The sequence below is a fragment of the Chryseobacterium sp. SNU WT5 genome (genome assembly GCF_007362475.1).
GTDB lineage: Bacteria > Bacteroidota > Bacteroidia > Flavobacteriales > Weeksellaceae > Kaistella.
On record NZ_CP041687.1, the window covers coordinates 2,652,008 to 2,709,678 of the forward strand.

Genomic DNA, 57,671 nt, shown 5'->3' on the forward strand with positions numbered 1-57,671 from the left:
GCAGGGGCTATTCTTGGTGGGGTATTAGGAAATAACATTGGTAAAGGTAAAAATGCACCTTTAGGAGCTGTACTTGGTGGTGTTATTGGTGGAGTTGCCGGTAACGTAATTGGTAACAAAATGGACAAACAGGCCAAAGAAATTAAAGATACATTACCTGGTGCTGAAGTAGAAAGAGTAGGAGAAGGAATTAAAGTGACCATGAAAGAAAATATGGTTAATTTCGGATTTGATTCTTCAGATTTAACAAGTTCTGCTAAATTGAACTTAGATAAATTAGCAGATGTTTTGAAAAACAATCCTGATACTAATATCAATATTTATGGTTATACAGATAGCAAAGGTGCTGATAGTTACAACCTATCTCTTTCGGACAGAAGATCTGCTGCTGTGAAGAGCTATATGATGATGAAAGGAGTGGCTTCAAGCAGAATGATGACGATGGGTATGGGGGAAGCTGATCCTATTGCTTCAAATGATACAGACGCTGGTAGAGCACAAAACAGAAGAGTAGAATTTGCGATTACCGCAAATGAAAATATGATTAAAGATGCTGCCAACAATCAGTAATAAATATTTAATCAACAAATTAAAGATCCGCATTTGCGGATCTTTTTTATTTTAAATTCACTAATTTTGCAACTGATTTTCAAACGAATGACTAAATATTTAAAATTGCTTAGAGTAGAACAGTGGGTGAAGAATCTTTTTGTTTTCGCTCCTTTGTTTTTCTCTGGCAATATTATGGAAATGGACCTTTTGGTGAAAAGTATTTTTGCATTCATTATCTTTTCTATCACGGCCAGCAGTATCTACATTATCAACGATTATTCAGATATAGAATCGGATCGGAAACACCCAGAGAAAAGAAACCGACCATTGGCGAGTGGTGCGATTTCAAAAAGTCAGGCAAAATTCATATTGGGCTTTCTGTTGTTGGTTAATATCATTCTCCTGTTTTTAAGCGTAGATTTTTTCCAGCAGAATCTTTGGAAATTTATTGCCATTATCGGTTTCTATTTTATGATGAATTTAGCCTACACTTTCAAATTGAAACACGTTGCAATTGTTGATGTATGTATTATTGCGATTGGTTTTGTGCTTCGAGTGCTTGCTGGCGGTTATACAACAGGGATCCTAATTTCCCAATGGGCAATCTTACTCACCTTTGTTTTGGCTTTGGTTTTGGCAATTGGTAAAAGAAGAGGAGAATTAATTAATGCTCAAATCTCTGGACGGACCAGAAAAGCGCTGGACGGATATAATGTGCAGTTTGCAGACATTGCTCTTTCGATCAGTTGTGCTTTAGCAATTGTTTGTTATTTGATGTTTACCTTATCACCAGAAGTGCAACAGCGATTTCACCCAAGAGTTTTTTACACCGTCTTTTTTGTAGTATTTGCTTTTTTACGGTATTTACAGCAGACTTTAGTGTATAATAAAACTGAATCTCCCACGAAAATTATATATAAAGACAGATATATTCAGGTGACATTAGTTCTTTGGTTAGCAGCGTTTTTATTACAAATTTATTTTAAGAAATGAAACCAACCTATAAGCAGGTCATAGCGAACTGGGGAAACTTCCCCGTCGTGGAAAAGGAAATTAAATCTGAAGATTCTACGAAAAAAATTAAAGAATATGTTCGAAATCACCATGATATTATTGCGCGTGGAAATGGAAGATGTTATGGGGATGCAGCGCTTTCTGAAAATATATTTTCTACCAAAAGACTTAATAAATTCATCAGTTTTGATCGTTTAAATGGAATTATAGAATGTGAATCTGGTATTTTACTTTCCGATGTGTTAGAAGTGATCGTTCCACAAGGCTACTTTCTTTTTGTAACACCAGGTACCAAATTTGTTACCATTGGAGGGGCAATTGCTTCTGATGTACATGGTAAAAATCACCATGCCGAAGGTTGCTTTTCAGAATATGTAATGGAGTTTTCTTTATTAAATGAAGAAGGAGATGTTCTTCCCTGTTCACGGAATCAAAATTCAGAAAAATTTTGGTCCACAATAGGTGGAATGGGCCTTACAGGAATTATTCTGTCGGCTAAGTTTAAGCTGAAAAATATTGAAAGCAGTTATATCCGTCAGGAAAGTATCAAAGCAGAAAATTTAGACGAAATCTTCAAATTATTTGAAGAGAGTGAATCTTGGACCTATAACGTTGCCTGGATAGATTGTCTTCAAACAGATAAAAATTTAGGCAGAAGTATTATGATGAGAGGTGAGCATGCTTTTAAACATGAATTACCCAAAAAATTGCAGGGAAACCCTTTAAAATTGAAGATGGGAAGTAGTCCATCAATTCCTTTTTATTTCCCAAATTTTGTGCTGAACAATCTTACGGTTAAGATATTTAATCTATTATATTACTTTAGACAAAGTAAAAAGGAAGTAAAGAGTTTTGTTCATTACGAACAGTTTTTTTACCCTTTAGATATAGTGAATGACTGGAACAAGATTTACGGTAAAAGTGGTTTTATACAGTACCAAATGGTAATCCCGAAAGAGAGTGGTAAAGAAGGAATGAAAAAAATTCTTGAGACAATTGCTAAAAGCGGGAATGGTTCTTTTTTGGCTGTTTTGAAGTTGTTTGGGAAAAATAATCCGGACGCATACAATTCTTTTCCGTTTGAAGGATATACCCTTGCTTTGGATTTTAAAGTCAATTCTAAGTTAAAGAAGCTGGTGTCGCAGTTAGATTCCATTGTGGAAGAATTTGGTGGAAGAATTTATCTTACGAAAGATTCAATGAGTAAATCCTCATTGACTAATTATCTACAAAATGTTCAGAATCCAAAGTTTATTTCGATGCAACAAAAAAGAATTGATAATAATTAATGGATTTATACCGGGCTAAAATCGATACGCAGAAATTAGAAAATACTATATGATTGTTCTAGGAAGCAACTCAGAAATCGCACAGGCATTTGTTGAGAAAGCATTAAGTGCTGGTGAAAGATTTTCACAAATTTATCTCTTAACTTCAAATAGAGAAACGACAGAGAAGTTTGCAAAACATCTTGAAGTGAAATTTGTACAACAGTCACAGATTATTGAAATGGATCTTCTTAAGCCAATTAATTATGCAGTGCTGGAAGGGCTAACTTCTGACCTTCTTTTTTGTGCGACCGGTTATCTTGGTTTAGGAACAGCAGAAGGGCTTTATGACAATAAGAATACCGAAAGGATCATCGATATCAATTTTGCAAAATTAGTACCTGTACTTAATTTTTTTGCAGAGAAAATGGAGCGACAAAGATCAGGAACAATGATTGTGCTTTCATCAGTTGCAGGCGAGCGGGGAAGACAAAGTAATTTTATTTATGGAAGTGCGAAAGCGGGACTTACAGCGTACTTAAGTGGTTTACGCAATTATCTATTCAATAAAAAAGTTCATGTTTTGACCATAAAACCAGGATTTATGGCGACCAAAATGACAGAAGGATTACCCCTGAATCCCAAATTAACGGCAAGTCCAAAACAAGCCGCTACAGGAATTTACAAAGCATACAAAACCAAGAAAGATGTTGCATATATTTTACCAATGTGGCGTATCATCATGCTTGTGATAAAGAATATTCCAGAATTTATCTTTAAAAAATTAAAACTGTAACGATCAAAATTTCAAATTTCAGCATTTAAAAACTTATGAAAAAATTATACTGCTTTGATTTTGACGGAACTTTGACTCATAAAGATACCATGTTTCTTTATCTGAAATTTTATAATTCTTCAAAATTTAATCAACAGTTCATCAAGCATATTCCACTATTTATATTGTTGAAATTAAATCTTTTAGATGCAGAAAAAATAAAAAAAAGTTTTATTTCTGCGATTTTAAAAGGAGAGTCTAAGTTAAAAATAGAAGCTAAATCACAAGAGTTTTTTGATAAATTCTATCCAGATATCTTTAGAGAAAATGCGCTGGAATTCATTAAGAATATTGATTACTCAAAAACGGATTGTTATATCGTTACAGCTTCCCTCGATATTTGGGTGAAACCATTTGCGGAAAAATTTGGAATGAAACTTTTGGCAACAAGAGCTGAGTTTAAAAATGATGTATTCACGGGAAATTTCGTTGGAAAAAATTGCAATGGACTAGAAAAGGTTAATCGGATTAAAGAAGCAACTGCCGATGGAAGGTATGATAAAACCATCGCTTTTGGTGATACTTCTGGCGATCAACAAATTTTGGATTGGGCAAATGAAGGTCAGTTTAAATTTTTTCATTAATTTTAAAGTCCGAAAAGTCTAATAAAAGAAAACAAATCAATGAATAAAATTTATTTGGATAATGCCGCGACTACGCCATTATCCGAGGAGGTAATCGATGCGATGGTAAGTGTTTTAAAAAATAATTACGGAAATCCATCTTCAACCCACAGTCTTGGACAGGCTGCAAAGATTCTTATTGAAAATGTTAGAAGACAAGTGGCTGATTATCTTCATGTAAGTCCTGCGGAAATTATTTTTACTTCTTGCGGAACAGAGTCAAATAATATGATCATCAAATCTTGTGTTAATCATTTAGGAGTCGAAAGAATCATAAGTTCGCCAATGGAGCACAAATGTGTTGCAGAGACGGTTTTAGATATGAAGAAGCGAAAGGGAGTAGAAGTGGCATACCTTCGTCCTGATCAAAAAGGGGATTTTGATTTAACTCAATTTGAGGCGCTACTTAAAAGTTCGGACAAGAAAACATTGGTTACATTAATGCATGCAAACAACGAAATCGGAAACTTATTGGATATTAAAGAAGTTGCCCGGATTTGCAAAGAAAACAACGCATTATTCCATTCAGATACCGTACAGTCTATGGCGCATATGGATTTAGATTTCTCGGATATTCAAGTTGATTTTGCCTCATGCAGCGCTCACAAATTTCACGGTCCAAAAGGAAGTGGTTTTGCTTTTATTAGAAAGGGTTCTGGTTTGAAAGGAATCATTACCGGCGGGCCACAAGAAAGAAGTTTAAGAGCTGGTACAGAAAACGTATGCGGAATTGTAGGTTTAGGAAAAGCTTTAGAATTGTATTTGAATAATATGAACGAATACGCTTCTCATATTAAAGAAATTAAACAATATACCATCGATCAGCTTACAAAGAAAATAAATGGCGTTAAATTCAATGGTAGAAGTGCAGAAAAAGATGCAGGTTTATATACTGTTTTGAGCGTATTACTACCTTTTAAAGATCCTATGATTGGATTGAAATTAGATATGAAAGGTATCGCAATTTCGCAAGGTAGTGCATGTTCTTCTGGTGCTTCTAAACCGTCGATGGTGATGATGATGATTTTGGATGAAGAAGAAATGGCAAAAACTACACCGTTACGGGTTTCATTCAGCCATTTAACCACAAAACAGGAAATCGATTCGTTGGTCGGTGCAGTAGCTGAAATAGCGGCAACATTACAAATAGAAAATGCAAATGTTTTGCATAGATAGAGCAATGCATTTATTGTTAGGAAAATTGTAAATTTGAACATTAATAGTATAATAACAGAAATTAAAAAGATAAAAAATGGCATTAGAAATTACAGATCAATCGTTTCAGGAAACAGTATTGAATTCAGATAAACCAGTATTGGTAGATTTTTGGGCAGTATGGTGTGGGCCTTGTAGAATGTTAGGACCAATCGTAGAGGAAGTTGCTGCAGATTTTGACGGTAGAGCGATCGTAGGAAAAGTTGATGTGGATAATAATCAGCAGGTATCAGTAGATTACGGTATCAGAAATATTCCAACTATTTTGATTTTCAAGAATGGAGAAGTAGTTGATAAAATTGTAGGTGTTGCTTCAAAAGAAGTGATTACAGAGAAATTATCTACACACTTATAAAAATAAGAGCATTGAAAATGAGTACTTTCCTCTCTAGGTAAGTACTTTTTTTATAAAATGTTTGCAGAGTGTTATAAAATTTGTATTTTTGCACTCACCAAAAAGAAACATAGTTTCTTATTCTAAATGATCCGGTAGTTCAGCTGGTTAGAATGCCGCCCTGTCACGGCGGAGGTCGCGGGTTCGAATCCCGTCCGGATCGCATAAAGTTTATCAATTACTTTTCAAAAAATTGATCCGGTAGTTCAGCTGGTTAGAATGCCGCCCTGTCACGGCGGAGGTCGCGGGTTCGAATCCCGTCCGGATCGCAAAACTCTCAAATTTGTTTTTGAGAGTTTTTTTGTGAAAAATTTCATCTTAAATATAGTTTTGCAAGGTTATTGCTTTCAATAGCGAGTTATTATTCTCTAATATTTATCTGGAAGAGAAAACAGTAAGCACATGATATTATTAAGTTTTTTTAATTTTGATTAAAGTTTTTAAAGACGTAATATTGTTTAACATCATTAATTTAATGACCTTTTAAATTTAACAATATGAAACCCAGCGTAATTTCTATAGTTCTTGGCGGTGGAAGAGGAAGCAGATTATTTCCTCTTACTTATTCTCGTTCCAAACCAGCGGTTCCGATTGCCGGAAAATATAGATTGGTAGATATTCCGATTTCTAACTGTTTGAATTCAGGGTTTAATAGAATTTTGGTGCTGACTCAGTATAACTCGGCTTCTCTAAACTCTCATATTAAAAATTCATTTCATTTTGATATTTTTAGTAGAGGCTTTGTAGATATTTTAGCAGCCGAGCAGAATAATGAAAGTGAAGAATGGTATCAGGGTACAGCAGATGCCGTGCGCCAGTCTATGAAACACTTAGATAAGTATGACTACGAGTATATTCTGATATTATCTGGTGATCAGTTATACCAAATGGATTTCAGGGAGATGATTGATTTTCACTGTAAAAACAAAGGAGATATCACTATTGCAACTATTCCTGTAAATGGACATGATGCTACTGGATTTGGGATTTTAAAATCTGATGAAGAAGGAAATATTACTTCATTTATAGAAAAACCCCAAAGTGATCTACTTGTAGACTGGAAATCTGAAGTTTCAGAAAAAAATAAAAAAGAAGGGAAAGATTATTTGGCCTCGATGGGAATTTATGTGTTCAGTAAAGATGTTTTGAAAAAAATGTTTGCTGAAGATCCTGGTGATGATTTTGGAGGCGAACTGATTCCTAACGGTATTGGAGTTTACAAAACGCTCAGTTTTCAATATGAAGGATATTGGACAGATATTGGTACGATCCAGTCATTTTTTGATGCTAACTTAGATTTAACAAAAGATTTTCCAAATTTCAATTTATTCAGTAAATCTCCTATTTATACCAGAGCCCGAATGTTGCCACCTTCAAAGATACTGGGGTCATATGTAAGTAAAGCTATTTTTGGAGATGGTTGCGTAGTAATGGCCGATAAAATTGAAAATTCTATTGTCGGAAATAGAAGTAGAATAGACAAAGGAAGTACTTTGATGAACTCTTATATGATGGGTGCAGATTTTTACCAAGAAACTAAAGAAATAGTAGATAATGATGAAAAGGGAGTTCCTAATCTTGGGGTAGGAAAATACTGCTATATCGAACGAGCAATTTTAGATAAAAACTGTCGTATTGGGGATAATGTGCGTATTATTGGTGGAAATCATTTAGCAGATGGTGATTATGAAAACCATTCAGTGAAAGATGGTATTATTGTAATTAAAAAAAATGCAGTTATTCCGCCAGGAACTCAGATTTCGACGTAGAATAGTTAATTCATATTAAGATGCGCGGTAATATATTTTACCGTCTTTTTTTTGCGTGTGATTTTATGTATTTTTGCAGCATGCGATGGTTTAAATTTGGAGTTATTATCATATTGGCAATAGGTGGTATTTATGCCTTTGCAATGAGTTTTGTGTCAGAAAATAAAGACTTTATTATTGAGAAAGAAATTAGTTTTCCAGTAGATAAAGTATTTCCTCAATTTAATAATCTTCAAAATTTCATTTCTTGGAGCGCTTTTCTGGAAAATAAAAAAGAGATGAGTTTCCAATTCTATTCGCCATATAAAGGTCAGGGCAGTTCCATGTCTTATCAGAATAAAAAAGAGAAAGACTTAAAAGGAGATTTGTTTATTCGCTATGAGAATTCACTCAAAACTTTAAAGTTTCAGTTATTTGAAGGAAAACAGCATACTCCTTATTTAATTGATTTAAAGTTTATACCTATTAATGGCAAGACTAAAATTATCTGGTATATTCATACCCCAAGACAACCTTTTCTAAAACGTTCTTTAAATCTAATTTCAGAGGATTTCTGGACAGAAAATGTAAATAAGAGCATGGTCAGTTTGGAGAAAGTGCTAAGTAATAAAATTGACAAAGAGTTTCAGCGCGAGAATATAAAGTACGATAGTGTTTTCGTTCAAAAACAAGATAGTCAGTTGTTGTTAGGAATCAATGTTAGTACAAAAAACAGTAAAGACGCACTTTTCAACAATATCGTGATTAATCATAATAAAGTGATCAATTATGTTGAAATTGATATGGGTAAAAAAGAAGATGAGTATGGCGAACCTATTCTAATTACCGAAGCGGATAATTTTAAAGACAAAGAGGTTTCTTATTTTTATGGAATTCCAGTTTCTAAAAAGTCTGGAGTATCAGATAATAACTTTAGTTTCAGAATGCTTAATTCCTCAACCAATTATGTCATTTTTTATAAAGGTTCCTATACCAATCGCATAAATTCAATTCAACAATTATTGACGAAAGCAAAACGGGATACCATGCGGATCGGCGATCTTCAACAAACCTTTATAGAAGAACCTACAAAAGATGATGATGTGATTTTAAAACTCTCTTTACCTGTTTTCAAATAATTTACTTTTATCAAGTTTTATCTAATGGTAAGCTTTAGTACTTCACTTATTTTTGTTAAATTTGTTCTTTAAATCTAAAACAACAGTTAATTAGTAAATAATGGATAAATTTTCATTCCTTAATGCTGCACATTCGCAGTTAATAGAAGACTTATACCAACAATATTTAAAATATCCGGATTCTTTAGAACCTTCCTGGAAAGCATTTTTTCAGGGATTTGATTTTGCACTCGAAGGTTACGGAGATGATTTTAGGGAAAATTCTGGAGCCTATAATGTTTCTGCCCCAGTGCAAGCTGCAAATAATGCTGCTGCCAATGGACAGATACCAGAGGATATTCAAAAAGAATTTAAAGTTTTAAATTTAATTGAAGCTTATAGACAACGTGGTCATCTTTTCACAAATACCAATCCGGTACGGGAGAGAAGACATTTTGAACCTGGCTTAGAGATCGAGAATTTTGGATTATCCAAAAATGATTTGTCTCTAAAATTCAATTCTGCAACTGAAACTGGACTTCCAGGTGCGGCCTCCCTGCAAGAAATAATCAATCACCTTGAAAAGATTTACTGCGGCTCTACTGGAACCGAATATATGCATATTGGGAATGTAGAAGAAAGAAATTATACCAGAAAATGGTTACAGGCAAATGAAAATCAGCCAAATTTAAATGCTGCTGAAAAAATCGAGATTTTAGAAAAACTGAATCAAGCAGTAGCTTTTGAAAATTACTTGCACACCAAATTTGTTGGGCAAAAGAGATTTTCACTGGAGGGTGGCGAATCATTAATTCCTGCCTTAGATCAGTTGATAACCAGGTCTTCCCAATTAGGGGTAGATGAAGTAGTCCTGGGAATGGCCCACCGAGGTAGATTGAGTGTTCTTACAAATATTTTTGGGAAATCATACAAGCAAATCTTCTCAGAATTTGAAGGGAAAGAGTTTGAAGAAGATGTATTTTCTGGTGACGTAAAATACCATTTAGGATCATCTAAAAAGATAAAAACTGCTAATGGAGAAGAAGTTTCTATCAATTTAACTCCAAATCCATCTCACTTAGAAACGGTAGCAGCTTTAGTAGAAGGTATATGTCGCGCGAAGGTTGATAATAAATACAAAGATTCCAAGAAAGTTTTACCAATTATCATCCATGGTGATGGGGCTATTGCTGGACAGGGAATCGTTTATGAAGTTGCGCAAATGATGACTCTTGAAGGTTATACAACAGGCGGAACTATCCACATTGTGGTAAATAATCAAGTTTCATTTACAACAAATTATCAGGACGCACGTTCATCTGTTTACTGTACTGATATTGCAAAAGTGACAGAATCTCCAGTAATGCATGTTAATGCTGATGATGTAGAAGCGGTTGTTCATGCCATTCGGTTTGCGGCAGATTTCCGCGCTCAGTTTGGTAAAGATGTATATATTGATTTGTTAGGTTATAGAAAATACGGGCATAACGAAGGTGATGAACCGAGATTTACACAGCCTAATTTGTATAAATTAATCTCCAAACATCCAAATCCGAGAGAGATTTATAAAGATCAACTGATTAAGGAAGGTACACTTTCTAATGATGTATTAAAAACGATGGAAGAGAAATTCAAAAAGCTTTTAGATGCCGATTTTGATGCTTCCAAGGAAATCGAAAAGAATACCATGGACCTTTTCATGGCAGATGACTGGAAACAATTTCCAATGTCTGTCCAAGGTGCCGTACAAAGTAAAGTAGATACATCTTTTGATCCCGTTGCTTTAAAGGAATTGGCGATAAAAATGTCCACTTTACCTACCGATAAAAAATTCATTTCGAAAATTACAAGACTATTTGATAATCGAATTAAATCGATTGAGAAAGACAGCTTGGATTGGGCGATTGCAGAATGGTTGGCTTATGCGACGCTGTTGCAAGAAGGTCACAATATTAGAATTTCTGGTGAAGATGTAGAAAGAGGAACTTTTTCCCACCGTCACGCTTTAGTGAAAACAGAAGATACAGAAGAGGAATACATACCATTAAGACATATTTCTGAAAGCAGATTCGATATTTATAATTCGCATCTATCAGAATATGGAGTTCTTGGTTTTGATTATGGATATGCCATGGCTTCGCCGAATACTTTAACGATTTGGGAGGCTCAGTTTGGAGATTTTGTAAATGGAGCGCAAATTATTATTGATCAATATTTAGTTGCTGCAGAAGAGAAATGGAAAATTCAGGCTGGCTTGGTGATGCTTCTTCCTCATGGATTTGAAGGACAGGGTGCAGAGCACTCTTCAGCAAGATTAGAAAGATTCTTAACACTTTGTGCTAATGATAATATGGTTGTTGCAAATGCTACTACACCTGCTAACTATTTCCACTTGTTAAGAAGACAGATGAAATGGAATTTCAGAAAACCATTAGTTGTAATGTCTCCTAAATCATTACTACGTCATCCAAAAGTGATATCAACTGCGGAAGAAATTGGAAATGGTCATTTTGAACCAATATTAGATGATACCAATGCGAAAGCAGAGAAGATTGAAAAACTAGTGCTTTGTTCTGGTAAAATCTATTATGAATTATTGGCAAAACAGGAAGAATTAGGATGTGATCATATTGCCCTCGTTAGATTCGAACAATTATATCCGCTACAATTAGATAAAATTGAAGAAATCTTTGCTAAATATAGCAGCAGAAAACAATTGTTATGGGTACAGGAAGAGCCAGAAAACATGGGTGCTTGGACTTATATTTTAAGAAATTTCCGCGAAACAGGAATTCAAGTGATTGCACCTGTTCCTAGCGGAACACCTGCACCAGGAAGTCATAAAATGTTTGAAAGAAATCAAAATAATGTAATCAACAGAGTTTTTGATCGTAATGATGAACCAGCAAAAAGACCGGTAACTGCTTAAATTGAACTTTCAAGAAAAAAATAAATTCCGATTCTTAGAATTATTCGTAAGACCTTTAAATTAGTAACAAAAATTAAAAAAAATAATCGATGTCAATATTAGAAATGAAAGTCCCATCACCGGGAGAATCCATCACAGAAGTTGAAATCGCGACGTGGTTAGTAAAAGACGGCGATTACGTAGAAAAAGACCAACCGATCGCAGAAGTAGATTCTGATAAAGCAACCCTGGAATTACCTGCAGAAGAAAGCGGAATCATCACATTAAAAGCGGAAGAAGGGGACGCGGTAGAAGTAGGCCAAGTGGTTTGCTTAATCGATACTTCAGCTACAAAACCTACGGGTGGTGATGCTGAACCAAAAGCAGAAGAAAAATCTCCAGAGCCTGTTAAAGAAGCTCCTAAAGCTGAAGCTCCAAAAGCGGAAGTTAAACCCGCAGCAAATTATGCTACTGGAACTCCTTCGCCTGCAGCCAAGAAAATTTTGGATGAAAAAGGAATTGATTCAGCGCAAGTTTCAGGTTCAGGAAGAGACGGTAGAATTACAAAACAAGATGCAGACGTTGCTTCTGTCCCAGCGATGGGTTCAGTAACTTCTACAAATGGATCTAGAAGTACCAGCACAACAAAACTATCAATGTTGAGAAGAAAGGTTGCTGCAAGATTAGTGTCTGTGAAAAATGAAACTGCCATGTTGACTACATTTAATGAAGTTGATATGTCGGAAATATTTCGAATTAGAAAACAATACAAAGAAGAGTTTACTCAGAAACATGGTGTTGGTCTAGGGTTTATGTCTTTCTTTACGAAAGCTGTGACTAGAGCTCTGGAAATGTATCCTGACGTAAATGCTTCGATTGATGGTGATTTTAAAGTAAATTATGAGTTCTGCGATATTTCGATTGCGGTTTCTGGTCCAAAAGGTTTAATGGTACCTGTTCTTAGAAATGCAGAAACAATGTCTTTCCGCGGGATAGAAAGCAATATTAAAAGCTTGGCAGAAAGAGCTAGAGACGGGAAAATTACAGTAGATGAAATGACTGGAGGAACATTTACCATTACCAATGGTGGAGTGTTCGGATCTATGCTTTCTACACCAATTATTAACCCACCACAATCCGCTATTTTAGGAATGCACAATATTCTTCAAAGACCAATGGCGATTGATGGACAAGTGGTTATACGTCCAATGATGTATTTGGCCATGTCTTATGATCACCGAATCATCGACGGTAAAGAATCTGTTGGGTTCCTGGTTGCCGTAAAAGAAGCAATTGACAATCCTGTTCAATTCTTGATGGATGGGGATGAAAGAAAGGGATTAGAACTGTAGTAATTACTTACTATTTTCACAAATTTTATAGGTCCCGTCTATTAAGGCGGGATTTTTGTATTTAGAAATCTAAAATAGACGCCATGTTCTCAACGATATCTTTTAATATTAAAGTGACTGTTCTCCCGGTATACGATTTTAAAAACAGTTTTCCTTCTGAAAATCGTTTTGTATTCAGGTATAATATTTCCATTGAAAATTTGGGAAAAGATCCGATTCAGTTACTAAGGAGGAAATGGATGATCTATGATTTAGGTTTTGGTTTTAGCGAAGTAGCCGGTGAAGGCGTTATTGGATTAACTCCAGAAATTTTACCAGGGGGAGATTTTACCTATTTTTCAAACGTAATGTTACGTTCTGGAGTGGGTAATATGCAAGGAACTTTTTACTGTAAAAATTTATTAACTCAAGAGAATTTGGAGATCGAAGTTCCTAAATTTAGTTTGTTATCGGAGGTTTTGAGTAACTAATATTGATACTTACAGTTCCTTCATATTTTTTTTCATCACTTCATGTACTTCATCATTTCGAGTGACCATCATTTGGTTAAAAGCCAGCAGGGATATTTTTGCGCATACTTCAGCATCTGCGCCAGCCTGGTGATGACTAAATTGGATGTTATGTTGGTCTGCCAAACTTTTTAATCCGTATGTAGGTAAACCTTTCCAAGATTTTTTGGCAATAGAAATACTGCATAAATACTTCAGTTTCGGTTTAAAAAATCCGTAGTAATCTAAACAACTTCTCAAGACTCCGGCATCGAAACCGGCATTGTGCGCAATCATCAAATTTCCATACATTAAATCCTCTGCTTCATGCCAGATCTCATCAAAAGTTGGTGAATCCCGAACGTCTTCAGGATATATACCATGAACATCAATATTTCTAGGGTGAAAATAGGGAAAGCTCGGTGGTTTTATGAGCCAGGTTTGTGTTTTTACGATCTCGCCATTCTCTACCACACATATACCCATTTCGCAAGCGGAATGTCTTTCGTGAGTAGCGGTTTCAAAATCGATAGCGCAGAAATCAAGCATTTTACTACTTTTTAAAAGAGGATTGGTTAATTAAGGGAAATAATATTTATAAAAATAGAGGAGTGATCCAATTGCTAGAACCACTAAACAATGTGCTGCTTATAAGATAGGAATCAATTTCTATAAATATCTTATAAATGTAGTTAATTTAAATGTTAAATCGGAAGCGGTTAAAATTTTTAATGTTAAAGAAAATTTTTAAAAACTAACCATTTCTCTTGGTAGAATTTTGAAATTTGGCTTTTCTGGCGGAGCTTTATCGTTTCAGGTATTTGTTTGTAAAATGAAAAATGAGCCCTAATGACTGCCCAGAAGTGGGATATTCCATTTTGATATCCAAAGTAAATTCCAGCAAATGCGTCTAGTACCAATCGAAATGGAAGCAGCCAAAGTAACGTAGAAATGGGACTGTTTTTCAAAATCATCGAAAAATTATTTCGGATATTTAAAAAAGTTTTTTGAGGACTTTGTTTGTTTAGTGTTCCCCCGCCAACATGATAAACAGTTGATTTCCCAGTGTAAAAAATCTTCTTGTTGCTATTTTTCAACCGCCAGCATAAATCAATTTCTTCCTGATGGGCAAAAAAGCGCGCATCAAAACCATTCTGTGTCCAAAAATCTTTCGATCGAACAAAAAAACAACAACCTGATGCCCAGAAAATTTCTGTTTCATCATTATATTGACCATTATCTTTTTCTATATTTTCGAAAACTCTGCCCCGACAGTATGGAAAACCGAGATTATCGATAAGACCACCACCAGCGCCCGCGAATTCAAAATGAGTTTTCTTGTTGTAGTCTAATATTTTTGGTTGGATAGCGGCGATATTGGAGTCATGTTTAAATAAAATGGCAACCGGGGTAATCCAGTTTTCAGTGACTTCAACATCTGAGTTCAGAAGACAGTAGAATTCATGTTGAATATTTTTCAAACCTTCATTATAACCTCCAGCAAATCCAAAATTGGTTTTGTTTTGTACGATGCTAACATTCGGGAAATTAGTCTCTATAAAAGAAATAGAATCGTCGGTCGATGCATTATCAATCACATATATCACTGATTCGTCCGAATGCTCAATAACATTGGGGAGAAATTTTTCTAACCATGACTTTCCGTTCCAGTTAAGGATGACAATTGCTAAATCCAATTTTGTGAATCTTATTTTTATAAAAAATTATATTAATCTTCCATAACCTTTATAGCACTTTGATATTTCCACCTTCTGTGAGACCATAAATAATTATCAGGTTTTTTATTGATCGTATTTTCAAGAAGATCGTAAAATTTTCTTACTACTTCATGCTCAACGAATTTCTCGCCATCTGGATAAATTCTGTAATAATTAATTTGATAAAATCCGCGTTTTACCTTTTTCATATCACAGAATACAAATGCAAAATCCATTCTTGTTGCAAGTTTGTCATAACCTACAAAAGCGGGAGTTTTTTGATTAAGAAAGTTTAACCCATAAGTAACTTCGGAATGATGGGGAGTTTGATCTGCCACAAACATATAAACAGAATTACCATCATTAGGATTTTTGAAAATATGTTTGATAACTTCTCTGGCTTCCAAAGGGTGGTTTCCGAATCTGTTCCGAAGGCTTTTTATCTTCTCTTCCCAAAAACCACTTTGTACTTTTCGGTAGACCGGAAAACTATTTTGCTGTGGAACAATTGTAGCGAGCGCATTATACCACTCCCAGTTGAAAATATGTCCCGCCAGTAAGATCACATTTTTATTTTCAGCTTTCGCTTCGTGAAAGATATCCTGATTCAGATGTTGAACTCGAACTCGTAATTCGTTTGAGGAGATAGTGAATGATCGAAAAGTTTCTACAATGTAATCACAAAAATTGATGTAGAATTTCTTTTCAATCTTTTTGCGTTCTTCTGGGCTCTTTTCAGGGAAAGAATGCTGTAAGTTTTCTGCTACTACCTTTCTCCGATATCCTACTATATAATAAATGGTAAAAAATATCAGATCAGAAATCAAATATAGAAACCGCAGTGGTATGCGTGAAAAAAACAATATAAATTTAAATAGAAGTTTCATAAATAACTTGCAAATTTAACAATAATTACCATTATGATTGGCTCTAATTTTGTTTATTTGTATTGTACATCAATTATAATCATATGAAAAATAAAAATAATTTAAAAATTTTCGGTTTTGCATCATTGTTAATTACAAGCTTAGCCTGTTCTCAAAAAACGGAAGATACGAAAGCTAAAGAAGTTATAGTAGATACTTCTTTGACGGTAAAAACTGATAGTAGCGCTGCCTTGGAAGTAAAGAAAAAAATGGCCGCAGAAGAAAAAGCAAAACTTCCGAAACCTTATAATGATAAAGAAAATGCTGAAGCTAAAATTGCAGAATTGGTAAAACAAGCACAAGCAGAAAATAAAAACATTATTCTTCAAGCTGGCGGTAACTGGTGCATATGGTGTTTGAGATTCAACAATTACGTGCAGACAACGCCAGAATTAAAGAAATTGGTTGATGATAATTATCTTTATTATCATTTGAATTACTCTCCTGAAAATAAGAACGAAAAAACTTTTGCGAAGTATGGAAATCCTGGAGATAAGTTTGGGTATCCTGTTTTTGTAGTTTTAGACAAGAATGGAAAATTAATTCATACTCAGGACAGCGCAGTTTTAGAAGATGGAAAAGGGTACAGTTTAGAAAAGGTCAAAGCATTCTTTACCGAATGGGCGCCGAATTCATAAAGCAAAAAAATCTCGTCAATTAATGACGAGACTTTTTTTTATAATAATTTTTTAATCCAATTGAGTTTTTTATCTGAGTAAGGCGGATACTTTAAATCTGGTTCGCCCCAAGTTACCCGGTCTAAAATGGCTTTCTGATGAGAAAATGCTTCAAATCCATATTTCCCATGATAATTTCCAATTCCTGAATTTCCAACTCCACCGAATGGCAGATAGTCATTACTTAAATGCATGACCACATCATTGATGCAACCTCCACCGAATGAGATTTGAGAAATGAATTTTTCTTTTTCCTCCGATTCATCTGTAAAAAGATAGGCTGATAATGGTTTTTCGTGTTCTCCTATTTGAAGCAAGGCTTCGTTGAAATTGTTGAAAGTCAAAATAGGTAGAATCGGTCCAAAAATTTCTTCCTTCATCACTGCATCGTCCCAAGTTACATTATGAAGAATTGTAGGTTCTATATATTTTTTAGAAGAATCTGTTTTTCCACCAAAGAATATTTTTTCCTGATCGATTAATTTTGTCAATCGGTCGAAATTTCTTTCATTAATAATCCTGGTGTATTGTTCAGCTTCAGGTCCGTATTCAAATTTTTGAATATAAGATTTTAAAGAATCCAAGAAACTGTCTTTTACTTTTTCATCAACTAAAATATAATCAGGCGCCACGCAGGTTTGTCCGGCATTCAGAAATTTCCCCCAAACGATTCTTTTAGCAGCAACTTCGAAATTAGCAGAAGAAGTTACAATTGCCGGGCTTTTTCCACCTAATTCTAAGATAACTGGCGTCATATGTTTTGCTGCCGCTTCGTAAATGATTTGTCCAACTTTCGGACTTCCTGTGAAAAATATTTTATCGAATTTTAGTTTTAGAATTTCAGTTATTTCTTCCACACCTCCTTCTACAACATATAAATATTCTTTGGGGAAATTTTCATTAATGATTTTCGCCATTGCTTTCATCGTATTTTCTGCGATCTCACTCGGTTTTAATATACAAGTATTTCCCGCGGCCAACGCTGCAACAACTGGAGAGAGCGAAAGTTGATAAGGATAATTCCACGCACCGATGACCAGCGTACAGCCTAAAGGTTCAAGATAAATTTTACTGGATCCGAGCTGATTAGCTAGATTTGTTCTAACTCTTTTAGGTTTTGATAGCGATTTCAGATTATTCAAAAAATAATCGATGTCTTTAAGAACAAAAGAAATTTCGGTGGTAAAAGTATCAAATTTTGATTTTCCAAAATCCAGATAGATCGCTTCATATAATAAATCTTCATTTTTAATGATGACTTCTTTCAATTTCTCCAAATAGATTTTCCGGAAATTAATATTTTTTGTTTTTTGACTATTAAAAAATTCTCGTTGTTGAGTTAATATTTCTTGAAAATTCATTACTTTATTTATTAAAATTAGAGAGTGCAGTATGCATTGCATTAGGATCCTTGAGTTATTTCTTCTAAAACCATAACAAGTTTTAATCCAAACAAATTTACCTTAAAAATAATTTACATATTTGCAATATGGATTTTAAAAATAAAATAGTTCTCATTACCGGAGGTTGTTCCGGTATCGGAAAAATAATGGCAAGAAAATCATTGGAACGTGGTTGCCAAAAGTTGGTCATTTGGGACATTAACGAAGAAGGTTTATCCCAAACTAAAGAAGAATTTTCCAAAATGGGAGGTGAAATTTTCACTTTTAAAATTGATGTTTCCAGTTTGGACGATATTAAAGTGACTGCTCAACGCGTAAGGACAGAAGTGGGTTCTGTGGATATTCTTATCAATAATGCTGGAATTGTGGTCGGAAAATATTTCCATGAGCATACTCATGAGCAGATTGACAAAAGTATTTCGATTAACACAACTGCTTTAATGCACACGACTTTAGAATTTCTACCAGGAATGATTGAAAAAAATTCTGGTGCGATTTGTAATATTGCTTCTTCTGCGGGGTTAATTTCTAATCCAAAAATGTCAGTATACGCTTCATCAAAATGGGCCGTAATCGGTTGGGGTGATAGTGTTCGACTGGAAATGAATCAGGTAAATAAAAAAGTTTCTGTAACGACCATTATGCCGTTCTTTATTAATACAGGCATGTTCGATGGTGTGAAATCGAAAGTATTGCCGATTTTAGAACCTGAAAAAACTTCGGAAAGAATAATGAATGCGATAGAAAAAGAAACGAAGATGTTGGCAATGCCTCTTCCTTATTGGTTTATTCGTCTTTCTCAAGGGCTTTTACCAATTCCAGCATTTGATTGGGTGATGAAAAATGTGTTTGGAGTTTATGATACCATGAAAGAGTTTACTGGAAGAAAATAAGTTTTATTGCTGAAATATTTTCCTTAAATTTGTGTTTTTAAAAAGTAAAAATACAAAGAATGAATTCCTATAAAAATCCGCTTGAGGAACGTTATTCGAGTGAAGAAATGCTTTATAATTTCTCGCCGAATAACAAATTTCGAAATTGGCGAAAATTGTGGATTGCACTTGCTGAAATAGAAAAAGACCTCGGTCTGGAAATTTCTGAAGAGCAAATTACTCAATTGAAAGAAAACGCCGAAGAAATTGATTATGAAAAAGCTGCGGAATATGAAAAGAAATTCCGTCATGATGTGATGGCGCACGTTCATACTTATGGTGACGCTGCACCTTTGGCAAAAGGAATTATACATTTAGGTGCTACATCTGCTTTTGTTGGTGACAATACTGATTTAATTCAGATGCGAGACGGCCTTTTACTCATCAGAAAACAATTGGTGAATGTCATTAAAGATCTGTCTCAATTTGCACTGCAATACAAAGATTTACCGACATTAGGTTTTACCCATTATCAACCTGCGCAATTAACGACTGTTGGAAAACGAGCAACTTTATGGTTGCAGTCTTTAATTTTGGATTTCGAAGAATTGGAATTTTTCCTAGAAACTTTAAGATTTAGAGGCGTAAAAGGAACTACCGGAACTGCCGCAAGTTTTCTTGAGTTGTTTGATGGTGATTATACCAAAGTAAAACATTTAGATAAAGAACTTTCAAGTCGTTTTGGCTTCGAAAAAGTATTTGGAGTTTCCGGACAAACTTACGATCGGAAAATTGACGCAAAAGTGGTGGCATTGCTATCGAACATTGCACAATCTGCACATAAGTTTACCAATGATTTAAGATTATTGCAGAATTTAAAAGAAATTGAAGAACCTTTCGAGAAAAATCAAATCGGTTCTTCGGCAATGGCTTACAAAAGAAATCCAATGCGTTCAGAAAGAATCGGAGCCTTGGCGAAATTTGTAATGTCACTTTCTACAAGTTCCGCAATGGTTGCTTCTACCCAGTGGTTTGAAAGAACTTTGGATGATTCAGCCAATAAAAGATTAACGATTCCACAAGCGTTTTTAGCGGTTGATGCGATTCTATTGATTTGGAATAATATCATGAACGGAATCGTCGTTTATGAAAATAGAATTCAGAAACATATTATGGATGAACTTCCGTTTATGGCCACTGAATATATTATTATGGAAGAAGTGAAAGCTGGCGGTGACCGTCAGGAAATTCATGAGACCATTCGTGTTCATTCCATGGAAGCGAGTAATAAAGTGAAAATGGAAGGTAAGGAAAATGATTTGATTGAAAGAATCATGAATGATACGACCTTGAAGATGGATAAATCTAAAATCATGGAAGTCCTCGATCCGAAAAACTTCATTGGTTTCGCGCCAATTCAAACGCAGGAGTTTATTGAAAATGAAGTCAATCCAATATTGGAGAAATACGCCGACCTAATCGGATTAAAAGCCGACCTTAAAGTATAAATAATTAATGCAGTCTTTTTGGCTGCATTTCTTTTATAGGTTATGCTAACTAATTGAATTTTATAAAGTCCTAAAAGGACGCTTTAACAAAGAGTAGGATGAAGTCCTATTATAAAAAGTAATAATGAAAAAAAGAATCTTCGTAGAAAAAAAAGGAATTTTCGATGTTGAAAGTCCTCAAGTTTTTAATGAAATAAAAAATATCGTTCCGACGATTAAAGATGTCAAAGTCTATAATATCTATGATGTTTTCGGGGTTAATGATAATGAGTTTTCAAAAGTCATCAACAATACTTTTGTAGATCCAGTGACCGATATTCTTCATGAAGATAATCCGGCAAAAGGTATTCATTTTGCGACCGAATTTTTACCAGGACAATATGATCAGCGAGCAGATTCTGCACAACAATGTATTGTCTTGTTGACTGGAAATGAGAACGGTAAAGTAAGAAGTGGAAAACTGATCGAATTATTTGGAGTTTCTGAAAGCGAAGTCGAAGCTATTAAAAATCATTTGATTAATAAAGTGGAATCCCAAGTGAAGGATTTATCCAAGTTCGAGATTCCAGCTGAAGAAACACCAGATCCAGTTTTAGTTCATAAAGGTTTCAATGAGTTTTCTGCGGAAGAATTAAAAGCATTTTATGACGATCATGGTTTTGCTTTAGATATTGATGATTTAGAATTTATTCAAAATTACTTTAAAACGGAAAATAGAAATCCAACTGAAACCGAGCTTAAGGTTTTAGATACGTACTGGAGCGACCATTGCCGACATACCACTTTCGAAACTGAACTGACAGATATTCAGTTTAATGATGCTTTTAAATCGACTCTACAAACGATTTTTAATGATTATCTAGAAAAGAGAAAGTTTTTAGGCAGAGAACTGAAACCGATTTCTCTAATGGATTTAGCTACGGTTTGTGCAAGATATTTCCACAAGACCGGTAAATTGGAAAACCTTGTTGTTTCCGATGAAATCAATGCTTGTACGATTGAGATCGAAGCAGAATTCGATGGTAAGAAAGAACCTTGGTATTTATTATTTAAAAATGAAACCCATAATCACCCAACAGAAATTGAACCTTTTGGTGGTGCGTCAACTTGTTTAGGTGGCGCAATTCGTGATCCTTTGTCTGGACGTGCATTTGTATATCAAGCGATGCGTTTGTCAGGAGCAGCAAATGTTTTAGAACCAATTTCTGAAACGTTAGCTGGGAAACTTCCACAAAGAACAATTACAAAACAAGCTGCAAATGGTTATTCTTCTTATGGAAATCAAATTGGTTTAGCCACAACTTCAGTCAATGAAATTTACCACGATGGGTACAAAGCAAAACGAATGGAAGTTGGTTTTGTCGTTGGTGCCGTGAAAAAAGATTGGGTTAAAAGAGAGCAACCACAAAATGGTGATCTTGTTATTTTATTAGGTGGCGCAACTGGAAGAGACGGAGTTGGTGGAGCAAGTGGAAGTTCTAAAGTTCAGGACGAAACCTCAATTCATACTTTGTCAACCGAGGTTCAGAAAGGAAATGCAGTTGAAGAACGTAAAATTCAAAGACTCTTTAGAAATCCTGAAGTAACGACCTTAATTAAAAAATCAAATGATTTTGGAGCGGGTGGAGTGTCAGTTGCGATTGGCGAAATTGCTGATTCACTGGAGATTAACCTCGATATATTACCTTTAAAATATGAAGGTTTAAATGGAACTGAATTGGCGATTTCTGAATCGCAGGAAAGGATGGCGGTTGTTATTGAAGCGAAAGACAAAGAAAAGTTCATCAGATTCTGTGAAAAAGAAAATATAAAAGCGGTAGAAGTTGCCAAAGTAACCGATTCCGGTAGAATGCAAATGTTTTGGCAGGGAAATAAAATCGTTGATTTAAGCCGGGAATTTTTAGATACCAATGGTTGTGCAAAAACCCAGCATGCTGAAGTTTCACACTTGCAACCAGTTGAAAATCAGAATATAAAGTTTAGTGAAGAGAATTTCTTCAATATACTTTCCAGTAAAAATGTGGCTTCCCAAAAAGGATTGGCTGAAATGTTTGATGCTTCTGTTGGCGGAACGTCTGTTGCAATGCCGTTTGGAGGAAAACATCAGTTGACCGAAATGGAAGGAAGTGTGCAAACGCTGCCGATTTTAAACGCTAAAAACATCGAAACAGTGTCTTTGGCAAGTTGGGGATTTGATGCCGATATATCGTCGCAGAACTCTTTAGTTGGTGCAGCGAATGCCGTGGTTGAAAGTGTTGCCAAGATTGTTGCGATGGGTGGAGATTACAAAAACATTCGTTTGAGTTTCCAGGAGTATTTTGAGAAGCTAGGAAATCAACCTGAGAAGTGGGGGAAACCTTTAGCTTCCTTACTTGGAGCGTATGATGCGCAAATGAATTTCGAACTGGCTGCAATTGGAGGTAAAGATTCAATGAGTGGAAGTTTCCAGGATATTCACGTTCCACCGACGTTGATTTCATTTGCTTGTGCGAATGGAGAAAAGAAAAATATCATCTCACCCGAGTTTAAAAAAGCAGGAAATAAATTATACTTGTTCAACCATATTTCGCAAGAAAATGGAATGCCGAATTATCAAGATCTCAAACAGATTTTCGATTATCTTTTTGAAAATATTAAGTCGAAAAAGATTGTTTCGGTGAAGACGATCAAAGAGGGTGGAGTTGCAGTTGCTCTAGCAAAAATGAGTTTTGGTAATCACCTTGGAGCAGAAATTAAGTTAGATGAACATTTACTTTTAACCAAGAATATTGGGAGTTTAATTATAGAAAGTTCAGAGGATTTAGAAAATGATTTACTTCAAGTTATTGGTGAGGTTAATAATTCTAATATTTTGAAAATGAGTTGTTTTGAATGCAGTATTGAAAAATTACTTGAAGTGTGGGGAGGAACTTTTGAAGAGCTTTTTCCAACGAAAGAAAATTCGAAAATGGTTGTTGAAATTGATTCAAAATTGAATTCTACTCAACCGAGAACGATTCATATCAATAAACATCAATTAGCAAAACCGAAAGTTTTTGCACCGATCTTTCCGGGAACCAATTGTGAATATGAAACGCAAAATGCCTTTAGAAAAGAAGGTGCTGAAGTTTCAGGATTGCCATTAATTAATCTCAATCATCAATTGTTAAATGAAAGTATAGATGCCTGGATTTCGGAAATTAATCAGTCTCAGATTTTAGTTTTATCGGGTGGTTTTTCCGCCGGAGATGAGCCAGATGGTTCGGCAAAATTTATTGTCAATGTTTTGAAAAACGAAAAGATGAAAAATGCGGTTCATCAATTATTGGAACGTGATGGAATGGTTCTCGGAATTTGTAATGGTTTCCAGGCCTTAGTAAAATCTGGATTATTGCCTTATGGTGAGATTCGGGATTTAAATGCAGATTCACCGACTTTAGCGCATAATGCAATTGGTCGTCATATTTCTCAAATGGTTGATGTGAAAGTGATCAATGATGATTCTCCTTGGTTAAAAGGAATGAAAGACCAAGTTTATACCATTCCAATTTCACATGGTGAAGGTCGATTTATGGCGTCAGAAAAGGTGATTCAGGAATTGTACGAGAATGGTCAGATTGCAACTCAATACATTGATCACGACGGAAACATCGCACACGGAATGCCGTTTAACCCAAATAACTCCTTATTCGGGATTGAAGGTTTAACTTCAAAATCAGGGAAAATATTTGGTAGAATGGGACATCCAGAGCGTTATGCAGAAGGGTTAATGAAGAATATTCCAACGGCAAATTATCATAACATCTTTAAAAACGGAGTTGAGTATTTTAAATAATATCAACATTTATTAGGTAAAGAGAACTAAATATAAGTTAATTTACTTATATGTAACGATTATTAGTTAATTAGCTTATATTCTAAAATAAAATTTAAAAATTAAAATATTAGGTATTTGCCTTATATTATCGATTTATAAGGATTATTGCTTATATTTGTAACATGATTGCGATTATCACTGGAGATATCATTAATTCTCAAAAATCAGATGCTGAACTATGGCTTCCAAAATTGAAAAATTTATTGGGTTCATGGTCTGTAACACCAGGAAATTGGGAAGTATACCGAGGAGATGAATTTCAATTAAAGTGTAGTGTTGGTGAAGTATTTCATAAAGCTCTACTTTTAAAATCACTCATCAGAACATTTGAAAATTTAGATGTACGTATTGCAATTGGTATCGGTAATGAAGTATTTCTTTCCGAAAAAATAACGGAATCAAATGGTTCTGCTTACGTAAATTCTGGCCGGCTATTAACAGAGATTACCGCTCAAGGAAAGACGTTAGCCATACAAACGGAAAATGAAAAAGTAAACCGGGATTTGAATATACTTTTCAAGTGGGCATCTATAGATTTCGATAATTGGACTGCAGCTACCGCAGAAATTATTCATCAGTTATTAGGTAACTCAGAATTAACTCAGGACGAATTAGCGAAAGAGCTTAATATAAGCCAGTCTTCAGTAAGTCAAAGGCTTAAGAGAGCTAATTTTGATTTATTACAAGAAACCGATCAATATTTCAGAAAGAAAATATCAGAATTATAAATGATTTTTACTTCACTCATATTAGCACATCTATTAGGAGATTTTATTCTTCAGCCTAATTCTTGGGTCGCTGATAAAGAGAAGAAAAAAGGAGGTAGCATCTATTTGTACCTTCATGTAGCGCTACATATGGCACTCGTTCTAATATTTTTATGGGATCTTAATCTTTGGTGGATTGCTTTAATTATTGGTAGTACCCACCTAATAATTGATTGGGCAAAACTTTATTTTCAGAATCCTAAAACCACAAGAACTTGGTTCTTTGTAGATCAGGCTGCACATATTTTGGTAATTATTGCTTTGTCAATGATTTACTTTCCTTATTTTAAATGGGAGGATTTCTTTAATGCTGATAGTCTGCAATTGATTACTGCAGTCGTTTTCCTTACAGTTCCCTCTTCAATCCTAATCAAAACGGTGATCTCCTTTTGGACACCAGTTACGGTTGATCACAGCAAATTACAGACAGAATCCCTGGTCAATGCTGGGAAATACATTGGTATTCTCGAGCGTCTCCTGGTATTTGTTTTCATATTGGTGAACCATTGGGAAGGCGTAGGATTTATGATCGCTGCAAAGTCGGTTTTCAGATTTAGTGATCTAGCAGAAGCAAAACAGCGTAAGCTGACTGAATATGTTTTAATAGGAACCTTGCTAAGTTTTGGCATCGCAGTTCTTACAGGTATTTTTGTAAAAATTTAATATAGATATAAAATTTAATAAACAGTAAAATGACAAAAGGAGCAATGCTTTATGAAGGAAAGGCAAAGCAGGTTTTCGAAACCGATAATCCAAACGAGGTGATTGTCCGTTTCAAAGATGATGCAACAGCTTTCAACGCACAAAAGAGAGGAAATTTTGACCTCAAAGGTGAAATGAATAACGCCATCACCACCTTAATTTTTGAATATTTGAACACCAAAGGAATTCCTACTCACTTCATTCAAAAATTAGATGAAAGAGAGCAATTGGTACAGAAAGTAAGCATCATTCCACTGGAAATGGTGGTTCGTAACTATGCAGCAGGAAGCATGGCGCAGAGATTAGGAGTGGAAGAAGGTATAAAGTCACCAGTCACCATTATTGATATTTGCTACAAAAGAGATGATCTGGGTGATCCATTAATTAATGATCATCACGCCGTTTTCTTGGGCGCTGCAACCTATGATGAGCTGAAGGAAATGTACAAATTGACTTCTGAAATTAATGATATTTTAATTGACCTTTTTGATCGAATGAATATTATTTTGGTAGATTTTAAAATTGAATTAGGTAAAACTGCAGATGGAAAAATTATTCTAGCTGATGAGATCTCACCAGATACTTGTCGTCTTTGGGATAAAGACACGATGAAGAAACTTGACAAAGATCGCTTTAGAAGAGATTTGGGCGAAGTGACAGAAGCGTACGTAGAAATTTATGAGCGATTAAAAAAAGTTCTTCAAAAATAATTTTTGGGAAAACTAAAGATGAAAAATTTACAACAAGAGAGAGAAGATTATTTAAATCAATTTAAAGATAATGTTTACGGCAGAAACCTGCTGAAGACAGAAGATCCGTTTGATGCACCTTCAGAAGAATGTGGAATTTTCGGACTTTATTCGGACCATGATTTAGATACCTTTTCTTTGTCTCAATTTGGGCTTTTTGCCTTACAGCATCGTGGTCAGGAAGCATGTGGTATTTCTGTGATGAACGATGGTAAAATCTTTAATATTAAAGATGAAGGTCTGGTATTAGATGTGTATAAAGAAATCCGTAATCCTGAGACTTTCATGGGGAATTCTGCGATCGGACATACAAGATATACCACTGCAGGAGATAAAAAGAAATACAACTTTCAACCTTTCTTTGCTAAGAATGAATATGATCAAATCATTCTTTCTATCGCTCACAACGGAAATTTAACCAATGCCGTTGCATTAAAAAAAGAACTTGAAGCAGAAGGTGTAGTTTTTAAAGCGACCTCTGATTCAGAAGTTATTTTGCGTTTGATCCAGAAGCATTTGGATCTAGGTTTGCGTGCTGCAATTAAGACCACAATGGAAAAAATTGAAGGGGCTTATTCTGTAGTTGGAATGACCAGAAATAAATTTTTTGCCTTTCGGGATTTTCATGGAATTCGTCCGTTGGTTTTAGGTGCAATTGATGAAAAAACATATGTTGTAGCATCAGAATCTGTCGCATTGGATGCTGTGGGAGCTCAATATGTAAGAGATATTTTACCCGGTGAAATTGTTTATACCAACGAAAATGAAACTGGTTTACAAAGCTTTTTAGTGAAAGAAGATTGTGAAAAAAGAACATGCTCATTTGAGTATATCTATTTCGCCCGACCAGATTCAATTATGGAAGGAATTAATGTTCACGAGATTCGAGAAAAATCCGGAGCTAAAATTTGGGAACAGGCTCCTGTAGAAGCAGACATCGTAATTGGTGTTCCGGATTCTGGCGTTCCGGCTGCAATTGGTTTTTCTATCGCATCGGGTATTCCTTTTCGTCCAGTTCTGATTAAGAATAGATACATAGGTAGAAGTTTTATTGTTCCTACTCAAGAAATGAGAGAAAGGATTGTAAATCTTAAACTGAATCCTATTGTTTCTGAAATTAAAGGAAAGAGAGTAGTGATCATTGATGATTCCATTGTTCGTGGGACCACTTCGAAACGTCTGGTAAAAATTCTGAAAGATGCAGGGGTAAAAGAGATTCACTTCCGTAGTGTATCGCCACCCATTATTGCACCTTGTTATTTAGGAATTGATACTCCCACAAAAGATGATTTGATTTCCGCTAACATGACGGTGGAAGAACTAAGGAAATACTTAGGAGTTGATTCTCTTGAGTTCTTAAGTATGGATAATTTGAGGAGTATATTAGGAAGCTCGAACCATTGTTTTGGTTGCTTTACTGAAGAATATCCAGTTCCTGCAGGACCAAACCCTGATTTTACAGATAAATAAATACAAAAGGTTGGGAATTTATTCCCAACCTTTTTAGTTATATCAATTTCTGTTATTAGAATTTGTAAGCCAATCCAACTTGGAATACGTTATTCTTAACTGAATCAGATCCACTTGGTCTGTCTTTCGCAATGTCAGTCAATCCTGCAACATATCTTGCGGTAATTCCAACATTTGGTGTGAAATAATATCCTGCACCTAGACCTAAACCAAAGTTAAAAGTATTTAAGTTGTCTTTAATATCTACACTTGCTGAAGCAGATGTGCTTGAAGAAGTTCCTCCACTAGTTGTAGTAGTAGTAACTCTATCTCCTTTTGATTTACCACTAACCATCAGTCCAAATTCTGGACCTGCTTCTAAGTAGAATGCTGGAGTTGCGTTGTATTGGAACATTACAGGTAAAGTAACATAATCTAAATTAGTAGACCCTGAAGTTTTTGTCGTAATTGTACTTCCTCCGATAGTTGAAGTAGATGTGGTTGTTGCTTTATTACCCATCTGAGAATACAATAATTCAGGTTGAATGCTGAAATTCTCTGCTAAAGGAGCATTCATAAAAACTCCCGCGTTGAAACCAATTTTTGATTTAGCATCGTCCATGGAAGCATCTTTTGATAATGAAGATACGTTCATTCCTGCTTTAACTCCAAATTGTTGTGCAAATGTCAATGTACTCATTGCTACTGCTGCACCTAAAAATAACTTTTTCATAATCTTAAATTTTTCTGATTAATTTTTTGTTTTCAATAATTTGGATTATGTAATTTCTAAAAATTAATTTTTGTCATTTTAAAAATTGACTAATCCTCGTTACCGTTACATTTTTAATTTTGTTTTACGCTTGGAGTACTTTCAAATGCTGTGCCAAAACTCACTAAGAATATAAAAAATTAAACAATAGTTTAAAATTATAAAAGTATAATAAATTGTTAAACAGTTAGTTGTGATATTTAAAATTAATGATATCCTAAGATTGGTAAGGACTTAAATATTGATTAACAAAGAGGTTTTTAATCTAAATTTTGATAATAATGCAATGCATAATTAACGTTTTCAGTACTTACGGAGGAATCGAAAGTTGCCTCCCCGATATTTTTAATCAAGGAAAAACTGATGTTTCCGAACGAATTCTTTTTATCATTCTTCATCAAATGTAAAATCTCTTCAGAAGAGAAACCACTAATGTCCAAAGAAGGAAAGAATCTTCTTACATTTAAAATGATGCTATCTGCAGTTTCTTTTGAAATTAAATGTTCTAAAAAAGAAATACGCGTTTCACAAATCATTCCCAGCGCCACCGCTTCACCATGAAGAATGGGTTTCCCTTTTTCTAAAAATAAACTTTCTATCGCGTGACCAATTGTATGGCCAAAATTCAGTGTTTTTCGGATATTCTGTTCTGTGAAATCTTTTTTCACCACATTTAATTTGATCTTCATCGAATTTTCAATTAAATGAAAAATTTGCTCAGCATTTAACTCTTTAATTGAGATTAAATCATTCCAATGGTTGGCATCAGCGATTAAGCCATGTTTTAACATTTCAGCGAAACCGCTTCTAAGTTCTACAAAAGGTAAGGTGTTTAGAAACTCTGGAAAAACGAAAATTTTCTGTGGATTTGCAAAAGTTCCAATAATATTTTTTAAAAACTGATGATCGATCCCCGTTTTTCCTCCAATTGAAGCATCACACATACCTAAAAGGGTAGTTGGGATATTGATGAAAAGAATTCCTCGTTTGTAAGTAGATGCGATAAATCCACCCATATCGGTGATGACTCCACCTCCTAAATTGATCATTAATGCCTTTCTGTCAGTTTCAAACTCGGTCAAAATTTCCCAAAGTTGGGTTGCTGTTTCCAGAGTTTTCAGTTCTTCACCGGCTTCAATCTCAATAATTTCAAATGGCGTCTCGGTTTCTAAATTTCCTAAAAGAATGGGAAGGCAGTGTTCATGGGTGTTCTCATCAACTAAAATAAGAAGTTGAGTAGGGTTTACTTCTTTTAAATAAGCATTAAGCTGAGAAAAACTAGGATCTAATATAGATATCATTAGGACTGAAATTTATCACAAAATTAAACTTTAATTTAGTTTTATCAATTCAAGTAGTATCATTAAATTTGTTGATCTTAATAATTACTATGAGTATTTTCAATAACACACAAATTGCCTTCGCAGATAAGACAGATTCTCAACTGAAAAAAGCTTACTGGATGTTCAAAGCAATTGAGCAGCCCATGATTACAAATCTGGGGATCTCTGCTCTGAACTTCACCGTGAAGAATGACTTCCCGTTTGTAACTGATATTGTGAAAAATACTTTGTTTGAGCAATTTTGTGGTGGGGAAACTCATGAAGAAAGCATGAAAGTAGTTAAACAGATGTTTAAGCATCATGTAGGAAGTATTTTCGATTATGCGATTGAAGGAAAAGCCGAAGAGAAAGTTTTTGATGATACTTGTGCAGAAATTAAACAGAACATCAAGTTTGCCGAAGGAAATCCTGCTATCCCATTTGTTGTTTTTAAGCCAACTGGTTTTGGTAGAATTGAAATCTACGAGGAAATAGGTAAAAAGATAGAACTCACCAATTCGCAAAAAGAAGAGTGGGCGAGAGTTGTAAAAAGATATGAAGAGGTTTGCCAGATGGCATTTGATCGCAATGTGGTTATTATGATCGATGCGGAAGAAACCTGGATGCAAGATTCAACTGATCGTTTGGTGAATGAAATGATGGAGAAATTCAACAAACAAAAAGCAATTGTTTGGAATACAGTGCAGATGTACCGAACTGGCAGATTGGAATATCTGGCGGAGGATTTACAAAGAGCAAAAGAGAAAAATTATTTTCTGGGATATAAATTCGTACGTGGTGCTTATATGGAAAAGGAAAGAGCACGTGCGGCAGCCATGAATTATCCAGATCCCATACAGCCAACTAAACAAGCATCGGACGATAATTATAACGCCGCAATTGATTTTGTTTTAAATAACCTGGATACCGTTTCTGGCTTTTTTGGAACCCATAACGAAAAATCACATGAACTCGTGATGGACAAGATGAAAGCAATGGGACTGCCGAACGACCATTCTCAAATTCATTTTGGGCAACTGTATGGAATGAGTGACAATATCACCTATTTTCTGGGTGCCGAAAAATATAATGTTTGTAAATATCTTCCTTATGGGCCGGTAAAAGATGTCGTTCCGTATCTAACGAGAAGAGCGCAGGAAAATACTTCTGTAGCCGGACAAACAGGTCGGGAATTAGGTTTGATTCAGAAAGAATTAGACAGGAGAAGAGGTAAGTAAAATTCTGGTTTCTTAAGAAATACCGATATCAAAGGATTGGATTTATTCCCATCCTTTTTTTTATTAAATAGGAGTGCTCTGGTTTTAGCAGAAATATATTTATAAATTTGTACTAGACTTCAAGATATCATTAAATCACTGAATCATTCTATTAAATTGACTTTCGCACAAGTTATTCTTCCCTTAAATTTAAAAGGAACTTTTACCTATAAAGTTCCCGATGAACTTTTGAATTCAATACAGATCGGAATGCGTGTCTTAGTTTCATTTCGTGGTAAAAAGATCTATACCGGAATTGTTTTTGAAATTCATGATCAAGAATCTGAAACATTTGTCCCTAAAGAAATCATTAATATTTTAGATGATTTTCCCATTCTGCCAAAGGAACAAATTCAATTCTGGAATTGGCTGTCGAACTACTATCTCTGTAATCTGGGTGATATTTATCGCTTTTCCTTTCCAGGATCTTTGAAATTAGAAAGTGAAACATATTTAAAATTAAGACCAAATGTTATTGTTGATTTTGAGAATTTAGATGTGAATGAAATGTATCTGATTCAGGCTTTAGAAGTTCGACAACTCATTAATCTGACGGAGATAGAAGCTTTCATCGCTAAAAAAGATATTGTAAAAACCATCAAATCGATGATTGATTTACAGTACATAGAAATTGATGAGAAAATATCAGAAAAATATAAATCCAAGGAGGTTGCTTATCTAAAGATTAATGAGGAAAAGGTAAAAAATGCCCATCTCCCAGAAATTCTTTTACTATTAAAACGTTCTCCAAAACAACAAGAATTATTTCTTTCCATTCTCGAAAAACAAACTGAAAGTCCCGAGAGGCCAATTAAAAAATCCTCTGTTTTAGAAGAAGGAAATTTTGCACACGCCCAATTAAAATCTTTAATTGAAAAAGATCTGGTGCTGGAATATTACTTGCAAAAAGATCGATTGGAAAGTTATGAAGGGGAAACTGAAGAGCTGGAAAAACTAACCGAAATACAACATCAAGCAAAAAATGAGATTGATGAAGCTTTCGAAAAGGGAAAGAATGTTTTGTTGCACGGCGTCACTTCTTCTGGGAAAACCCATCTTTATTTAGAAAAGATCGATGAAACTGTGGCAGATGGAAAAAATGTTTTATTCCTACTTCCGGAGATTGCGTTAACTAAACAGATTGTACAGCGTCTAGAAAAGAATTATGGCAAACAACTTGGCTTTTATCATCAGAAATTAACAGATTTTGAAAGAGTGGAGGTATGGCGAAGAATTAAAAATAATGATATTAAAATCCTGATCGGAACAAGGAATGCACTGTTCCTGCCGTACCAAAATCTAGGATTGGTTGTGGTAGACGAAGAGCATGATTCGAGTTACAAACCACGTGAGATCGCTCCTTTTTTTAATGCGAAAGATGCAGCGCAGGTTTTAGCCAATTTCTACAATGCTCATGTTATATTAGGCTCGGCAACTCCTTCTGTAGAGTCCTATTACGCGGCAAAGAAGGATAAATTGAAATATATTTACATAAGTGAACGTTTTGGAAATGTAAAAATTCCGCAGTTTGAGTTGATTAATTTTAAAGAAGCGCAGGATTCTAAAAAAATCGTAGGTAATTTTTCGCTACAACTGATCGATGAAATCCGACAGCAACTTGAACAGAAAAAACAAACCATGGTCCTCCATAACCGAAGAGGTTATGCAAACGTGGTAGAATGTGAAAGTTGTGGTTATGTGAATTATTGTTCAAACTGTGATGTGGTGATGACTTATCATAAGTTTTCGAACGAAATGAAATGCCATTATTGTGGGCAAAAAGCAGCTAAGCCCCAAACGTGTCCAAAATGTAATTCTGAGCATTTAAATGTAAAAGGAGTAGGAGTGGAGCAGATTCATGAAGAGATGACAAGGATATTTCCGGAATCAGAAGTGGACAGAATGGATGTAGATTCCATGCGCAGAAAATTTGCCTATGAGAAATTGTATGAAAAAATTGAAGAAGGAGAAACCGATGTTATTGTAGGTACTCAAATGATTTCCAAAGGTTTAGATTTTGAAAATATAGAATTAGTAGCGATTCCAAAAGCCGACTCCTTATTATATGTTCAGGACTTCCGTGCAGAAGAACGAGCCTTTCAGTTAATAACTCAAGTTTCCGGCAGAGCGGGAAGAATTTCAGGAAATGGGAAAGTGCTCATCCAGACTTATAATCCACAGCATTCTATTTTCCAATTGCTTAAAGATCAAGATACTGTAAAAGTTTATGAACATTTATTAACGGAAAGAAAGAAATTTCTATATCCTCCTTTTGTGAAGTTGATCATGATCGAATTAAAACATAGAAGAGAAGATAAAGTTAATCGTGCCTCTCAGTTTCTAGGTTCTATTCTACGGAAGTATTTACCTGAAGAATGTATTCTCGGTCCGGAAAAATCACCGATCGGAAAGCTTAATTTAATGTATCAATATCAACTTTTACTTAAATTACCACGTGGTAAAAAGTATTCTGATTATAAAGAGATTGTGAATAAAAGTTTAGAAGAATTTGACGAAATAAAATCGTATCAATCGATCAAAAAGCTGATTTTTGTCGATTTTTAACAAACTTTAACAGTGATTCAACATTTTTTAGTATTGTTAAACCCTTGTCACTCAACAATATTTTATATTTTTGACCGTTTCAAAGAAGTTTGTAAAAATAACAAGTTCATTTTTAACTTACTTTAAATAGATAATCAAATAATAAAATTAAATGATTAACATCAAAAAAATATTGGTTTCGTCGGCAATTGCAGTTTCTTCTTTTGCATTTAGTCAAGGAACCTATGTATCTTCAAATTATCCTCAATCATACGAAAGCCAAAATTCAAATAAATATTCAGAGTCTTCCGAAAAATTACTCAGTGCCAAAGAGCTTTTAGATATTAATCTGAATGCAATGGTGAACGATCCTGTTCTTCGAAATGCAAATTGGGGTTTTGTAGTGTATGATCCGAAAACTAAGAAAATCATTAGTTCCTATAATGAACAGGCCTCACTGATTCCCGCTTCTACAACCAAATTGTTGACCACAGAAACCGCGATGAATCTTTTAGGAGAGCGCTTTAAGTGGATTACTCAACTCGAATATTCTGGCAACATCGACCATGACGGAAATCTAGAAGGTAATCTTTATATTGTTGGAAGTGGCGATCCCTCTTTGGGAACTAATAAAGCAGGAGCCTATTCTTATCGGGAAATTGTTTCTGATTTTGTAACTGCGATAGCAGAGAAAGGAATCAAAAAAATAAAAGGGGATATCATTATTCAAACGGGGGTATTTAAAGCAAATAAATCCCAGAGATTACCGGAGAATATTGTTTGGTTAGAAAATGGTAATTATTATCTGCCGGCAGGGACGACCTATGAAATTAATCCACAGAATGAAAAACTGATTGCAAAAAAATCAAATCCTTTTTCGGAAAGTAAAAATTATTATTACATTTCACCTTATGTGAACCAAATGGTGTACGCGGATGAATTTAAAGGAGGGTATCTGACCACAAAATTACCGGACGCACCTTCTTATTTAGCCAATACTTTGCGGGCAACGATGATTAAAAGTGGTTTGCCTATTTCAGGAAAGGTAGTAACTAAGTTAACTGAAGTTCAACCCGAACCCAGAGAGTTCATTACCTCTTATCAATCTCCGGCGTTATCAGAGATTATCATGTATACCAATCAGCATAGTGATAATGCTTTAGCAGAAGCAACCTTGAGAATGGTTGGATTTCAAAAATACGGAGACCAAACAATTGAGGCAGGTAGAAATGCGGTAATGAATCATCTAAAGACAGCGTCTTTCGAAACAGATGGTCTTAATTATTATGATGGTAGCGGATTATCTAGAAATAACGTGGTTACTCCCATAGCACAAGCAAAGTTTCTTTCGAACTTGATGCAGGAAAAATATTTTAATTCTTTTTTTGAAAGTTTACCAATTGGCGGACAGACAGGAACTTTAAAAAGAATGTTTAATACGACAGGTTATGGACAAATTAATGCAAAAACCGGAACTTTAAATAAAGTGAAAACTTTGGCTGGGTATATGAAAACCAATTCCGGGAAAACTTTAGTGTTTTCTTTATTGATTAATAATTATGCAGGTTCTGTTGATATGGTAAAAGCAAGAATGGAACGAATTCTCGAACCAGCATTAAATCTGTAGAAATTCACGGTCTTAAATAACAAACCTTTCAATTTTAATTGGAAGGTTTTTTTATATCTTTATCGCTAAAACATTAAACGATGAAAAAAATTTATGTCTTGTTGATGCTGAGTGTCTTAACACAGGTATTCGCACAAAATGAAGAGGCAGAAAGAAAAAGTATGATCAATAATGAAAGTCGGCAATATGCAAAAATGATTGACTTCAATGTCAATCCCAATACTTTAAATTATGATCTTAAATACCAGAGATTAGATTTGGATTTAGATCCAGCTCAACATTTCGTGAGTGGAACAGTAACAAGTCATTTTATTCCAAACGCAAATCTATCCAGGATGTACTTTGATTTTTCCAATGTTCTTGTGGTTTCGGAGGTGATATATCAAGGATCCAAATTAAGTTTTGAGCAGTTACCATCCAAAGAACTTAAAATAGATTTCTCATCCACTCTTACTGCAGCTACGTTGGATTCTTTATCAATCAAATATTCGGGTTCGCCTGATACTTCTGGTAGTGCTGGTGATGCTTTTACGGTCTCTACACAAGGTGGGACACCAGTTTTATTTACTCTTTCCGAACCTTATGGTGCCCAGGAATGGTTTCCAACAAAGCAGAGTATGAATGATAAAATAGATAAAGTAGATATCAAGATTACCACGCCTTCTCAATATAACGTTGCTTCTAACGGTAAATTGTTTTCTGAAACGATATTACCGGGAAATAAAAAATTGACATTTTGGCAAACTAACTATCCAATTTCAGCTTATTTAGTTGCTTTGGGAATTACGAATTATACTAAATTTAATGATACGATGGGAACGCCACCTTTCCCATTTGTGAATTATGTGTATCCGTCTACGGCAGCCAACTCAGCAACGATGGCGACCATCAATTGGACGAAGGATATAATGGATGTCTTTGAGCAGTATTTTGGTGCTTACCCTTACAGAAATGAAAAATATGGGCACATGCAATTTGGCTGGGGTGGTGGAATGGAGCATTCTACAATGTCGTCCATGGGAGGATTTAGTAAATCGCTTATCGCTCATGAACTTGCCCATCAATGGTTTGGAGATAAGGTAACCACTGGATCGTGGAATGATATATGGCTCAATGAAGGTTTTTCAACTTTCGGAGCTCATCTTGCCAATGAAAAGTTATTGATGACTAATACCCAGTTTATGTCTTTCCTTTCAAATGAAATTACTCTTGTTACCAGCAATGCTGGGGGAAGCGTGTACGTTTCAGATGCTAATTTAGGAAATACAAATGCTATTTTTAGCAGCAGATTGTCTTATTCTAAAGGGGGTTATGTGGTACGAATGTTGAAATGGATTTTAGGTGATGCTGCTTTTTATCAAGCCGTAAAAGAGTATCATTCAAGACCAAATCTTGCATACAGTTATGTAACAACAAATGATTTAAAAAATTCTCTGTTATTGAGCACAGGAAAGGATTTTACCGAATTTTTTAATGATTGGATCTATGGTGAAGGATATCCAACTTACCAGATAAAATGGAACCAGACACCAGATAAAATTTTAAGATTTAACATAGGCCAAACCCAAAGTCATTCGTCGGTGAATTTCTATGAAATGCCATTGCCAATTAAGGTTACCGGAACCAATAACGAAATTGCTTATCTGGTTTTAGATCATACCACCAATAATCAGGTGTTCGCGAAACCACTGACTTTTAATGTGGCTTCGATTCAGTTTAATTATGAAAATCAAATTCTTACAAAAAATGCAAATGTTGTAAAAGATCCTTCTATCCTTTCGACTGGTGATGTTGCTAAGAATACTTTCAAAATTTACCCTAATCCAGTTAAAGAACAACTTTCTGTAAACGGAATAAATAAAGATGAACCTTTCGAAATTTTCAGTGTAGATGGAAAGATGGTAAAATCAGGACTTCTTTCAGTTAAAAAATCAATTAATGTGAACAGTCTTCCAAAAGGAGTTTACTTTTTGAAAATTACGGAGAGAAATTTGAAATTTATTAAAGAATAGTAAACTCAAAGGTAACATAACTTTGAAACAGCAAAAAAATAAAAGCCTTCCGAAAGAGGGCTTTTTTTCTTAAATTAGCCATTCAAAATAAAAAATTATGATATCTACCAAATACCTGGAGAATTTACAGAACGAACTTCAAAATATTAAGAATGATGGCCTCTATAAAACAGAAAGAATTATCACTTCGCAGCAGTCTGCTGTCATTGAAGCAAATGGTAAAACACTTTTGAATTTCTGTGCCAATAATTATTTAGGTTTATCAAATAATAAAGAGGTGATGAAAGCTTCCCAAGACATGATTGAAAGTCATGGATACGGAATGTCTTCCGTACGTTTTATCTGTGGAACTCAGGATATTCATAAAGATTTGGAAGCTAAAATATCTAAATTCCTAGGTTTAGAGGATACTATTCTATACGCTGCCTGTTTTGATGCGAACGGTGGAGTTTTCGAACCATTGTTTACCGATCAGGATGCGATTATCTCCGATGAATTAAATCATGCTTCAATCATTGATGGAGTGCGTTTATGTAAGGCAGCACGATACCGTTACAAGAATAATAATATGGCCGATTTGGAAGAACAGCTCATTGAAGCTTCCAAAAAAGACCACCGATTTAAAATCATCGTTACAGATGGTGTATTCTCAATGGACGGGATTGTCGCAGACTTAAAAGGTGTTTGCGATTTGGCAGATAAATATGATTGTTTGGTAATGGTTGATGATTCGCACGCAACAGGATTTATTGGTAAAACGGGAAGAGGAACACATGAAGCCAATGAAGTAATGGGCAGAGTAGATATTATCACCTCCACTTTAGGAAAAGCTTTAGGAGGTGCGCTTGGAGGATTTACTTCTGGGAAGAAAGAAATTATTGATATGTTGAGACAACGTTCAAGACCTTATTTATTTTCGAATTCCTTAGCTCCTGGTATTGTGGGTGCAGCGATTAAAGTTTTGGATATGATTTCCGACGATACTTCTTTGAGAGATCAAGTGATGCAAAATGCAGAATATTTTAGAAAAGAAATGAAAGCCAAAGGTTTTGATATTCCAGACGGAGATGCAGCTATTGTTCCAGTCATGTTATACGATGCACCTCTCGCTCAAAAGATGGCAGAACACTTAATGGATGAAGGAATCTATGTAATCGGTTTTTTCTTCCCGGTAGTGCCAAAAGGAAAAGCAAGAATCAGAGTTCAGCTTTCTGCGGCGCATACTAAAGAACAGTTGGATAAAGCTATTGCAGCTTTTGAAAAAGTTGGGAAAGACTTAGGAGTAATTTAAATTACATGAAACGGAATTATCTTTTACTGCTTTTGATTTTTGGTATTACTTCTTGTAGTATCTCAAAAATTAATCAGTATGTAAAAGATGGTAAGGTGCAAAGAAGAGAGGGTAGATGGGTTGAGGAAAATTCATCAGAAGAAGGAATTTTTATTTCTAAAGGAAGGTATCGTGACGGTGAAAAGATAGGGATCTGGAGAACCAGCCTCAACGGAAATCGTTATCAGAGAGAAGCCTTCCGAAAAGATCTTATTAAAACCAAATTCTACTATCCTAATGGAAGAATAAAGGAAAAAGGACAGTCTAAAATGGAACGTGATGATGATTTTAGACATTGGTTTTACATGGGAGATTGGACGCATTATAATAAGAGCGGACAACTAATGTATATTAAAACTTATCATAAAGATAAAAAGGCGGATAGTGTCGCGGTTAGACAGTAGCTACTTATTCAATTTTATTGAAGGGAAAATTTTCAAAAACGTATTTCGTATTAAAAATGTTCAGTAAGCAGGAAGCACAGCAAATCAGAAAGGAATTCTGGATCGCGTTTGGAAAAAGCTTTCCTAGAAAGTGGATTTTATACAATACGAAAATCAAAGATTTCTCCTTTAAATTCAATGCTGATCCTAAAAAAGCGGAAGTTTCTCTAGATATAGAGATGACTGATGAACTTTATCGAAATGCTTATTTTGACAAAATCTGGTCTTTGGAATCTATTTTAGAAGAAGAGATTGGAGCAGTTCAGAAAGATGAATTTTATACTTTGGATAATGGAAAAGTGATTTCTAGATTTTGGGTAACCAAAGAAAATGTTTCCGTTTATAACAAAAGCACATGGTCAGATATATTTGCATTTTTTATAGAGAAAATGGAAGGCTTTGAAAGGGTGTTTTATGAATACGAAGATTTCATTAAAGATGTATAATCCCATTTATTGTTTCCTATTTGGTCAAAAAAAACCTTCAAGATCTAATTCTCGAAGGTTTTTCTTTTACTGAAATTTCTTTTTTCGCCACCAGTAGAAAATTCCGCCTAAGAGACCAATAATTAGAAGAGGAAATAACAGATTAAACCATTGCCAATTGCTTTTTTCATCATCAATTCTCTGTCGGTCAAGTAATCGAGCTTCTATATTTCTGTTCCTTAATTCCATTAAATTGGAATCATCCAGCAGGTAATCCAGCGCATTTCTAAGAAATTGTTCATTTCCGTATGCTTGTTTGGTGAGTAGATCTTCGCCCAATGGTAATGCTTTGCCCTTATAGATTTGATTTCTACCTACATCACCATCGGCAATAACAATCATTCTGTTGTTTGCACTTTGCGCCTTAAATTGAGGGTACATTTTTCGTTCGCTTCTTGCAACGTAGGCAGAATTAAATTTCCCCTCTAAACTAACTGCAAAAATTTTAGGCGAAGTAGGTTGTTCTAATTCACCTGGCGCATCTGCACTCACAATTTCGGTCAATGAAACGTAATTCGGTACTTGCTTCACAGTTGTTCTGTTACTGGACTCAAACAAAATATTAGTTTTAATGTTTTTTCGTCCTAAAGTATCAATAGAAGTTGGAAATTCGAATTTTACAGGATTGATGTTTTTAGTAATTGGATTTTTATTTTCAGAAATCCCTAAAGGAAAATAAGGCCACAGAAAACTGCTGTATTGCGGGTTTCCGGCAACTTCACCCGAGACAATTCTAATTAACGCACTTTTTTGCATATCCTTTACCAAACCAGCGTTCAGACGAATTCCGTAATTGAAAAAGAAGTCAGTTAAATTTAAGTCCTGTGGGTAGGCCATGATTTTTTTTGACTGAAAAAGCGTATCCATTTCCGCATTTACTGCATCGACCATCCACAGCGTTTTTCCTCCATTCATGATATATTGGTCAATGATGACCTTTTCATTCTCTGTAAAAGGTTTCCTTGGTTTTGCGATGACTAATGCATCCATTTTAGTTAATAATGGAACATCAGCATAAGTTAATTCCGTTTGGTTTTGAGGAATTACGGGTCCTGCATTATAATTTTCGGAAGCTATTTTCATGAATCCTTCAAATTCCTGCGGACGGAGTTCATCTTGATTAATTAAAACCCCGATGTTTTTTTTACGAATTTGAGTGCTGTTTTTGATATTTGAAACCAAATTATATTCTAAGTTTTCAATGGATCTATTCAGTTGTTCAGATGCGTCTATTCCCGTTTGGTTGATGATTAAAGGAACTGATGTACCGTGGCGGTTATATTTAATTGTCGCATAGGGGAAAATAACAATTTCAGATATTTTACCTTCTTTCATGTCAGGTAAAATTGAAGGTTCCAGTCCCATGGCCGCCAAAGTATCTTTTGACATCTTTGTTTTAATGGGATCAATAAACCGGTAATCAATTTTCGAATTTACTTTTCGAAACTCTTCCAGCATAAATCTTGTTTCGTTTTGTAACTGACGGAAACTGGCAGGGAAATCTCCCTCTAAATATACGTCGACCATCAATGGTTTCTTCACAGATTCCAAAACTTTGATCGTACTTTCGGATAGCGTGTATCTTTTCTCCTGTGTTAAATCAAAACGTTTGGAGAACATCCCAAATACACCCAAAAATAATCCAAGGACAAGAATAATATAAATACTATTTTTTTTATTCATTTTTTAACAGCAATAAAAGTTGTTTACTTTTTTTTAGTGACAAAAGCTTTCGCAATAAATAGACAGGTGATTATAACTGCAATAAAATAGAAAACATCTCTGGTGTCTATTAAACCTCTCGTAAAAGAAAGAAAATGCTGATAAAATCCAAGCTTCGAAAGAAGATAATCAACACTGCCTAACAATTTGTAACTGGCTAACTGTTCAATGCCGAAATACATAATGAAGCAAAGAAAAAGACCAAGTAAGTAAGCTATCACCTGATTTTGAGATAAAGAAGAAGCCAAAATTCCAACTGCCGAAAATGCGGCTGTTAAAATAATCAAACCGAAGTAACTGCCGGATGTTGCGCCTAAATCAATATTCCCTTCCGGAACTCCCAAGATATAAACGGTATACAAATAGACCAAAGAGGGAACCAGACAAAAAATACCCATAACCCAAACTGCCAGAAATTTACCGATAACTAATTCAGAAATTTTTATAGGCTGTGAAAATAGCCAGCTTAAAGTTCCGGAATGTTGTTCTTCTGCCAATGATTTCATAGAAATTGCAGGAATTATAAACAATAATAGCCATGGCACAAGAACAAAATAACTCTGCAAACTTGCAGATCCTATATCAAAAATATTAGAATCGTTTTCAAAGAAAAATAAAAATAAAGTTCCAATTAAACTGAAAGCGGCCATAATTAACCACGCACTCCAATTTCCAAGATAGGTCCAAATTTCTTTTTTAAATAGTGCAAACATATAATTAGGTTGTATGGAATAGGTTTTTGGTTTTAGATTGAAAAAACTATCATTTACAAATGACATTAACCATTAAGATTTTTTCTTGTTTACCAATTTTACTGTCATCATTATCAGAAATACCAAAACGATAAATCCAACAATTAATTGCCACCAATATTCAATGACCATCGATTTTAGGATTACTGTAAAAACGACTAAAAATAAAATGAACGTTGCGATTTCATTGGCTTGACGAAGCTTAATATTGGCGATAGGTAAAATGTTTCCCTGAAGATTTTTAATTTGCAAAATCCTTTTCCAACACCAGTAATGATAGAGTGCTAAACCTAGCAAAAAAGTTAGTTTTAAATGAAACCAAGGAGTTTTCATCAAACCGAAGTTGAGGAAAATCATGGTGAGGCCTGTGATTAACATGATTGTGCCGGCGGGTACCGTAATAATATTCCATAGCCTTCTCGCCATGAAAACATATTGCTCTCGAAGAACTTGCCTTTTATTTTCATCAAATTCATCAGTGTCTTTATAATACACGAAAAGTCGAACAAGGTAAAAAATACCTGCGAAATAACTGACCATGAAAATGATGTGAACCGCTTTGATAATGGTGTAAAGCATGTAAAGAATTTAGATGCAAAGATAATAGATTAAAATCAGAAAAATTTACCTTTAGTAGATGATAAATGCAAAATGAAACTGCATTTTACAGACAGTAAATGTTTTTTACGCGAACTCAATAATGATTTTCTCGCCCACCTGCAATCCGAAAAGCGTTTTAGCACCATTTTCACCGTTTCCCTTGTATATCGTTAGTTCCAGCAATCCAGCGTCATTAAAAACCGCTGCTGCTTTCCCATGAAATTCATGTTCAATTTTCCAGTCGGGTACCAGATCTGTATATTGATTGTAAATTTTCGATAATGCTAAATTTCTGAACTTGACTAAGAAACTTTCAAAACCAATAGCGGTTTTTTCAAAAAATTTCTGGGTAATATTAGAAACTACATTTCCAAAATTATCAATGTACATAATTTCACCGATCAGTAATTTTTCACTTTCGTTGAAAACAGCCCGCGGAAAAGAAAGTTGTTTCGGTGTTTTGTATTTTCTGCCAATCACTTCTGGTAAACCCCCATTTTGCAGATGTACCGCTACTGGAGCAAAAATATCTGTCGAAGTGAAACTTACTTGATCATCAAAACGATTGTTGAAGGTGATCTCATATACATCTTCCGGTTTGATATCGTAGAATATTAAACTTAGAACACCGTTGTCTGCTGCTATAAAATAATGTCCATCTGCTTTGTATAAAATGGATTTTCGCTCTTTGTTGAAGAAACTGTCTACAGAAATAATATGAACGGTTCCTTTGGGGAAATAAGAATAGGAATTTCTAACAATATATGCGGTCTGCAATAAATTATAAGCCTGAATTTGATGAGAGATATCGACGATGGTTACCTCTTCTTTTAAAGTCAAAATTGATCCTTTCACCGAGGCAACCCGGTGATCAACTAATCCGTAATCTGAAGTAAAAGTAATAACTGACATGTCTGTTTTTAGGAAAGTACAAATTTAGTTTAAAAAAAATATTTTGAGCAGTATTGTGGAAAAGTAAGCATGATATTTGATTTAAAATTGATACTTTTAAGAAAAATATAAATATAAGCAACAATTATATGTTTGAATTAAACTACGAAATTTCCGGCATTGAGTCTAAAACTTTTTACGGAGTTAATAATCAATATTTTAATTTACTGAAATCTAAATTTCCTACTTTAAAAATTACAGGTAGAGATCATTACGTATTTGCAAAAGGAAATCAGGAGGCGCTCGATATTTTAAAGGAAAAAATGGACGATGTTGTTCAGTTTGTATCCAGAAATAATTCCATTACGTTAAAAGATTATGAAAGTATTTTGAACTTGAAAGATGATAACGAAAAACATTTGGTTTTTGATCAGGATATTATTGTAAAAGGAGTCAACGGCAAAATCATCAAAGCAAAAACAACCAACTTAAAAAAACTGGTAAAAGCTACGGATACTAAAGATATGGTTTTTGCAATTGGACCCGCTGGAACTGGAAAAACGTATACCAGTGTTGCTTTGGCAGTAAGAGCTTTACGTGATAAAGAAGTAAAGCGAATTATTTTAACCAGGCCAGCAGTAGAAGCAGGGGAGAGTTTAGGATTCTTGCCTGGCGATTTGAAAGAGAAGTTAGATCCATACTTACAACCACTTTACGACGCGCTTCGAGATATGATTCCACACGAAAAACTCGAGGGATTAATAGAAAAAAATGTAATCGAAGTCGCACCACTTGCTTTTATGAGAGGCAGAACTCTGGATGAAGCTTTTGTAATTCTAGATGAAGCTCAGAATACAACGCATGCTCAAATGAAAATGTTTTTAACGAGAATGGGAATGAATGCGAAGTTTATTATTACCGGTGATCCTACTCAAATCGATTTACCCATGAGACAGAAATCTGGTTTAAAGGAGTCCATGAGAATATTAGAAAATGTAGATGAAATTGGTTTTGTTTATCTTACGGAAGAAGATGTAGTGCGACATCCCGTGGTTAGGAAAATTATTGCAGCATATAGTAAAGAGGATGAAAGACAACGAGAGGAATAAATATTTATTTCAACGCTTTTAATCACCGATAATTTTAGCCGAAAAAGAAATTTTTTCCGATTAAAATTGATAAATATGAAAAATATCAGTTATTGAAAAAATACGCCTTGATTTTTAGTTAGTAATCGACTGTTTATTTAGTTTTGCCGAAGAATTAAATAAATAAACATGAAAAAATTATTTTTAGCAAGTGCAATCGCACTTTTCGCAACAGTAAGTGCACAGGAATTCAAACCTGCAGCAGGTGATGTAACTGTAGACTTAGGAGTATCTGGAGGTTTAGGAAACACATCAATCGGCTTGGCAGATGGTGGTGCAGCTTTCAAAGTAAGATATTTCAAAACTGACAAATTAGCTTACAGATTCACTATGGTATTGGCTAATAACAGCGATACTGACAATTCTGTAACAAATGTTGTTAGTAAGGATAATGATTTCGCATTAGGTTTAGGATTTGGTGCTGAAAAACATTTCACAGGAACAGACAGATTGTCTCCATATGTAGGAGGTGATATCATGATCGGATATGCTTCTCAAAGTTCAAAAAGTACTTTCACACCAACTAGTGGAACAGCAGTTGTAAGTGAAGTAAAAGGTCCAAACACTTTTGGAGCAGGAGTAAGAGGTGTATTTGGTGCTGATTATTATTTTGCAAAAAGAGTATTCTTAGGAGTTGAAGCAGGTTTATCTTTGATGTATTCGTCAGAAGGTGACACAACAACTTCAGTTACAGGATCTCCAGATGTAACTGTAAAAGGTGGAAGTAATTTCAATATTTCTCCATCAGTTGTTACAGGAATCAGAATTGGTTATGCATTCTAATTAACAATAGTTATATAATTGAAGAGGTCGGTATTTTTACTGACCTCTTTTTTTGTGGATTAATTAAAACACTGACTTGATTTTTTTAATAATTATTATGTTAAATGATTGACTTTTAAATAAGATAATCCGGTTTTGTTTTTTTTATATGTTAATTGTTGTTAATTTAAATAATATTATATACATTTGCACACCTTAAAAAAGGCAATATTATGAAAAAATTATTTTTAGCAAGTGCAATCGCACTTTTCGCAACAGTAAGTGCACAGGAATACAAACCTGCAGCAGGTGATGTAACTGTAGACTTAGGAGTATCTGGAGGTTTAGGAAACACATCAATCGGCTTAGCAGATGGTGGTGCAGCTTTCAAAGTAAGATATTTCAAAACTGACAAATTAGCTTACAGATTCACTATGGTATTGGCTAATAACAGCGATACTGACAATTCTGTAACAAATGTTGTTAGTAAGGATAATGATTTCGCATTAGGTTTAGGATTTGGTGCTGAAAAACATTTCACAGGAACAGACAGATTGTCTCCATATGTAGGAGGTGATATCATGATCGGATATGCTTCTCAAAGTTCAAAAAGTACATTCACACCAACTAGTGGAACAGCAGTTGTAAGTGAAGTAAAAGGTCCAAACACTTTTGGAGCAGGAGTAAGAGGTGTATTTGGTGCTGATTATTATTTTGCAAAAAGAGTATTCTTAGGAGTTGAAGCAGGTTTATCTTTGATGTATTCATCAGAAGGTGACACTACAACTTCACTTACAGGATCTCCAGATGTAACTGTAAAAGGTGGAAGTAATTTCAATATTTCTCCATCAGTTGTTACAGGAATCAGAATTGGTTATGCATTCTAATTAACAATAGTTATATAATTGAAGGGGTCGGTATTTTTACCGACCTCTTTTTTTGTGAATATATTATTTATTTTAAATTTAACTAATAACACTATAAGTTAAGTTGGTTTTTTTACTTTGATTTTTAGACTGAGTTAATTTCATATGTTAAATTTGGTTAATTGCAATAAAATTATATACATTTGTGCACTTTAAAAAAATAAATTATGAAAAAAGTATTTTTAGTTGGTGCTTTAGCACTATTCGCTGGAGTTAATGCCCAAACTGGGAATTTCAAATTAGGAGCTCATGTTGGATTACCAGTAGGTGATGCAGGTGATACAACTAGTGTACTAATTGGAGCAGATGTGGCATACATGTGGCCAGTTTCTGCAGATTTAAAAGTCGGAGTTGCTTCAGGCTATTCAGCTTGGGTTGGTAAATCTGTTACTACTACTGTTTTCGGACAGACATTTACTTATGATGTTCCCACAGTGAGTATGGTACCAGTTGCTGCTACCGCTCAATATATGCTTGCACCTCAATTTAGTTTAGGTCTTGATCTGGGATATGGTTTCCTGTTTACTTCTGATGCTAATGATGGTGGTTTTTATTATCAGCCAAAAGCTGCTTACCACTTCGGACCAAGTGAGCTTTACTTAGGTTATTTAGGCTTGACTAAAGATGGAAATTCTGTAAGTGCTATCAATTTAGGTTATGCTTACACTTTTGGAAAATAATTTTTCCTATTCAGTATAAATTAATCCCACTTTTTAGTGGGATTTTTCTGTATATAGAAATATCGTACTTCGTCTGATCGAGTTGATTTTATTAAGCAAATACCAGTGGGTGTAAAAGAAAAATATTCTATTTTTGCACATTAATAAATAAACAATATGAAAAAATTATTTTTAACGGCCTCAATCGCACTATTTACCACATTAAGTGCTCAAAAAGCCAATTTTGGAGTTAACGCTGGATTGTTATCTGCTTTTGCGAAAGTAAAAACACCGGTGGCAAGTGATGCAAATTCTGAAACTGGATTTTATGTTGGGTTTTTCGCAGAAATTAATGCAGGAAGTAAAGTAAAAGTTCAACCGGCAGTCAATTATGCAAATATTCAAAATGGTAGTGCTTTACAAATTCCTATCATGGTGAAGTATTATGTTGATCCGAAGTTTAATCTACAAGTTGGACCTCAGTTTACTTTTGATTTTGAAGAAAATCCGCTGCCAGATTATTATAATCCAACAAATATAGGAATGGCTTTAGGAGCTGCTTATGATTTTAGTTCTAAATTTTTTGTAGAAGGTAGATATGCTTTTCAATTAAATAATCATCTGAAGAATATGCCGAGCGGTTATAGCGCAAAAATTAATTTTTTGAATGTAGGCCTTGGATATAAATTCTAATAGTAATCAAACTCTATTATTATCCTGAGCACTGCTCAGGATTTTTTCTTTTGTAATAAAGAAGTTTTTTAGTGTGGGGTAAATTCAACTGTTAAATTTATGAGTCTTTTTTTATTATTTGCTTAAAATTTATTTGAAAGTCGTCGGCAATTTATCTTTTGAATTAAAAGGTACTCATAATTTTTAGTTTAAGGCCCGTTTTTTGTATAAATATTAACATCATCACAATTTCGTTAATAGAAATTATAAACATAAAAATTATATATTATGAAAAAGTTATTGATTACAGGTGCAGTTGCTTTATTAGGAATTACAGCGCAAGCACAGTTACAAAAAGGAAACTGGATGGTTGGTTCACAAGTAGCCAACGTAAAATTCACTAATGGTTTCAGTATGAACCTAACTCCAAATTTAGCTTATTTTGTGCAGGACAGATGGGCAGTTGGAGCGCAAGTAGGCCTTAATGTAGTTAGTCCACAAGGAACTAGTGCTACACAAACCGACTGGAGCATTGCACCTTTCACAAGATATTATTTCACTTCTAATGAAATTGATAACTTGTTGAACAACGGCGCATTTTTCGCAGAAGGTAGTGCTGGATTTGGTGGAAATAACTCAAGCACAGGAAGTTCTACTAATGGAGTAGACTTAGGAATTGGGGCAGGTTATGCATATTTCATTACTCCAAGTGTAGGATTAGAAGCGCTACTAAAATATAAAGGTCTTGTAGGAGGTGGAAATACTACCGCTCAAGGTAATTTATATTTAGGGGTTGGTTTCCAGATTTATTTGCCAAACTCTAAAGCAAAAGCTGCATTAAGAGACAATCAATAAGGTTTTTGCTCTAATAACATAGACTGTTTTACTCACGTAAAGCAGTCTTTTACATTTACGTAAATAGATTTAAAATTATCATTGATAAAAAATTTTAGAATTTATTTTCTTAAGAATTGCAATACAGAATTTATAAAAAAGAAAACCCCGAGTTTCCTCAGGATTTTCTTTTTATATTGTCGAGTACAGTTATCTTCCAAATAGATTGCCACCTGGCATTCCTGCCCCTTTCGGCATTCCTTTGCTCATCATTTCCATCATCTGTTTTCCTTGTGGTCCTTGCATCATCTTCATCATTTTGCCCATTTGCTCGAATTGTTTCATTAAAGCGTTTACATCTTCAATTTTTCGGCCGGCTCCTTTTGCAATTCTGTTTTTTCTCTGCGTATTAATGATAGAAGGTCTTCTTCTTTCTTCTGGTGTCATCGAATGAATGATCGCTTCAATATGTTTAAAAGCGTCATCCTGAATATCAACATCTTTAATGGCTTTGCCAACTCCTGGAATCATGCCCATCAAATCTTTCATATTACCCATCTTTTTGATCTGATTGATTTGTTTTAAGAAATCATCAAAACCAAACTCATTTTTGGCAATTTTTTTATGAAGTTTTTTTGCTTCCTCTTCGTCAAACTGTTCTTGTGCTCTTTCAACTAAGGAAACAACATCACCCATTCCTAAGATCCGATCCGCCATTCTTTCCGGATAGAAAACATCGAGTGCTTCCATCTTTTCTCCAGTGGAGATAAATTTAATCGGTTTTTCTACTACAGAACGAATTGTTAGAGCAGCTCCACCTCTTGTATCACCATCTAATTTGGTCAGAACAACTCCGTCGAAATTCAAGGCATCGTTAAAGGCTTTTGCAGTATTCACGGCATCTTGTCCGGTCATGGAATCTACAACGAACAGCGTTTCTTCGGGTTTGATGAAATAATGGATTGATTTAATCTCGTTCATCATCGCTTCATCAACTGCCAAACGTCCGGCAGTATCCACGATCACCACGTCGTGACCATTTTCTTTCGCAAACTTCACTGCATTTTCTGCAATAGAGGAAGGATTTAAGGCGCCTTCTTCTGTGTAAACAGGAATGCCTGTTTGTCCACCTAGTACTTTTAACTGTTCAATTGCAGCTGGACGATAAACATCGCACGCCACCAAAAGGGGTTTCTTGCTTCTTTTTTGCTTTAAATAATTGGCTAATTTTCCAGAGAAAGTTGTTTTACCGGAACCTTGCAAACCAGCAATTAAGATCACACTTGGTTTCCCAGAAAGATTGATTCCTTCGTGGGTGCTTCCCATTAACGTCACCAATTCGTCATGAACGATTTTGGTCATTAACTGTCCCGGTGTTAAACTCGTCAGTACATTTTGACCAAGCGCTTTGTCCTGAACTCTCTTGGTAAGGTCTTTCGCTACTTTGTAATTAACATCGGCATCAACCAACGCACGGCGAATTTCTTTTACCGTTTCTGCAACGTTAATTTCTGAAATCTTCCCGCGCCCCGAAATATTCTGAAGCGCTTTATCTAATTTATCCTGTAAGCTATTGAACATAATTTTTCTTTAAGAGTTGCAAAAATAAGGAATTTTTTGATGTGTTCTAAATAACAAGGGTCCAATTTGCGATATTCGAGGCTTTTTTTGTTTTAAAGTCGTACTTTTGCCAAAAGTTTACAAATGGCTGAAGAAGACTTTAATAATGATAAGGAAGTTCCCATCAATACAGAAAAAAAAGCCTCTTGGGGCATGCGTCAATACGGCGTTTATTCCACGGTAGTTTTTCAAATATTGGCAACCATGGGTTTAGCCTTTTGGGGAGGTAAAAAAATAAATGATTATTTTGAGGTTAAGTCCAATTTGCTCACCTTGGCCATAGGCCTCACAGGAATGGCTTTGGCATTTTACAATTTATTGAGACAACTAAAAGAAATTCAGAAAGATGAAAAATAATTACCTGTATATCGTATTGTATTTTTTAATGTTCATTGCGCATTTTTTTCTTTTTAAGTATTTAGAAAATTGTTGTGAGATCATTTTCATTAAATATTACTTGTTTTTAACCATACTCTTTATGATGGTGATCACCGTAATTTCTATTTGTAAAAAACTATATCCTGACTATTTGGGTTTTATTTTCATGGGAATTGTGATGGTGAAATTGGCGTTAATGTTTTTGATCATGAATAAGTTAAATTTGAGCGAGGTGCCGAACTATAAATTACATTTCATCATTCCTTATTTAATCTCTTTGTTGTTGGTAACTCTTTACAGTGTGAACATCATTCAAAAAGATGAAAAAAATCATTAATCGTGGTTTTTTTATTCTGATTATTTATTCTATTTTTGCAAAACTTTAAAAAGACATACCAATGCTTAAGAGAGTTCTACTTCTACTCAGTTTTCTATCTACGTTTACCCTTTCAATGGCTCAGGATGGAGCGATTTCCACCGATTCAGCAGTGGAGACACCTGTTTTAACCACAGCTTTAAGCGAAGGAGAACAAGTGAAAGCTGAAAATCAGGAGTTCATTAGACATCACCTTTTAGATGCCCATAGTTTTGATGTTATGGTTACAAAAGATGGTCATCATTTGGGATTCCCTTTGCCTGTTATCTTTTATGATCAGGAAAATGGCCTACATACCATGATGAGTTCTGCATTTGAACACGGTGAAAAGGTTGTAGAAAGCAAAGGTGGTTTTTATGTGCTACACCACGAAAAAATTTACAAAACAGACGCAGCAGGAACTATTACAACTGATGCTGATCATTTTACTACCAACGAAAAAGTAATCGATTTTTCTATTACCAAAAACGTGTTTATGATCTTGCTGACCGTTTTGATTCTCTTCCTGATCTTCGGAAGTATGGCTAGAAATTATAAAAAATCCTTAGTTCCCTCTGGAGTAGGAAAGTTATTTGAACCTTTAATTATCTTCGTAAGAGATGAAATTGCTATTCCAAATGTTGGGAATAAATATAAAAAATACATAGGTTATCTTTTAACGATCTTCTTCTTTATTTTATTCTTAAATATCTTTGGTTTAATGCCTTTTGGAGTGAATGTTACAGGAAATATCGCAATTACGACCTCTTTGGCTTTGTTTACTTTTATTCTTGTACAATTTACCGCAAACAAAAACTATTGGAAACATATTTTCTGGATGCCGGGATTACCTTGGCCAATGAAAATTATTTTGATGCCGATTGAAGTTCTTGGAATGTTCATCAAACCATTTGCACTTTTAATACGTCTTTTTGCAAATATGACTGCTGGACACATTGTAGTGATGTCGTTAATAGCAATGATTTATTACTTTAAAAATGTTATGGCAGGTATCGCTTTCCCTGCATTGACTTTGGTATTATACCTTCTTGAGATTCTAGTAGCTTTCCTTCAGGCATATATATTTACGATGCTTTCTGCAGTGTATTTCGGTATGGCAAATGAGGAGCATCACGAAGAAGCTCATTAATTAAAAAAAAGCAAATCAAATTTTAAACTAATTTTTTAAATTATATTATTATGGAAATTCCAAAACTAGTAGGTGCAGGTTTAGTGGTAATCGGAGCAGGTTTAGGTATCGGTAAGATCGGTGCTGCTGCTTTAGAAGGTATGGCTCGTCAGCCAGATCAAGCTGGTAAACTACAAACAGCGATGCTTATTGCTGCTGCACTAGTGGAAGGTCTTGCATTTGCTGCATTATTCGCAGTAAACTAAGACTTACCCTAAAAAATTACCACTAATCGTGAACGGTTGGTTACCGATTAGTGGTTTTATTTAAAAAATTAAATTAATAGTATATAATATATTACATATATGGGAGCCTTATTAGAACAATTTTCATCAGGTCTATTTATTATTCACTCACTTATTTTTCTTGCATTATTATTTCTTTTGCAAAAATTTGCGTGGAAACCAATTTTAGCTGCGATCAATGAGAGAGAAGTTACCATAGTTGATTCTTTGAATCAAGCGAAATTGGCTAAACTTGAAGTTGAAAACTTGAAAGCAGAAAACGAAATCATCATCCGTGAAGCAAAAGTAGAGCGTGATCAGATTTTGAAAGAAGCAAGAGAGATTAAAGATCGAATCGTAGGTGAAGCTAAAGATGTTGCAAAAACGGAAGGTGATAAAATGATTGAGTCTGCAAGACAAACGATTCAAGCTGAAAAATCAGCGGCGGTTGCTGATATTAAAAGTCAAATTGGTACACTATCCGTGGAAATTGCAGAATCTATTTTGAAACAAAAATTAGATAATGACGGTGCTCAAAATGCTTTAGTAGCAAATATTCTTAATTCTTCTAACTTAAACTAGGATGCGTACAGGTAAAGTTGCAAAAAGATATGCGCAAGGTTTACTAAATTTCACGCAGGAATCAGGAAGTACAATTTCTGTCTTTGCTGAAATGAAAGACCTCGTTAATACCATCGAAAAATCAAAAGATTTGCAGAGTTTTTTTAAGTCTCCAATTATTGCGATCAAAAAAAAGATTAGCGTTTCTGAAGAGATCTTCAAAAGTTTCTCTCCAATCTCCAGAAATTTGATTCAATTAGTAATCAAACATGGGAGAGAAGGTCAGTTAGGAAATATCGGACAGGAATTTATTAACAAAGTAGAAGACTTAAATGGAGTTCAAAGAATCACTTTAACTTCAGCGACAGCTCTTTCAGAAGAAAATATTCAAAGTATTTTGAAATCCAGCAGCCTTGTTAATCATCAAAAGCAATTTGAGGTAAAATCCATTATTAATCCTGAGATATTAGGTGGTTATATACTAAGAGTGGGAGATCAGCAGATTGACGCTTCGGTAAAGTCGAAATTAGCCCGATTACAAAAAGAATTTCAATTAAACTAAGACAAAAACAACCATAAAATGGCAGAAATAAATCCGGCAGAAGTATCTGCAATTCTAAAACAGCAGCTCGCTAACTTCGAGACACAATCAAATGTAGAAGAAGTGGGAACGGTATTAACCATCGGTGATGGTATCGCTTTGGTGTACGGTTTGGAAAATGTTCAGTACGGTGAATTGGTAAAATTCCAAAGCGGCGTTGAAGGAATCGTTCTTAACCTTGCAGAAGATAATGTTGGGGTCGCTCTTTTGGGTGAGTCTAAATTGGTAAAAGAAGGAGATACAGTTAACAGAACTCAAAGAATTTCATCGATCAAAGTTGGTGAAGGAATGTTGGGTAGAGTAGTGGATACCTTAGGTAATCCAATTGATGGGAAAGGACCGATTGCTGGTGAAACGTATGAGATGCCTTTGGAAAGAAAAGCTCCAGGAGTAATTTTCAGACAGCCGGTAACTGAACCATTACAAACGGGTATAGTAGCAATCGACTCGATGATTCCTGTAGGAAGAGGACAAAGAGAATTAATTATTGGTGACCGTCAAACAGGTAAAACTGTTGTAGCGATTGATACTATTATTAATCAAAGAGAATTCTATGATGCAGGGGAGCCTGTATTCTGTATATATGTTGCAATTGGACAAAAAGGGTCGACTGTAGCACAAATTGTTAAAACATTAGAAGATAAAGGAGCTTTAGCATATACTGTAATTGTTGCAGCAAACGCCTCTGATCCGGCACCAATGCAAGTTTACGCGCCAATGGCCGGAGCTGCAATTGGAGAATTCTTCCGTGATACGGGTAGACCAGCTCTTATTGTTTATGATGATTTGTCAAAACAAGCAGTTGCTTACCGTGAGCTTTCTCTACTATTAAGAAGACCACCGGGCCGTGAAGCTTATCCAGGAGACGTTTTCTACCTTCACTCCAGATTATTGGAGAGAGCAGCAAAAGTGATCAAAGATGATACGATTGCAGCACAAATGAATGATTTACCAGATTCATTGAGACCTTTAATTAAAGGGGGTGGTTCATTAACTGCATTACCAATTATTGAAACTCAAGCAGGTGACGTTTCTGCATATATCCCAACCAACGTAATTTCGATTACAGATGGTCAGATTTTCTTGGAAACAGACTTATTTAACTCCGGAGTTCGTCCTGCAATTAACGTAGGGATCTCGGTGTCTCGTGTTGGAGGTAATGCTCAGATTAAATCAATGAAGAAAGTTTCAGGTACTTTGAAACTGGATCAGGCACAATATAAGGAACTGGAAGCGTTTGCAAAATTTGGTTCGGACTTAGATGCATCAACTCAAGCAGTTATTTCTAAGGGAGAAAGAAATGTAGAAATCTTGAAACAACCTGTTAACTCTCCACTACCGGTAGATAGCCAAGTTGTTATGATTTATGCAGGAACAGAAAACTTATTGAGAAATATCCCTGTTGAGAAGGTTAGAGAATTTCAAAAAGAATACGTTGCGTTTTTGAGATCAAAACATCCAGAAACGATGGCGGCGATTAAATCTGGTAAAATTGATAGTTCAATTACAGATGTTTTGAAACAAGCTGCTACAGAATTAGCTTCTAAATACAACTAAAAAAACACTTAATATTCAGTATTCATCATGTTAAATTTTGAATACTGAATTTTTAATTTCGATTTCAAAGAATGGCAAATTTAAAGGAAATACGAGGAAGAATTACTTCGATCTCTTCGACAATGCAAATTACGAGTGCAATGAAAATGGTTTCGGCAGCGAAACTAAAGAAGGCAACCGATGCTATTGTCATGTTGAGACCTTACTCAGAGAAATTGCAGGAAATTATAGAAAATGTAAGTTCTACAACCGATCTTGAAGGAATTTCTGAATATACAGAACAAAGAGAAGTTAAAAAAGTACTATACATTGTTGTGACTTCTAATAAAGGATTGGCAGGAGCTTTTAACTCGTCCATAATTAAGGAGTTAAATAATACAATTGCAAATTCCAGTCACGAGATAGAAATTCTTGCTGTTGGTAAAAAAGTTTATGACGCAGTTAGAAGAGGTAGAAAAGTATACGACAATCAAAGTGCAATCTTTGATGGAATGAGCTTCGAAGTGGTTGCTAATTTCGTTGAAAATGTGATGAGAGATTATCGTGAAGGTACTTTTGACAAGGTATATGTTATTTACAACAAGTTCATCAATGCTGCAACTCAGGAAGTACAAATGGAGCAGGTATTGCCTATTTCTCTACCGGAGAAAAAAGATACGGTAAATACAGACTACTTATTTGAGCCGAATGCAAAAAATATTTTAGGAGTTTTAATGCCTAAGTCGATTAAAACTCAAGTTTATAAAGCAATTCTTGATTCCGTAGCTTCCGAACATGGAGCTAGAATGACGGCGATGCACAAAGCAACCGATAATGCTGAATCGTTGAGAAATGATCTGAAGATATTTTATAACAAAGCGAGACAAGCTGCAATTACCAATGAAATCTTGGAGATCGTAGGTGGTGCAGAGGCTTTGAAAAATTCTTAAATGTAATATTGAAGAATTAATTTCTTCTCAGGATAAATGTAAACACCGAAGCTTCGGTGTTTTTTATTTTTAGTATCGTGTAGCAGCAATAATAAATAAATATTAGTTGCTAAATTTATGTATCTTTGTAACAATATTTTTTAAATTTTTAAATGGACTCGGACATAGTCAAGCTCTTGTTAGCTTTATTTTTAGTAGTACTGAATGGTTTTTTCGTAGCCGCAGAATTCTCTATCGTTAAAGTTCGTTACTCTCAAATCCAAATTAAAGCTGCCGAAGGTCATTCGATGGCGAAACAAGCAGAGCACATCATCAAGCATCTTGATGAATACCTTTCTGCTACTCAATTAGGGATTACCTTGGCATCACTAGCTTTAGGTTTCGTAGGTGAAAGTGCGCTTCACCATATCTTTGAGAATATTTTCAATTATTTTAATTTGGCAGTAGCAGCTACCACAATTACTACGGTTTCATTGGTATCTAGTTTTCTGTTAATTACCGTAATGCATATTGTATTTGGAGAATTAATTCCAAAATCGATTGCTATTAGAAAATCAGAAGCAACTTCCATGTTTATTGCAATGCCTTTACGGGTTTTTTATACTGTTTTTAAACCTTTTATTTGGACTATGAATCAAATGTCTAATGGGTTTTTACGTTTGATAAAGATCCATCCGGCTTCTGATCAGGAAATCCACTCTACGGAGGAACTCCAGCTGTTAGTTAAGCAATCCGCAGATTCAGGAGCGATTGAAGAGGAAAATTACGAGATTATTAAGAATGCTTTTGATTTTACAGATCACTCGGCAAAACAAATCATGATTCCACGTCAAAATATTGCTTCAATTGATATTGAAGAGCCAGTGGAAGATATCATCAATATCATTATGGATGGCGGCTATTCAAGGCTTCCTGTCTATAAAGATTCAATAGATAATATTATAGGGATTTTTTATGCTAAGGAAATCATTCGCGAATATGTAAAGAGGAAAGGCGAGATCGATCATGATGATTTAAAAGAACTCATGAGAGATGCATTTTTTGTCGTTGGAAGTAAAAAGATCTCTGACTTACTTAAAGTTTTCCAACAAAAAAAGCAACATTTAGCAGTTGTTATTGATGAATTTGGAGGGACAGAAGGGATTGTAACTCTTGAGGATATCTTAGAAGAATTGGTAGGCGAGATTCAGGATGAAGAAGATGACGAGGAAAAAATTGTTGACAAAGTTGGAGAGAATGTTTTCTGGGTGAAAGCTACGCAGCCTTTGGATGAGATTAATGAAAAATTACCTAAAATGTTTCCTATTTCAGAAGATGGGGAATACAATACTTTAGCC

At 34.7% G+C, this 57,671-nt stretch carries 53 protein-coding genes and 2 tRNA genes (2 of these 55 running past the window's edge); 44 read left to right on the forward strand and 11 right to left on the reverse strand.

Annotation, left to right across the window (positions count from 1 at the left end; translation table 11 throughout):
- From FNJ88_RS12525 to apaG, 14 genes are all read left to right on the forward strand, one after another.
- Positions 1 to 570, forward strand: partial view of an OmpA family protein gene (locus tag FNJ88_RS12525; RefSeq protein ID WP_143853572.1) — the 3' portion only. It extends 126 nt beyond the left edge of the window; 570 of the gene's 696 nt are visible here — the last part of the coding sequence; its start codon lies beyond the left edge, outside the window; its stop codon occupies positions 568 to 570.
- A gap of 87 nt (positions 571 to 657) precedes the next feature.
- Positions 658 to 1,545 (forward strand): decaprenyl-phosphate phosphoribosyltransferase, encoded by an 888-nt coding sequence (locus FNJ88_RS12530; RefSeq protein WP_143853573.1) that lies wholly within the window; start codon positions 658 to 660, stop codon positions 1,543 to 1,545.
- Entirely contained in the window at positions 1,542 to 2,855 is a 1,314-nt protein-coding gene (locus tag FNJ88_RS12535) for an FAD-binding oxidoreductase (protein WP_143853574.1), read from the forward strand. Before FNJ88_RS12530 ends, FNJ88_RS12535 begins: the two co-directional genes overlap by 4 nt.
- 49 nt (positions 2,856 to 2,904) lie before the next feature.
- Positions 2,905 to 3,630, forward strand: a complete 726-nt coding sequence (locus tag FNJ88_RS12540; RefSeq protein ID WP_143853575.1) for an SDR family NAD(P)-dependent oxidoreductase — start codon at positions 2,905 to 2,907, stop codon at positions 3,628 to 3,630.
- Between the two features lie 35 nt (positions 3,631 to 3,665).
- Positions 3,666 to 4,253, forward strand: a complete 588-nt coding sequence (locus FNJ88_RS12545; protein ID WP_143853576.1) for an HAD-IB family hydrolase — start codon at positions 3,666 to 3,668, stop codon at positions 4,251 to 4,253.
- 39 nt (positions 4,254 to 4,292) lie between these two features.
- Positions 4,293 to 5,468 carry a cysteine desulfurase family protein gene (locus FNJ88_RS12550; protein ID WP_143853577.1) on the forward strand — a complete coding sequence of 392 codons (1,176 nt, stop codon included), beginning with the start codon at positions 4,293 to 4,295 and terminating at the stop codon, positions 5,466 to 5,468.
- 76 nt (positions 5,469 to 5,544) lie between these two features.
- On the forward strand, positions 5,545 to 5,862 hold the full coding sequence (gene trxA / locus FNJ88_RS12555; RefSeq protein ID WP_143853578.1) for a thioredoxin: 318 nt from the start codon (positions 5,545 to 5,547) through the stop codon (positions 5,860 to 5,862).
- Between the two features lie 128 nt (positions 5,863 to 5,990).
- Positions 5,991 to 6,064, forward strand: a tRNA-Asp gene (locus tag FNJ88_RS12560).
- 32 nt (positions 6,065 to 6,096) lie between these two features.
- Positions 6,097 to 6,170: transfer RNA gene (locus FNJ88_RS12565), tRNA-Asp, on the forward strand.
- A 228-nt stretch (positions 6,171 to 6,398) separates the two neighbouring features.
- Positions 6,399 to 7,670 carry a glucose-1-phosphate adenylyltransferase gene (locus FNJ88_RS12570; RefSeq protein ID WP_143853579.1) on the forward strand — a complete coding sequence of 424 codons (1,272 nt, stop codon included), beginning with the start codon at positions 6,399 to 6,401 and terminating at the stop codon, positions 7,668 to 7,670.
- An 80-nt stretch (positions 7,671 to 7,750) separates the two neighbouring features.
- Entirely contained in the window at positions 7,751 to 8,788 is a 1,038-nt protein-coding gene (locus tag FNJ88_RS12575; RefSeq protein ID WP_143853580.1) for a polyketide cyclase, read from the forward strand.
- A gap of 100 nt (positions 8,789 to 8,888) precedes the next feature.
- Positions 8,889 to 11,696 carry a 2-oxoglutarate dehydrogenase E1 component gene (locus FNJ88_RS12580; protein WP_143853581.1) on the forward strand — a complete coding sequence of 936 codons (2,808 nt, stop codon included), beginning with the start codon at positions 8,889 to 8,891 and terminating at the stop codon, positions 11,694 to 11,696.
- 89 nt (positions 11,697 to 11,785) lie between these two features.
- A complete protein-coding gene (gene odhB / locus FNJ88_RS12585; RefSeq protein WP_143853582.1) occupies positions 11,786 to 13,027 on the forward strand; it encodes a 2-oxoglutarate dehydrogenase complex dihydrolipoyllysine-residue succinyltransferase in 1,242 nt (413 codons plus the stop codon).
- 83 nt (positions 13,028 to 13,110) lie between these two features.
- Complete coding sequence (apaG, locus tag FNJ88_RS12590; RefSeq protein ID WP_143853583.1) at positions 13,111 to 13,497, forward strand: Co2+/Mg2+ efflux protein ApaG; 387 nt, start codon at positions 13,111 to 13,113, stop codon at positions 13,495 to 13,497.
- Positions 13,498 to 13,506: 9 nt separating this feature from the next.
- Here the strand turns inward: apaG and FNJ88_RS12595 are convergent, their stop codons facing one another.
- The 3 genes from FNJ88_RS12595 to FNJ88_RS12605 all read right to left on the reverse strand — a co-directional run bounded on the left by FNJ88_RS12595 (position 13,507) and on the right by FNJ88_RS12605 (position 16,120).
- On the reverse strand, positions 13,507 to 14,064 hold the full coding sequence (locus FNJ88_RS12595) for a 3'-5' exonuclease (protein ID WP_143853584.1): 558 nt from the start codon (positions 14,062 to 14,064) through the stop codon (positions 13,507 to 13,509).
- A 185-nt stretch (positions 14,065 to 14,249) separates the two neighbouring features.
- Positions 14,250 to 15,212 carry a glycosyltransferase family 2 protein gene (locus FNJ88_RS12600; RefSeq protein WP_143853585.1) on the reverse strand — a complete coding sequence of 321 codons (963 nt, stop codon included), beginning with the start codon at positions 15,210 to 15,212 and terminating at the stop codon, positions 14,250 to 14,252.
- A 32-nt stretch (positions 15,213 to 15,244) separates the two neighbouring features.
- A complete protein-coding gene (locus FNJ88_RS12605; protein WP_143853586.1) occupies positions 15,245 to 16,120 on the reverse strand; it encodes a lysophospholipid acyltransferase family protein in 876 nt (291 codons plus the stop codon).
- An 83-nt stretch (positions 16,121 to 16,203) separates the two neighbouring features.
- On the opposite strand from FNJ88_RS12605, the gene FNJ88_RS12610 reads away from it, so the two are divergent.
- Entirely contained in the window at positions 16,204 to 16,797 is a 594-nt protein-coding gene (locus FNJ88_RS12610; RefSeq protein ID WP_143853587.1) for a thioredoxin family protein, read from the forward strand.
- Positions 16,798 to 16,835: 38 nt separating this feature from the next.
- Here FNJ88_RS12610 and FNJ88_RS12615 read toward each other — a convergent pair whose 3' ends face one another.
- Complete coding sequence (locus FNJ88_RS12615; protein ID WP_143853588.1) at positions 16,836 to 18,197, reverse strand: aldehyde dehydrogenase; 1,362 nt, start codon at positions 18,195 to 18,197, stop codon at positions 16,836 to 16,838.
- A 128-nt stretch (positions 18,198 to 18,325) separates the two neighbouring features.
- Here FNJ88_RS12615 and FNJ88_RS12620 point away from each other — a divergent pair, with 128 nt between their 5' ends.
- From FNJ88_RS12620 to purF, 7 genes are all read left to right on the forward strand, one after another.
- Positions 18,326 to 19,132, forward strand: coding sequence for an SDR family oxidoreductase (locus FNJ88_RS12620; RefSeq protein ID WP_143853589.1), 807 nt, complete (start codon positions 18,326 to 18,328; stop codon positions 19,130 to 19,132).
- A 59-nt stretch (positions 19,133 to 19,191) separates the two neighbouring features.
- Positions 19,192 to 20,619: an adenylosuccinate lyase gene (gene purB, locus FNJ88_RS12625; protein WP_143853590.1), complete on the forward strand. Its 1,428-nt coding sequence runs from the start codon at positions 19,192 to 19,194 to the stop codon at positions 20,617 to 20,619.
- Between the two features lie 124 nt (positions 20,620 to 20,743).
- On the forward strand, positions 20,744 to 24,433 hold the full coding sequence (locus tag FNJ88_RS12630) for a phosphoribosylformylglycinamidine synthase (protein WP_143853591.1): 3,690 nt from the start codon (positions 20,744 to 20,746) through the stop codon (positions 24,431 to 24,433).
- Between the two features lie 164 nt (positions 24,434 to 24,597).
- Entirely contained in the window at positions 24,598 to 25,203 is a 606-nt protein-coding gene (locus tag FNJ88_RS12635; protein WP_143853592.1) for a SatD family protein, read from the forward strand.
- On the forward strand, positions 25,204 to 25,905 hold the full coding sequence (locus FNJ88_RS12640; protein WP_143853593.1) for a DUF3307 domain-containing protein: 702 nt from the start codon (positions 25,204 to 25,206) through the stop codon (positions 25,903 to 25,905).
- 29 nt (positions 25,906 to 25,934) lie between these two features.
- Entirely contained in the window at positions 25,935 to 26,654 is a 720-nt protein-coding gene (gene purC, locus FNJ88_RS12645; protein ID WP_185145831.1) for a phosphoribosylaminoimidazolesuccinocarboxamide synthase, read from the forward strand.
- 18 nt (positions 26,655 to 26,672) lie between these two features.
- Positions 26,673 to 28,163, forward strand: coding sequence for an amidophosphoribosyltransferase (purF, locus tag FNJ88_RS12650; RefSeq protein ID WP_143853594.1), 1,491 nt, complete (start codon positions 26,673 to 26,675; stop codon positions 28,161 to 28,163).
- A gap of 55 nt (positions 28,164 to 28,218) precedes the next feature.
- On the opposite strand, the gene FNJ88_RS12655 is transcribed toward purF, so the two are convergent.
- A complete protein-coding gene (locus tag FNJ88_RS12655) occupies positions 28,219 to 28,875 on the reverse strand; it encodes a porin family protein (RefSeq protein WP_143853595.1) in 657 nt (218 codons plus the stop codon).
- Between the two features lie 299 nt (positions 28,876 to 29,174).
- Entirely contained in the window at positions 29,175 to 30,215 is a 1,041-nt protein-coding gene (gene aroB / locus FNJ88_RS12660; RefSeq protein WP_143853596.1) for a 3-dehydroquinate synthase, read from the reverse strand.
- A gap of 89 nt (positions 30,216 to 30,304) precedes the next feature.
- Between aroB and FNJ88_RS12665 the strand changes: the two genes are divergently transcribed.
- The 7 genes from FNJ88_RS12665 to FNJ88_RS12695 all read left to right on the forward strand — a co-directional run bounded on the left by FNJ88_RS12665 (position 30,305) and on the right by FNJ88_RS12695 (position 39,915).
- A complete protein-coding gene (locus FNJ88_RS12665) occupies positions 30,305 to 31,474 on the forward strand; it encodes a proline dehydrogenase family protein (protein ID WP_143853597.1) in 1,170 nt (389 codons plus the stop codon).
- Between the two features lie 156 nt (positions 31,475 to 31,630).
- Positions 31,631 to 34,078 (forward strand): primosomal protein N', encoded by a 2,448-nt coding sequence (priA, locus tag FNJ88_RS12670; protein WP_143853598.1) that lies wholly within the window; start codon positions 31,631 to 31,633, stop codon positions 34,076 to 34,078.
- A 151-nt stretch (positions 34,079 to 34,229) separates the two neighbouring features.
- Complete coding sequence (gene dacB / locus FNJ88_RS12675; protein WP_143853599.1) at positions 34,230 to 35,684, forward strand: D-alanyl-D-alanine carboxypeptidase/D-alanyl-D-alanine-endopeptidase; 1,455 nt, start codon at positions 34,230 to 34,232, stop codon at positions 35,682 to 35,684.
- 80 nt (positions 35,685 to 35,764) lie between these two features.
- Positions 35,765 to 37,696: a M1 family aminopeptidase gene (locus tag FNJ88_RS12680; protein WP_143853600.1), complete on the forward strand. Its 1,932-nt coding sequence runs from the start codon at positions 35,765 to 35,767 to the stop codon at positions 37,694 to 37,696.
- A gap of 97 nt (positions 37,697 to 37,793) precedes the next feature.
- Positions 37,794 to 38,987: a glycine C-acetyltransferase gene (locus tag FNJ88_RS12685; protein WP_143853601.1), complete on the forward strand. Its 1,194-nt coding sequence runs from the start codon at positions 37,794 to 37,796 to the stop codon at positions 38,985 to 38,987.
- A 5-nt stretch (positions 38,988 to 38,992) separates the two neighbouring features.
- On the forward strand, positions 38,993 to 39,430 hold the full coding sequence (locus FNJ88_RS12690; RefSeq protein WP_143853602.1) for a hypothetical protein: 438 nt from the start codon (positions 38,993 to 38,995) through the stop codon (positions 39,428 to 39,430).
- A gap of 56 nt (positions 39,431 to 39,486) precedes the next feature.
- The gene (locus tag FNJ88_RS12695; protein ID WP_143853603.1) at positions 39,487 to 39,915 is read left to right on the forward strand and encodes a DUF4268 domain-containing protein; all 429 of its coding nucleotides are present in this window, start codon (positions 39,487 to 39,489) and stop codon (positions 39,913 to 39,915) included.
- 66 nt (positions 39,916 to 39,981) lie between these two features.
- Here FNJ88_RS12695 and gldG read toward each other — a convergent pair whose 3' ends face one another.
- The 4 genes from gldG to FNJ88_RS12715 form a co-directional block, all read right to left on the reverse strand.
- Positions 39,982 to 41,637 (reverse strand): gliding motility-associated ABC transporter substrate-binding protein GldG, encoded by a 1,656-nt coding sequence (gldG, locus tag FNJ88_RS12700; protein ID WP_143853604.1) that lies wholly within the window; start codon positions 41,635 to 41,637, stop codon positions 39,982 to 39,984.
- 23 nt (positions 41,638 to 41,660) lie between these two features.
- Positions 41,661 to 42,389, reverse strand: a complete 729-nt coding sequence (locus FNJ88_RS12705) for an ABC transporter permease subunit (protein ID WP_143853930.1) — start codon at positions 42,387 to 42,389, stop codon at positions 41,661 to 41,663.
- Between the two features lie 72 nt (positions 42,390 to 42,461).
- The gene (locus FNJ88_RS12710) at positions 42,462 to 43,007 is read right to left on the reverse strand and encodes a CopD family protein (protein ID WP_143853605.1); all 546 of its coding nucleotides are present in this window, start codon (positions 43,005 to 43,007) and stop codon (positions 42,462 to 42,464) included.
- A gap of 105 nt (positions 43,008 to 43,112) precedes the next feature.
- Positions 43,113 to 43,940: an S-adenosyl-l-methionine hydroxide adenosyltransferase family protein gene (locus FNJ88_RS12715; RefSeq protein WP_143853606.1), complete on the reverse strand. Its 828-nt coding sequence runs from the start codon at positions 43,938 to 43,940 to the stop codon at positions 43,113 to 43,115.
- 128 nt (positions 43,941 to 44,068) lie between these two features.
- Here FNJ88_RS12715 and FNJ88_RS12720 point away from each other — a divergent pair, with 128 nt between their 5' ends.
- From FNJ88_RS12720 to FNJ88_RS12745, 6 genes are all read left to right on the forward strand, one after another.
- Complete coding sequence (locus FNJ88_RS12720) at positions 44,069 to 45,028, forward strand: PhoH family protein (RefSeq protein ID WP_143853607.1); 960 nt, start codon at positions 44,069 to 44,071, stop codon at positions 45,026 to 45,028.
- Positions 45,029 to 45,196: 168 nt separating this feature from the next.
- Positions 45,197 to 45,850: a hypothetical protein gene (locus FNJ88_RS12725; RefSeq protein ID WP_143853608.1), complete on the forward strand. Its 654-nt coding sequence runs from the start codon at positions 45,197 to 45,199 to the stop codon at positions 45,848 to 45,850.
- Positions 45,851 to 46,062: 212 nt separating this feature from the next.
- Positions 46,063 to 46,716: a hypothetical protein gene (locus FNJ88_RS12730; RefSeq protein WP_143853609.1), complete on the forward strand. Its 654-nt coding sequence runs from the start codon at positions 46,063 to 46,065 to the stop codon at positions 46,714 to 46,716.
- 206 nt (positions 46,717 to 46,922) lie between these two features.
- Complete coding sequence (locus FNJ88_RS12735) at positions 46,923 to 47,435, forward strand: hypothetical protein (RefSeq protein WP_143853610.1); 513 nt, start codon at positions 46,923 to 46,925, stop codon at positions 47,433 to 47,435.
- Between the two features lie 156 nt (positions 47,436 to 47,591).
- A complete protein-coding gene (locus tag FNJ88_RS12740) occupies positions 47,592 to 48,107 on the forward strand; it encodes a porin family protein (RefSeq protein WP_143853611.1) in 516 nt (171 codons plus the stop codon).
- A gap of 267 nt (positions 48,108 to 48,374) precedes the next feature.
- Entirely contained in the window at positions 48,375 to 48,941 is a 567-nt protein-coding gene (locus tag FNJ88_RS12745) for an outer membrane beta-barrel protein (RefSeq protein WP_143853612.1), read from the forward strand.
- Positions 48,942 to 49,130: 189 nt separating this feature from the next.
- On the opposite strand, the gene ffh is transcribed toward FNJ88_RS12745, so the two are convergent.
- Positions 49,131 to 50,501, reverse strand: coding sequence for a signal recognition particle protein (gene ffh / locus FNJ88_RS12750; protein ID WP_143853613.1), 1,371 nt, complete (start codon positions 50,499 to 50,501; stop codon positions 49,131 to 49,133).
- Between the two features lie 123 nt (positions 50,502 to 50,624).
- Between ffh and FNJ88_RS12755 the strand changes: the two genes are divergently transcribed.
- The 9 genes from FNJ88_RS12755 to FNJ88_RS12795 form a co-directional block, all read left to right on the forward strand.
- Complete coding sequence (locus FNJ88_RS12755; RefSeq protein ID WP_143853614.1) at positions 50,625 to 50,897, forward strand: AtpZ/AtpI family protein; 273 nt, start codon at positions 50,625 to 50,627, stop codon at positions 50,895 to 50,897.
- Positions 50,887 to 51,255: a hypothetical protein gene (locus FNJ88_RS12760; RefSeq protein ID WP_143853615.1), complete on the forward strand. Its 369-nt coding sequence runs from the start codon at positions 50,887 to 50,889 to the stop codon at positions 51,253 to 51,255. Before FNJ88_RS12755 ends, FNJ88_RS12760 begins: the two co-directional genes overlap by 11 nt.
- Before the next feature lie 61 nt (positions 51,256 to 51,316).
- Positions 51,317 to 52,423, forward strand: a complete 1,107-nt coding sequence (gene atpB, locus FNJ88_RS12765) for a F0F1 ATP synthase subunit A (protein WP_143853616.1) — start codon at positions 51,317 to 51,319, stop codon at positions 52,421 to 52,423.
- Between the two features lie 50 nt (positions 52,424 to 52,473).
- Positions 52,474 to 52,668 carry an ATP synthase F0 subunit C gene (gene atpE, locus FNJ88_RS12770; RefSeq protein WP_143853617.1) on the forward strand — a complete coding sequence of 65 codons (195 nt, stop codon included), beginning with the start codon at positions 52,474 to 52,476 and terminating at the stop codon, positions 52,666 to 52,668.
- A 99-nt stretch (positions 52,669 to 52,767) separates the two neighbouring features.
- Entirely contained in the window at positions 52,768 to 53,268 is a 501-nt protein-coding gene (atpF, locus tag FNJ88_RS12775; protein WP_143853618.1) for a F0F1 ATP synthase subunit B, read from the forward strand.
- Between the two features lies 1 nt (position 53,269).
- The gene (gene atpH, locus FNJ88_RS12780) at positions 53,270 to 53,809 is read left to right on the forward strand and encodes an ATP synthase F1 subunit delta (RefSeq protein WP_143853619.1); all 540 of its coding nucleotides are present in this window, start codon (positions 53,270 to 53,272) and stop codon (positions 53,807 to 53,809) included.
- 18 nt (positions 53,810 to 53,827) lie between these two features.
- Entirely contained in the window at positions 53,828 to 55,405 is a 1,578-nt protein-coding gene (atpA, locus tag FNJ88_RS12785) for a F0F1 ATP synthase subunit alpha (protein ID WP_143853620.1), read from the forward strand.
- Between the two features lie 71 nt (positions 55,406 to 55,476).
- Positions 55,477 to 56,334, forward strand: coding sequence for an ATP synthase F1 subunit gamma (atpG, locus tag FNJ88_RS12790; RefSeq protein ID WP_143853621.1), 858 nt, complete (start codon positions 55,477 to 55,479; stop codon positions 56,332 to 56,334).
- A 152-nt stretch (positions 56,335 to 56,486) separates the two neighbouring features.
- A protein-coding gene (locus FNJ88_RS12795) for a hemolysin family protein (protein ID WP_143853622.1) crosses the window boundary here: on the forward strand, positions 56,487 to 57,671 show its 5' portion. It continues 174 nt past the right edge of the window; the window shows 1,185 of its 1,359 coding nt (coding positions 1–1,185); the start codon lies at positions 56,487 to 56,489; its stop codon lies beyond the right edge, outside the window.

What these genes read in the sequence shown, in the direction of transcription:
- FNJ88_RS12635 (WP_143853592.1), top strand. Translation starts at nt 24,598, where the DNA reads ATGATTGCGATTATCACTGGAGATATCATTAATTCTCAAAAATCAGAT.
- FNJ88_RS12755 (WP_143853614.1), top strand. Translation starts at nt 50,625, where the DNA reads ATGGCTGAAGAAGACTTTAATAATGATAAGGAAGTTCCCATCAATACA.
- purC (WP_185145831.1), top strand. Translation starts at nt 25,935, where the DNA reads ATGACAAAAGGAGCAATGCTTTATGAAGGAAAGGCAAAGCAGGTTTTC.
- FNJ88_RS12705 (WP_143853930.1), bottom strand. Translation starts at nt 42,389, where the DNA reads ATGTTTGCACTATTTAAAAAAGAAATTTGGACCTATCTTGGAAATTGG.
- FNJ88_RS12545 (WP_143853576.1), top strand. Translation starts at nt 3,666, where the DNA reads ATGAAAAAATTATACTGCTTTGATTTTGACGGAACTTTGACTCATAAA.
- FNJ88_RS12665 (WP_143853597.1), top strand. Translation starts at nt 30,305, where the DNA reads ATGAGTATTTTCAATAACACACAAATTGCCTTCGCAGATAAGACAGAT.
- FNJ88_RS12575 (WP_143853580.1), top strand. Translation starts at nt 7,751, where the DNA reads ATGCGATGGTTTAAATTTGGAGTTATTATCATATTGGCAATAGGTGGT.
- aroB (WP_143853596.1), bottom strand. Translation starts at nt 30,215, where the DNA reads ATGATATCTATATTAGATCCTAGTTTTTCTCAGCTTAATGCTTATTTA.
- FNJ88_RS12745 (WP_143853612.1), top strand. Translation starts at nt 48,375, where the DNA reads ATGAAAAAGTTATTGATTACAGGTGCAGTTGCTTTATTAGGAATTACA.
- atpB (WP_143853616.1), top strand. Translation starts at nt 51,317, where the DNA reads ATGCTTAAGAGAGTTCTACTTCTACTCAGTTTTCTATCTACGTTTACC.
- trxA (WP_143853578.1), top strand. Translation starts at nt 5,545, where the DNA reads ATGGCATTAGAAATTACAGATCAATCGTTTCAGGAAACAGTATTGAAT.
- FNJ88_RS12695 (WP_143853603.1), top strand. Translation starts at nt 39,487, where the DNA reads ATGTTCAGTAAGCAGGAAGCACAGCAAATCAGAAAGGAATTCTGGATC.
- FNJ88_RS12620 (WP_143853589.1), top strand. Translation starts at nt 18,326, where the DNA reads ATGGATTTTAAAAATAAAATAGTTCTCATTACCGGAGGTTGTTCCGGT.
- FNJ88_RS12605 (WP_143853586.1), bottom strand. Translation starts at nt 16,120, where the DNA reads ATGAAACTTCTATTTAAATTTATATTGTTTTTTTCACGCATACCACTG.
- atpH (WP_143853619.1), top strand. Translation starts at nt 53,270, where the DNA reads ATGCGTACAGGTAAAGTTGCAAAAAGATATGCGCAAGGTTTACTAAAT.
- purB (WP_143853590.1), top strand. Translation starts at nt 19,192, where the DNA reads ATGAATTCCTATAAAAATCCGCTTGAGGAACGTTATTCGAGTGAAGAA.
- FNJ88_RS12720 (WP_143853607.1), top strand. Translation starts at nt 44,069, where the DNA reads ATGTTTGAATTAAACTACGAAATTTCCGGCATTGAGTCTAAAACTTTT.
- atpA (WP_143853620.1), top strand. Translation starts at nt 53,828, where the DNA reads ATGGCAGAAATAAATCCGGCAGAAGTATCTGCAATTCTAAAACAGCAG.
- ffh (WP_143853613.1), bottom strand. Translation starts at nt 50,501, where the DNA reads ATGTTCAATAGCTTACAGGATAAATTAGATAAAGCGCTTCAGAATATT.
- FNJ88_RS12610 (WP_143853587.1), top strand. Translation starts at nt 16,204, where the DNA reads ATGAAAAATAAAAATAATTTAAAAATTTTCGGTTTTGCATCATTGTTA.
- atpE (WP_143853617.1), top strand. Translation starts at nt 52,474, where the DNA reads ATGGAAATTCCAAAACTAGTAGGTGCAGGTTTAGTGGTAATCGGAGCA.
- apaG (WP_143853583.1), top strand. Translation starts at nt 13,111, where the DNA reads ATGTTCTCAACGATATCTTTTAATATTAAAGTGACTGTTCTCCCGGTA.
- FNJ88_RS12540 (WP_143853575.1), top strand. Translation starts at nt 2,905, where the DNA reads ATGATTGTTCTAGGAAGCAACTCAGAAATCGCACAGGCATTTGTTGAG.
- FNJ88_RS12685 (WP_143853601.1), top strand. Translation starts at nt 37,794, where the DNA reads ATGATATCTACCAAATACCTGGAGAATTTACAGAACGAACTTCAAAAT.
- FNJ88_RS12530 (WP_143853573.1), top strand. Translation starts at nt 658, where the DNA reads ATGACTAAATATTTAAAATTGCTTAGAGTAGAACAGTGGGTGAAGAAT.
- FNJ88_RS12615 (WP_143853588.1), bottom strand. Translation starts at nt 18,197, where the DNA reads ATGAATTTTCAAGAAATATTAACTCAACAACGAGAATTTTTTAATAGT.
- atpG (WP_143853621.1), top strand. Translation starts at nt 55,477, where the DNA reads ATGGCAAATTTAAAGGAAATACGAGGAAGAATTACTTCGATCTCTTCG.
- FNJ88_RS12735 (WP_143853610.1), top strand. Translation starts at nt 46,923, where the DNA reads ATGAAAAAAGTATTTTTAGTTGGTGCTTTAGCACTATTCGCTGGAGTT.
- FNJ88_RS12725 (WP_143853608.1), top strand. Translation starts at nt 45,197, where the DNA reads ATGAAAAAATTATTTTTAGCAAGTGCAATCGCACTTTTCGCAACAGTA.
- odhB (WP_143853582.1), top strand. Translation starts at nt 11,786, where the DNA reads ATGTCAATATTAGAAATGAAAGTCCCATCACCGGGAGAATCCATCACA.
- FNJ88_RS12740 (WP_143853611.1), top strand. Translation starts at nt 47,592, where the DNA reads ATGAAAAAATTATTTTTAACGGCCTCAATCGCACTATTTACCACATTA.
- purF (WP_143853594.1), top strand. Translation starts at nt 26,673, where the DNA reads ATGAAAAATTTACAACAAGAGAGAGAAGATTATTTAAATCAATTTAAA.
- atpF (WP_143853618.1), top strand. Translation starts at nt 52,768, where the DNA reads ATGGGAGCCTTATTAGAACAATTTTCATCAGGTCTATTTATTATTCAC.
- FNJ88_RS12655 (WP_143853595.1), bottom strand. Translation starts at nt 28,875, where the DNA reads ATGAAAAAGTTATTTTTAGGTGCAGCAGTAGCAATGAGTACATTGACA.
- FNJ88_RS12715 (WP_143853606.1), bottom strand. Translation starts at nt 43,940, where the DNA reads ATGTCAGTTATTACTTTTACTTCAGATTACGGATTAGTTGATCACCGG.
- FNJ88_RS12595 (WP_143853584.1), bottom strand. Translation starts at nt 14,064, where the DNA reads ATGCTTGATTTCTGCGCTATCGATTTTGAAACCGCTACTCACGAAAGA.
- gldG (WP_143853604.1), bottom strand. Translation starts at nt 41,637, where the DNA reads ATGAATAAAAAAAATAGTATTTATATTATTCTTGTCCTTGGATTATTT.
- FNJ88_RS12680 (WP_143853600.1), top strand. Translation starts at nt 35,765, where the DNA reads ATGAAAAAAATTTATGTCTTGTTGATGCTGAGTGTCTTAACACAGGTA.
- FNJ88_RS12760 (WP_143853615.1), top strand. Translation starts at nt 50,887, where the DNA reads ATGAAAAATAATTACCTGTATATCGTATTGTATTTTTTAATGTTCATT.
- FNJ88_RS12550 (WP_143853577.1), top strand. Translation starts at nt 4,293, where the DNA reads ATGAATAAAATTTATTTGGATAATGCCGCGACTACGCCATTATCCGAG.
- FNJ88_RS12710 (WP_143853605.1), bottom strand. Translation starts at nt 43,007, where the DNA reads ATGCTTTACACCATTATCAAAGCGGTTCACATCATTTTCATGGTCAGT.
- FNJ88_RS12730 (WP_143853609.1), top strand. Translation starts at nt 46,063, where the DNA reads ATGAAAAAATTATTTTTAGCAAGTGCAATCGCACTTTTCGCAACAGTA.
- FNJ88_RS12640 (WP_143853593.1), top strand. Translation starts at nt 25,204, where the DNA reads ATGATTTTTACTTCACTCATATTAGCACATCTATTAGGAGATTTTATT.
- FNJ88_RS12630 (WP_143853591.1), top strand. Translation starts at nt 20,744, where the DNA reads ATGAAAAAAAGAATCTTCGTAGAAAAAAAAGGAATTTTCGATGTTGAA.
- FNJ88_RS12535 (WP_143853574.1), top strand. Translation starts at nt 1,542, where the DNA reads ATGAAACCAACCTATAAGCAGGTCATAGCGAACTGGGGAAACTTCCCC.
- dacB (WP_143853599.1), top strand. Translation starts at nt 34,230, where the DNA reads ATGATTAACATCAAAAAAATATTGGTTTCGTCGGCAATTGCAGTTTCT.
- FNJ88_RS12570 (WP_143853579.1), top strand. Translation starts at nt 6,399, where the DNA reads ATGAAACCCAGCGTAATTTCTATAGTTCTTGGCGGTGGAAGAGGAAGC.
- FNJ88_RS12690 (WP_143853602.1), top strand. Translation starts at nt 38,993, where the DNA reads ATGAAACGGAATTATCTTTTACTGCTTTTGATTTTTGGTATTACTTCT.
- FNJ88_RS12580 (WP_143853581.1), top strand. Translation starts at nt 8,889, where the DNA reads ATGGATAAATTTTCATTCCTTAATGCTGCACATTCGCAGTTAATAGAA.